This is a genomic window from Halobellus sp. LT62 (assembly GCF_037031285.1).
Lineage (GTDB): Archaea > Halobacteriota > Halobacteria > Halobacteriales > Haloferacaceae > Haloquadratum > Haloquadratum salinisoli.
Window position 1 is genome coordinate 612845 of the sequence record NZ_JAYEZO010000002.1, and the last position, 55630, is coordinate 668474.

Annotated in this window: 58 protein-coding genes and 1 tRNA gene (1 of these 59 only partly in view); 39 read left to right on the forward strand and 20 right to left on the reverse strand. The window is 61.5% G+C overall.

The features are described 5' to 3' along the window. Nucleotides 1-102: 102 nt before the first annotated feature. Entirely contained in the window at nucleotides 103-1200 is a 1098-nt protein-coding gene (locus tag U5919_RS12425; RefSeq protein WP_336024722.1) for an archaeosine biosynthesis radical SAM protein RaSEA, read from the forward strand. Nucleotides 1201-1226: 26 nt separating this feature from the next. Here U5919_RS12425 and U5919_RS12430 read toward each other — a convergent pair whose 3' ends face one another. The 4 genes from U5919_RS12430 to U5919_RS12445 all read right to left on the reverse strand — a co-directional run bounded on the left by U5919_RS12430 (nucleotide 1227) and on the right by U5919_RS12445 (nucleotide 3964). Continuing rightward, nucleotides 1227-1739 (reverse strand): TspO/MBR family protein, encoded by a 513-nt coding sequence (locus tag U5919_RS12430; RefSeq protein WP_336024724.1) that lies wholly within the window; start codon nucleotides 1737-1739, stop codon nucleotides 1227-1229. A gap of 79 nt (nucleotides 1740-1818) precedes the next feature. Continuing rightward, on the reverse strand, nucleotides 1819-2496 hold the full coding sequence (purQ, locus tag U5919_RS12435; RefSeq protein ID WP_336024725.1) for a phosphoribosylformylglycinamidine synthase I: 678 nt from the start codon (nucleotides 2494-2496) through the stop codon (nucleotides 1819-1821). Nucleotides 2497-2551: 55 nt separating this feature from the next. Next, nucleotides 2552-2803 (reverse strand): phosphoribosylformylglycinamidine synthase subunit PurS, encoded by a 252-nt coding sequence (gene purS, locus U5919_RS12440; protein ID WP_336024726.1) that lies wholly within the window; start codon nucleotides 2801-2803, stop codon nucleotides 2552-2554. Between the two features lie 87 nt (nucleotides 2804-2890). Beyond that, the gene (locus U5919_RS12445; RefSeq protein WP_336024728.1) at nucleotides 2891-3964 is read right to left on the reverse strand and encodes a phosphoribosylaminoimidazolesuccinocarboxamide synthase; all 1074 of its coding nucleotides are present in this window, start codon (nucleotides 3962-3964) and stop codon (nucleotides 2891-2893) included. 182 nt (nucleotides 3965-4146) lie between these two features. Here U5919_RS12445 and cofH point away from each other — a divergent pair, with 182 nt between their 5' ends. Both cofH and U5919_RS12455 read left to right on the forward strand, forming a co-directional pair. After that, complete coding sequence (gene cofH / locus U5919_RS12450; protein WP_336024729.1) at nucleotides 4147-5544, forward strand: 7,8-didemethyl-8-hydroxy-5-deazariboflavin synthase subunit CofH; 1398 nt, start codon at nucleotides 4147-4149, stop codon at nucleotides 5542-5544. 79 nt (nucleotides 5545-5623) lie between these two features. After that, on the forward strand, nucleotides 5624-6172 hold the full coding sequence (locus U5919_RS12455; protein WP_336024730.1) for a metal-dependent hydrolase: 549 nt from the start codon (nucleotides 5624-5626) through the stop codon (nucleotides 6170-6172). A gap of 28 nt (nucleotides 6173-6200) precedes the next feature. Here the strand turns inward: U5919_RS12455 and cofG are convergent, their stop codons facing one another. The 5 genes from cofG to U5919_RS12480 form a co-directional block, all read right to left on the reverse strand. Continuing rightward, nucleotides 6201-7376, reverse strand: coding sequence for a 7,8-didemethyl-8-hydroxy-5-deazariboflavin synthase subunit CofG (gene cofG, locus U5919_RS12460; RefSeq protein ID WP_336024731.1), 1176 nt, complete (start codon nucleotides 7374-7376; stop codon nucleotides 6201-6203). A 266-nt stretch (nucleotides 7377-7642) separates the two neighbouring features. Next, a complete protein-coding gene (cofC, locus tag U5919_RS12465) occupies nucleotides 7643-8326 on the reverse strand; it encodes a 2-phospho-L-lactate guanylyltransferase (RefSeq protein WP_336024732.1) in 684 nt (227 codons plus the stop codon). Between the two features lie 21 nt (nucleotides 8327-8347). Further along, nucleotides 8348-9133: a hypothetical protein gene (locus U5919_RS12470; RefSeq protein ID WP_336024733.1), complete on the reverse strand. Its 786-nt coding sequence runs from the start codon at nucleotides 9131-9133 to the stop codon at nucleotides 8348-8350. After that, nucleotides 9102-10283, reverse strand: coding sequence for a tubulin/FtsZ family protein (locus U5919_RS12475; RefSeq protein ID WP_336024734.1), 1182 nt, complete (start codon nucleotides 10281-10283; stop codon nucleotides 9102-9104). Before U5919_RS12475 ends, U5919_RS12470 begins: the two co-directional genes overlap by 32 nt. A 232-nt stretch (nucleotides 10284-10515) precedes the next feature. Next, complete coding sequence (locus tag U5919_RS12480; RefSeq protein WP_336024735.1) at nucleotides 10516-11442, reverse strand: complex I NDUFA9 subunit family protein; 927 nt, start codon at nucleotides 11440-11442, stop codon at nucleotides 10516-10518. Between the two features lie 144 nt (nucleotides 11443-11586). Between U5919_RS12480 and U5919_RS12485 the strand changes: the two genes are divergently transcribed. The 4 genes from U5919_RS12485 (at nucleotide 11587) to tmk (ending at nucleotide 15128) form a co-directional block, all read left to right on the forward strand. Beyond that, a complete protein-coding gene (locus U5919_RS12485; RefSeq protein ID WP_336024736.1) occupies nucleotides 11587-12663 on the forward strand; it encodes a metal ABC transporter substrate-binding protein in 1077 nt (358 codons plus the stop codon). A gap of 74 nt (nucleotides 12664-12737) precedes the next feature. After that, nucleotides 12738-13478, forward strand: a complete 741-nt coding sequence (locus tag U5919_RS12490) for a metal ABC transporter ATP-binding protein (protein ID WP_336024737.1) — start codon at nucleotides 12738-12740, stop codon at nucleotides 13476-13478. A gap of 7 nt (nucleotides 13479-13485) precedes the next feature. Further along, nucleotides 13486-14469: a metal ABC transporter permease gene (locus U5919_RS12495; RefSeq protein WP_336024738.1), complete on the forward strand. Its 984-nt coding sequence runs from the start codon at nucleotides 13486-13488 to the stop codon at nucleotides 14467-14469. A 59-nt stretch (nucleotides 14470-14528) separates the two neighbouring features. Next, on the forward strand, nucleotides 14529-15128 hold the full coding sequence (gene tmk, locus U5919_RS12500; RefSeq protein WP_336024739.1) for a dTMP kinase: 600 nt from the start codon (nucleotides 14529-14531) through the stop codon (nucleotides 15126-15128). Between the two features lie 19 nt (nucleotides 15129-15147). Here tmk and U5919_RS12505 read toward each other — a convergent pair whose 3' ends face one another. Both U5919_RS12505 and U5919_RS12510 read right to left on the reverse strand, forming a co-directional pair. After that, nucleotides 15148-15468, reverse strand: a complete 321-nt coding sequence (locus tag U5919_RS12505) for a DUF7991 family protein (protein WP_336024740.1) — start codon at nucleotides 15466-15468, stop codon at nucleotides 15148-15150. A gap of 93 nt (nucleotides 15469-15561) precedes the next feature. Next, on the reverse strand, nucleotides 15562-15792 hold the full coding sequence (locus U5919_RS12510; RefSeq protein ID WP_336024741.1) for an Lrp/AsnC ligand binding domain-containing protein: 231 nt from the start codon (nucleotides 15790-15792) through the stop codon (nucleotides 15562-15564). A 167-nt stretch (nucleotides 15793-15959) separates the two neighbouring features. Here U5919_RS12510 and U5919_RS12515 point away from each other — a divergent pair, with 167 nt between their 5' ends. Together U5919_RS12515 and U5919_RS12520 are read left to right on the forward strand one after the other, a co-directional pair. Next, entirely contained in the window at nucleotides 15960-16643 is a 684-nt protein-coding gene (locus U5919_RS12515; RefSeq protein ID WP_336024742.1) for a potassium channel family protein, read from the forward strand. After that, nucleotides 16643-16873, forward strand: a complete 231-nt coding sequence (locus U5919_RS12520; protein ID WP_336024743.1) for an Lrp/AsnC family transcriptional regulator — start codon at nucleotides 16643-16645, stop codon at nucleotides 16871-16873. Before U5919_RS12515 ends, U5919_RS12520 begins: the two co-directional genes overlap by 1 nt. A gap of 85 nt (nucleotides 16874-16958) precedes the next feature. Here the strand turns inward: U5919_RS12520 and U5919_RS12525 are convergent, their stop codons facing one another. Next, entirely contained in the window at nucleotides 16959-17471 is a 513-nt protein-coding gene (locus U5919_RS12525; protein ID WP_336024744.1) for a DUF5813 family protein, read from the reverse strand. Between the two features lie 515 nt (nucleotides 17472-17986). On the opposite strand from U5919_RS12525, the gene U5919_RS12530 reads away from it, so the two are divergent. Next, on the forward strand, nucleotides 17987-18361 hold the full coding sequence (locus tag U5919_RS12530) for a 30S ribosomal protein S8e (RefSeq protein ID WP_336024745.1): 375 nt from the start codon (nucleotides 17987-17989) through the stop codon (nucleotides 18359-18361). An 18-nt stretch (nucleotides 18362-18379) separates the two neighbouring features. Here the strand turns inward: U5919_RS12530 and U5919_RS12535 are convergent, their stop codons facing one another. Then, nucleotides 18380-19381, reverse strand: a complete 1002-nt coding sequence (locus U5919_RS12535; RefSeq protein ID WP_336024746.1) for a PhoU domain-containing protein — start codon at nucleotides 19379-19381, stop codon at nucleotides 18380-18382. 355 nt (nucleotides 19382-19736) lie between these two features. On the opposite strand from U5919_RS12535, the gene U5919_RS12540 reads away from it, so the two are divergent. The 5 genes from U5919_RS12540 to phoU all read left to right on the forward strand — a co-directional run bounded on the left by U5919_RS12540 (nucleotide 19737) and on the right by phoU (nucleotide 25162). Next, a complete protein-coding gene (locus U5919_RS12540; protein ID WP_336024747.1) occupies nucleotides 19737-20798 on the forward strand; it encodes a PstS family phosphate ABC transporter substrate-binding protein in 1062 nt (353 codons plus the stop codon). A gap of 72 nt (nucleotides 20799-20870) precedes the next feature. Then, entirely contained in the window at nucleotides 20871-21830 is a 960-nt protein-coding gene (gene pstC, locus U5919_RS12545) for a phosphate ABC transporter permease subunit PstC (protein ID WP_336024748.1), read from the forward strand. A 1-nt stretch (nucleotide 21831) separates the two neighbouring features. After that, the gene (gene pstA / locus U5919_RS12550; protein WP_336024749.1) at nucleotides 21832-23487 is read left to right on the forward strand and encodes a phosphate ABC transporter permease PstA; all 1656 of its coding nucleotides are present in this window, start codon (nucleotides 21832-21834) and stop codon (nucleotides 23485-23487) included. 11 nt (nucleotides 23488-23498) lie between these two features. Further along, on the forward strand, nucleotides 23499-24377 hold the full coding sequence (gene pstB, locus U5919_RS12555; RefSeq protein WP_336024750.1) for a phosphate ABC transporter ATP-binding protein PstB: 879 nt from the start codon (nucleotides 23499-23501) through the stop codon (nucleotides 24375-24377). Between the two features lie 107 nt (nucleotides 24378-24484). Next, nucleotides 24485-25162: a phosphate signaling complex protein PhoU gene (gene phoU / locus U5919_RS12560; protein ID WP_336024751.1), complete on the forward strand. Its 678-nt coding sequence runs from the start codon at nucleotides 24485-24487 to the stop codon at nucleotides 25160-25162. 73 nt (nucleotides 25163-25235) lie between these two features. On the opposite strand, the gene U5919_RS12565 is transcribed toward phoU, so the two are convergent. After that, nucleotides 25236-26450 (reverse strand): KaiC domain-containing protein, encoded by a 1215-nt coding sequence (locus tag U5919_RS12565; protein WP_425604229.1) that lies wholly within the window; start codon nucleotides 26448-26450, stop codon nucleotides 25236-25238. An 84-nt stretch (nucleotides 26451-26534) separates the two neighbouring features. Between U5919_RS12565 and U5919_RS12570 the strand changes: the two genes are divergently transcribed. From U5919_RS12570 to mptA, 6 genes are all read left to right on the forward strand, one after another. After that, entirely contained in the window at nucleotides 26535-26675 is a 141-nt protein-coding gene (locus tag U5919_RS12570; RefSeq protein WP_336024754.1) for a hypothetical protein, read from the forward strand. Between the two features lie 41 nt (nucleotides 26676-26716). Then, complete coding sequence (locus U5919_RS12575; RefSeq protein WP_336024755.1) at nucleotides 26717-27541, forward strand: NAD(+)/NADH kinase; 825 nt, start codon at nucleotides 26717-26719, stop codon at nucleotides 27539-27541. A gap of 143 nt (nucleotides 27542-27684) precedes the next feature. Further along, nucleotides 27685-28929, forward strand: a complete 1245-nt coding sequence (locus U5919_RS12580; RefSeq protein WP_336024756.1) for an NAD(P)/FAD-dependent oxidoreductase — start codon at nucleotides 27685-27687, stop codon at nucleotides 28927-28929. 115 nt (nucleotides 28930-29044) lie between these two features. After that, nucleotides 29045-29275 carry a hypothetical protein gene (locus U5919_RS12585; RefSeq protein ID WP_336024757.1) on the forward strand — a complete coding sequence of 77 codons (231 nt, stop codon included), beginning with the start codon at nucleotides 29045-29047 and terminating at the stop codon, nucleotides 29273-29275. A gap of 75 nt (nucleotides 29276-29350) precedes the next feature. Further along, the gene (locus U5919_RS12590; protein ID WP_336024758.1) at nucleotides 29351-29791 is read left to right on the forward strand and encodes a DUF7124 domain-containing protein; all 441 of its coding nucleotides are present in this window, start codon (nucleotides 29351-29353) and stop codon (nucleotides 29789-29791) included. 138 nt (nucleotides 29792-29929) lie between these two features. Then, the gene (gene mptA / locus U5919_RS12595; protein WP_336024759.1) at nucleotides 29930-30862 is read left to right on the forward strand and encodes a GTP cyclohydrolase MptA; all 933 of its coding nucleotides are present in this window, start codon (nucleotides 29930-29932) and stop codon (nucleotides 30860-30862) included. 81 nt (nucleotides 30863-30943) lie between these two features. On the opposite strand, the gene U5919_RS12600 is transcribed toward mptA, so the two are convergent. Then, nucleotides 30944-31768 carry a TrmB family transcriptional regulator gene (locus U5919_RS12600; RefSeq protein WP_336024760.1) on the reverse strand — a complete coding sequence of 275 codons (825 nt, stop codon included), beginning with the start codon at nucleotides 31766-31768 and terminating at the stop codon, nucleotides 30944-30946. Between the two features lie 70 nt (nucleotides 31769-31838). Further along, nucleotides 31839-33539 carry a DUF255 domain-containing protein gene (locus U5919_RS12605; protein ID WP_336024761.1) on the reverse strand — a complete coding sequence of 567 codons (1701 nt, stop codon included), beginning with the start codon at nucleotides 33537-33539 and terminating at the stop codon, nucleotides 31839-31841. Nucleotides 33540-33795: 256 nt separating this feature from the next. On the opposite strand from U5919_RS12605, the gene U5919_RS12610 reads away from it, so the two are divergent. From U5919_RS12610 to U5919_RS12620, 3 genes are all read left to right on the forward strand, one after another. After that, nucleotides 33796-34284 (forward strand): FxsA family protein, encoded by a 489-nt coding sequence (locus U5919_RS12610; protein ID WP_336024762.1) that lies wholly within the window; start codon nucleotides 33796-33798, stop codon nucleotides 34282-34284. A 117-nt stretch (nucleotides 34285-34401) separates the two neighbouring features. Then, nucleotides 34402-34475 (forward strand) — tRNA-Ile (locus tag U5919_RS12615). Between the two features lie 546 nt (nucleotides 34476-35021). Further along, entirely contained in the window at nucleotides 35022-37073 is a 2052-nt protein-coding gene (locus U5919_RS12620; RefSeq protein WP_336024763.1) for a DUF8148 domain-containing protein, read from the forward strand. A 132-nt stretch (nucleotides 37074-37205) separates the two neighbouring features. Here U5919_RS12620 and U5919_RS12625 read toward each other — a convergent pair whose 3' ends face one another. After that, nucleotides 37206-39803 carry a DEAD/DEAH box helicase gene (locus U5919_RS12625; RefSeq protein ID WP_336024764.1) on the reverse strand — a complete coding sequence of 866 codons (2598 nt, stop codon included), beginning with the start codon at nucleotides 39801-39803 and terminating at the stop codon, nucleotides 37206-37208. Beyond that, on the reverse strand, nucleotides 39803-40717 hold the full coding sequence (locus U5919_RS12630; RefSeq protein ID WP_336024765.1) for a HamA C-terminal domain-containing protein: 915 nt from the start codon (nucleotides 40715-40717) through the stop codon (nucleotides 39803-39805). The genes U5919_RS12625 and U5919_RS12630 overlap by 1 nt, the downstream gene beginning before the upstream one ends. A gap of 191 nt (nucleotides 40718-40908) precedes the next feature. Between U5919_RS12630 and U5919_RS12635 the strand changes: the two genes are divergently transcribed. The 8 genes from U5919_RS12635 to U5919_RS12670 all read left to right on the forward strand — a co-directional run bounded on the left by U5919_RS12635 (nucleotide 40909) and on the right by U5919_RS12670 (nucleotide 46078). Then, nucleotides 40909-41280: a hypothetical protein gene (locus U5919_RS12635; RefSeq protein WP_336024766.1), complete on the forward strand. Its 372-nt coding sequence runs from the start codon at nucleotides 40909-40911 to the stop codon at nucleotides 41278-41280. Nucleotides 41281-41286: 6 nt separating this feature from the next. Further along, a complete protein-coding gene (locus U5919_RS12640) occupies nucleotides 41287-41700 on the forward strand; it encodes a DUF8023 family protein (RefSeq protein WP_336024767.1) in 414 nt (137 codons plus the stop codon). 111 nt (nucleotides 41701-41811) lie between these two features. Beyond that, nucleotides 41812-42051 carry a hypothetical protein gene (locus tag U5919_RS12645; RefSeq protein WP_336024768.1) on the forward strand — a complete coding sequence of 80 codons (240 nt, stop codon included), beginning with the start codon at nucleotides 41812-41814 and terminating at the stop codon, nucleotides 42049-42051. Then, entirely contained in the window at nucleotides 42044-43519 is a 1476-nt protein-coding gene (locus tag U5919_RS12650) for an Env/VP5 family phage fusion protein (RefSeq protein ID WP_336024769.1), read from the forward strand. The genes U5919_RS12645 and U5919_RS12650 overlap by 8 nt, the downstream gene beginning before the upstream one ends. Before the next feature lies 1 nt (nucleotide 43520). Further along, complete coding sequence (locus U5919_RS12655; RefSeq protein ID WP_336024770.1) at nucleotides 43521-43691, forward strand: hypothetical protein; 171 nt, start codon at nucleotides 43521-43523, stop codon at nucleotides 43689-43691. Nucleotides 43692-43723: 32 nt separating this feature from the next. After that, entirely contained in the window at nucleotides 43724-44284 is a 561-nt protein-coding gene (locus U5919_RS12660) for a DUF8063 family protein (RefSeq protein ID WP_336024771.1), read from the forward strand. Beyond that, nucleotides 44284-45114 (forward strand): DUF8125 domain-containing protein, encoded by an 831-nt coding sequence (locus U5919_RS12665; RefSeq protein WP_336024772.1) that lies wholly within the window; start codon nucleotides 44284-44286, stop codon nucleotides 45112-45114. The genes U5919_RS12660 and U5919_RS12665 overlap by 1 nt, the downstream gene beginning before the upstream one ends. After that, a complete protein-coding gene (locus tag U5919_RS12670) occupies nucleotides 45107-46078 on the forward strand; it encodes a hypothetical protein (RefSeq protein WP_336024773.1) in 972 nt (323 codons plus the stop codon). Before U5919_RS12665 ends, U5919_RS12670 begins: the two co-directional genes overlap by 8 nt. Nucleotides 46079-46261: 183 nt before the next feature. On the opposite strand, the gene U5919_RS12675 is transcribed toward U5919_RS12670, so the two are convergent. Next, a complete protein-coding gene (locus U5919_RS12675) occupies nucleotides 46262-46603 on the reverse strand; it encodes a hypothetical protein (RefSeq protein ID WP_336024774.1) in 342 nt (113 codons plus the stop codon). 61 nt (nucleotides 46604-46664) lie between these two features. Here U5919_RS12675 and U5919_RS12680 point away from each other — a divergent pair, with 61 nt between their 5' ends. The 3 genes from U5919_RS12680 to U5919_RS12690 all read left to right on the forward strand — a co-directional run bounded on the left by U5919_RS12680 (nucleotide 46665) and on the right by U5919_RS12690 (nucleotide 49639). Then, the gene (locus U5919_RS12680) at nucleotides 46665-47378 is read left to right on the forward strand and encodes a hypothetical protein (RefSeq protein ID WP_336024775.1); all 714 of its coding nucleotides are present in this window, start codon (nucleotides 46665-46667) and stop codon (nucleotides 47376-47378) included. A gap of 973 nt (nucleotides 47379-48351) precedes the next feature. Further along, nucleotides 48352-48618 carry a hypothetical protein gene (locus U5919_RS12685; protein ID WP_336024776.1) on the forward strand — a complete coding sequence of 89 codons (267 nt, stop codon included), beginning with the start codon at nucleotides 48352-48354 and terminating at the stop codon, nucleotides 48616-48618. Continuing rightward, complete coding sequence (locus tag U5919_RS12690) at nucleotides 48611-49639, forward strand: site-specific integrase (RefSeq protein ID WP_336024777.1); 1029 nt, start codon at nucleotides 48611-48613, stop codon at nucleotides 49637-49639. Before U5919_RS12685 ends, U5919_RS12690 begins: the two co-directional genes overlap by 8 nt. Before the next feature lie 236 nt (nucleotides 49640-49875). Here the strand turns inward: U5919_RS12690 and U5919_RS12695 are convergent, their stop codons facing one another. Continuing rightward, nucleotides 49876-52662 carry a bacterio-opsin activator domain-containing protein gene (locus tag U5919_RS12695; RefSeq protein ID WP_336024778.1) on the reverse strand — a complete coding sequence of 929 codons (2787 nt, stop codon included), beginning with the start codon at nucleotides 52660-52662 and terminating at the stop codon, nucleotides 49876-49878. A 344-nt stretch (nucleotides 52663-53006) separates the two neighbouring features. Here U5919_RS12695 and U5919_RS12700 point away from each other — a divergent pair, with 344 nt between their 5' ends. The 4 genes from U5919_RS12700 to U5919_RS12715 all read left to right on the forward strand — a co-directional run. Further along, entirely contained in the window at nucleotides 53007-53390 is a 384-nt protein-coding gene (locus tag U5919_RS12700) for a DUF7344 domain-containing protein (RefSeq protein ID WP_336024779.1), read from the forward strand. Between the two features lie 120 nt (nucleotides 53391-53510). Next, the gene (locus U5919_RS12705; RefSeq protein WP_336024780.1) at nucleotides 53511-53726 is read left to right on the forward strand and encodes a hypothetical protein; all 216 of its coding nucleotides are present in this window, start codon (nucleotides 53511-53513) and stop codon (nucleotides 53724-53726) included. 259 nt (nucleotides 53727-53985) lie between these two features. After that, nucleotides 53986-54996, forward strand: a complete 1011-nt coding sequence (locus U5919_RS12710) for a Cdc6/Cdc18 family protein (RefSeq protein WP_336024781.1) — start codon at nucleotides 53986-53988, stop codon at nucleotides 54994-54996. A gap of 393 nt (nucleotides 54997-55389) precedes the next feature. Beyond that, nucleotides 55390-55630 carry the 5' portion of a hypothetical protein gene (locus tag U5919_RS12715; RefSeq protein ID WP_336024782.1) on the forward strand. The gene runs 314 nt beyond the window's last position, so 241 of the gene's 555 nt are visible here — the first part of the coding sequence; its start codon is at nucleotides 55390-55392; its stop codon lies off the right edge, out of view.

Here is a 55630-nt window from a genome sequence, read left to right on the forward strand (position 1 = left end):
CTTCTCGGCCGGTATCGGCCCCTCACTGCCGGTCGCCCCGACGGCTCTCGAGGGCGCGCACAGACGACGGAGATTTACCGACCCGTCGAGTAGCGGTACCCAATGAGTCAGTCGAGTCCGGAGGTCTACGAGCGGGGGAAGGGGATGGACGCCCACAATCAGGTGATGCGGGAGATCAGAGGGGAGAAAGAGAAACACTACGATCCGCACGAGCCGACGCGGGTCTGGCTCGACGAGGACAACACGCCCGACGGCGTCGTCCAGTCGCTGACGATCATCCTCAACACCGGCGGCTGCCGGTGGGCCCGCGCCGGCGGCTGCACGATGTGCGGCTACGTCGCCGAGAGCGTCGAGGGCGGTAGCGTCGCCCACGACGCGCTGATGGACCAGATCGACGTCTGTCTGGAGCACGAAGAAGCGAACGCCGACGAGCCCGCAGACCTCATCAAAATCTACACGTCGGGGTCGTTCCTCGACGAGCGCGAGGTCGGTGCGGAGACTCGCCGCGCCATCGCCGAGACGTTCGCCGACCGCGAGCGCATCGTCGTCGAGTCGCTGCCGGACTTCGTCGACCGCGAGAAGATCGCGGAGTTCACCGACGTCGGCCTTTCCACCGATGTCGCGATCGGCCTCGAAACCGCGACCGACCGCGTCCGTCACGACTGCGTGAACAAGTACTTCGACTTCTCGGACTTCGAGGCCGCCTGCGCGGAGGCCCGCGACGCCGACATCGACGCCGACGGCGTCTCCGCGGGCGTGAAGGCGTACCTCCTGATGAAGCCGCCGTTCCTCTCGGAATCGGAGGCGATCGAGGATATGATCTCCTCAGTTCGGAAATGCGCTGCCGTCGACGGCTGTCACACCGTCTCGATGAACCCGACGAACGTCCAGCGGTACACGATGGTCGACGAACTGTTCTTCCGCGGCGGCTACCGCCCGCCGTGGCTCTGGTCGGTCGCCGCAGTGCTCGAAGAAACGGCCGACGTCGACGCCATCGTCGTATCCGACCCCGTCGGACACGGCTCCGACCGCGGCCCGCACAACTGCGGCGAGTGCGACGAGCGGGTGCAAAAGGCGATCAAGGACTTCGATCTGCGACAGGACCCCTCGGTGTTCTCGCAGGTCTCCTGCGACTGCGAGGACACGTGGGAGTACGTCGTCGAGGCCGAGACGAGTTACGGGATGCCGCTTACGCGGTAACGCTTCATATCTTCGGTCGGAACCAGTCAGTTCAGCACCCAGAACTGGTAGTTGAGGTAAGCCGCAAAGGTAACCCAAAGGAGATAGGGCACGAGCAACAGCGCCGCGCGCCGGTCCACGCGGGCGAACGCCCACATCGTGGCCACGATGAGCGCCCAGAGGACGGCGATGACCGCGAGACCGAGGCCGATCTCCCGCATCCCGAAGAACGCGGCCGACCAGCCCAGATTGAACGCGAAGTGGACGGCGAAGACGACGGCGGCGAGGCGGACTGCTTCGGGTACATCTGTCGCCCGCTTCCAGACGAGCCACAGCCCCGTTCCCATCAGCGCGAACAGCGCGGTCCACACCGGGCCGAAGACCCAGTTCGGGGGCGCGAGCGCGGGCCGGACGAGCGAGCCGTACCACGTGCCGAGCCCTTGGACGGTGAAAACCGAGCCCGACGCGCCCACGAGTTCGACGACTACGATCGAGAGGACGAGCGCGAGGAGCGGTCGTTCATCGGGTAACCGATCGAGTCTGGTCCGGAGGGACACCATAGACGTACTTCCGCCGCAGGCGACATAATGGGTGCGGCGACAGGTCGGTTCTCGCGCGCCCGACAACAACGTCGAACGTTCAGACGAACGCCGAAAGAACGCCTTGACCGTCGACGCTCCGGCCGAGATCCGGAAGCGTCGCGCGCTCGGGGTGCGGCATCATCACGGCGACGTTCTCGCGCTCGCCGAGGATGCCCGCGACGTTGCCGCGGGAGCCGTTGGGGTTCGCCTCGTCGGTGACGTTGCCCGCCGCGTCGCAGTAGCGGAAGACGATCCGATCGTCGGCCACCAACTCCTCGTAGCGCTCCGCTGCGATCTCGAAGCGGCCCTCGCCGTGGGCGATCGGGATCTCGATCACGTCTCCGACCTCGTAGGCGGCGGTCCACGGCGTGTCGCTATTCTCGACGCGGAGGTGGACGGATTCGCACTGGAAGCGCGCGCTGGCGTTCGTCGTGAACGCGCCGGGCGTCAGTTTCGACTCGCAGCCGACCTGCGCGCCGTTGCAGACGCCGAGTACCGGAATCCCATCCTCGGCCGCGTCGCGGACCTCGTTCATAATCGGCGAGTGCGCGGCCATCGCGCCCGCCCGGAGATAGTCGCCGTAGGAGAAGCCGCCGGGGAGAACGATGCCGTCGACGTCGGCGGGCAGGCCGTCCTCGTGCCAGACGCGCTCGGCGTCGACGCCGATGTGCGCCAGCGCGCGGACCGCGTCGCGGTCGCAGTTCGAGCCGCCGAAGGTAATGACAGCGACCGTCACAGGCATCGACCTCCGTGTCGGGCGAGGACGGTCGCTGTCGGTGATGCGACCGTCATCAGGCTTCGTCCACCTCGACGTCGTAGTCGTGGATCGTCGGGTTCGCGAGCAGGCGTTCGGCCATCTCGTCGACGCGCGCTTCGGCCGCATCGGCCGAAGCGGCGTCGAGGTCGATCTCGAACTGGTCGGTCGAGCGGAGGGCCGAGAGCTCGAAGCCGAGGCGTTCGAGCGCGCGCTTTGTCGTCTCGGCTTCGGGGTCCAACACGCCCCGCTTGAGGCGAACCGTCACTGTCGCGGTGTACGTCGTCATCGAGTCGTAGTGCGCGGTCGTGTGTAAAAGACGTTTTGGAGTGAAGCCGGATATACAAGAACGTGGTAGTTGGGTGCCCCTAAGCCGTTACAGGTCCCGAACGGCGTCGACCGCGTCGGCGACGTCCGGCGCGTCGAACCACTCCCGTCCCGTGTAGGCGTTCGTCCCCGCGGCGTAGAGGTCCGAGACGGCGTCGAGCACCTCGGCCGGAAGCGACGACGGTTCGCGTTCACAGAGCGTTCGCCAGTCGGCGACGCCCGCTTCGCGGGCGCGGGATTTCGCCTCCGAGACTGCCGCGACCCACTCGGGGTCGGTTCGCTTGTAGTACTGGCGGACGACCTCCTTCGAGAGCTCTTGGCCCTCGTATGAAAACCGGTTCTCGTCGAACGTGCCGGCGACGTCGGCGACCTCGATCTCGCCGTCGTGGTAGAGACACTCGATCTTGCCGTCCTCGTGGACGAATCCCCGCTCCTCGGCGCGTTCGTTGAGGACGTCGTTCACCGCGAGCGCGACCGATTCGAGCGCGTCGAGGTCGGCGACGCCCGCCATCCGCTCGGCCTCCTCCCGAATGAGGTAGCGGTCCTGCTCCTCGTACTTCGTGGAGAACTCGACGACCGGCTCGGGCAGGTCGACGACCTCGTCGGGCCACCCGTCACCGTCGAGGTCGGCATCGTCGGCGTCAAGTTCGACGCCGTACTCCGCGGGCGACCCCCGCGAGCGGAGGCTCGATCCGATCGGGACCGTGTTCCGAAACACGATTTCGAGGGGAATCAGGTAGTTCTCGCCCGCGGCGTCGTGGTAGGCGTCGTAGTCGTACTCGCCGTCGCCGAGATAGGGGAGGTCGGGGACCTGCGTGAGCTCGATGGCCATCTCCGTCGGCGGCTCGTCGCACTCCTCGAGCGCGACGGGGATGTCGTCGGAATCCGACTCGCCTTCGGCGGTCCGATACACGCCCGCGTAGTGCGTCGGGACGTCGCGCTCGGCCAGCAACTCGAAGTTGTACGCGCCCATCGTGCACAGTGAGGCCCCCTTCTTCGGGACGTGGTCGGGCATCTCCCCCCAGTCGAAGACGGAGTACTGGTCGGTGAAGACGAACCGGCCGCGTCCGAGCTCGGTCGCGGTCGGCTCCGATTCGACGCGGAACTCCTTGACGCTCGTCATACGCCGAACTGACTCGGGAGCGCACAAGAACCCTTCCACTCTTATGCGTACCTGACTTCTATATCGACAGAACCTATCCACGTTTGCGCACACTTTGTGTGCCATCTCGGCGGTTCCCCCGCGCGGTCGACGAACGCCTCCGGCAAGCCCAGCTTTTTGGTTTCCGGTCCCCGGTACTCGGTATGCGCGAGCCAGCGGGACCGACGGACGGCCACTCCGACTTCGAGTTCGATGTCGTCCCCGAAACGGACCAGTCGTTCGAGAACGCGTTGGCGAATGCACGCGCGGGCGACCGTCTCACGGTCGACGACGGAATCGAACTGATCACCACCGGCACGGAGCGGGACGGCATCGATCCCGTCCGAAAGGAACGGGTTCTCGAAGCCGCCGACAGGCGGCGCGCGGAGATCGTCGGCGACGACGTGACGTTCGTCGCGAACCTGAACAACAACGTCACGACCGCGTGCAACACGGGCTGTCTGTTCTGCAACTTCAAGGACACTGCCCACCAGTTCGAGGCCGACTCCGAGGGCGAACACGCTGGCTTCACGAAGACGCCCGCGGAGTCGCGAGCGATCGTCGAGGAAGCCCTCGAAATGGGCATCTACGAGGTGACGTCGGTGTCCGGACTGCACCCGGCGTTCGCGCTGGACGACGAGCACCACGAGATTCTCGCGTCGTTCGACGACCCGGCCAGCGCGGTCGATTACAAGCCGCCGGCGGTCTACGAGACCGACCCCGGAACCTACGTCGACCAGATGCGCGCGATGTCCGTCGGCGGCGTCCACCTCCACTCGATGACTCCCGAGGAGGCCCAGCACGCCCGCCGCGGGACGGAGTGGTCCTACGAGGACGTATACCGAGAACTCCGTTCGGCGGGGCTCGACTCCGCGCCGGGCACCGCCGCAGAGATCCTCATCGAGGAGGTCCGAGAGGTCATCTGCCCCGGGAAGATCTCGACCGACGAGTGGGTCGCGGCGCTGGAGGGCGCAGTCGCCGCCGGACTCGACGTCACGTCGACGATGATGTACGGTCACGTCGAGAACGAGGCCCACCGCGTGGAGCACTTGAAAGTCATTCGTGACCTGCAGGATCGAACCGGGGGCATCACCGAGTTCGTCCCGCTGTCGTTCGTCCACGAGCACACGCCGCTGTACGAACGGGGCGTCGTCGACGGCGGCGCGACCGACGCCGAGGACGAACTGCTCGTCGCCGTCGCGCGGCTCTTCCTTGACAACGTCGAAAACGTCCAGTCCTCGTGGGTGAAGTACGGCAACGCGAAGGGACTGAAACTGCTCAACTGCGGCGCGAACGACTTTATGGGGACCATCCTCTCCGAAGAGATCACGACCCGCGCGGGCGGCTCCCACGGGGAGTTCCGCTCCGTCGCCGACTACGTCGAGATGATCTCGGCGATCGGTCGACGGCCGGTCGAGCGCTCGACGGACTACCGGACGCGCCGCCCGGTCGACGTCGACGCGCCGGTCCACGGCCCGCGGCTCGGGCCGCGAGCGGACGGCACGCCGATGTTCGGCGAGGCGACCGACGAGGGGACCGATGCGGCGCACGCGGACGACTGATCGTTCTCGTCTCTCACAGGCTCGGTTCCGACGGCCGGAGCCCGCAGTCTCAAGTCCGCCGCGTTCCTCCCTGCTATCGATGATGGTCACCACGCACGTCGCCTCGGGACTCTTGCTCGCGGTTCCGGTGGCGATGGCCGCCCCGACGTTGGCCCTCCCCGCCGCGGTCGGTGCTGTCGTCGGCGGTATTCTCCCAGATATCGATCTCTTCGTCGGCGTCCACCGCAAGACGCTGCACTTTCCGGTGTACTACTCCCTCCTCGGGCTCCTCGCCGGGGGTGTCGCACTCGTCGCCCCCGGTCCCGCGACTGTCGCCGTCGCGCTCGCCTTGCTCGCGGCGGGAGTTCACTCGATCTCCGATTGGTTCGGCGCGGGCGAAGAGCTCAGGCCGTGGGAGCGGACGTCCGACCGGGCGGTCTACCTGCACCCGCGGCGACGCTGGTTGCGCCCGCGGTACGTCGTTCGCTACGACGGCGCGCCCGAGGACCTCCTTCTCACGGTCGCTCTCGCGGTACCCGCGGCTGCGACCTTCGAAGGCTGGCTGCGAGCGCTCGTCGTCGCCGGCGTCGTCCTCGCAGCGGCCTACACGCTACTCAGGAAACGCGTGCCAGACTTGCTCGGAATCTGAGCGCCGTCTCCACTCCTTCGCGACGGACTCAGTCGTCGGCATCGACCGCTTGCGACGCGTCGACGTCGATCGGACCGTCTCGCTGCGCGACGCCGCGGTACCGCCGTCCGTGGACGTCGGCGGCGTTGAGCGCCCGCTCGATCGGCGACCCGAGCCACGTTCCGTCGGCCGGTCGCCCGTCGAAATCGTCGCGTCGAAGGGATTCCGGAAGGTATCGGTCGTACACCGGCAGGCGCTCGTACAGCGGCACGCCGGCGTCGTCGGCCAGCGCTGTCAACCCTCTGAGCGCCGGCCACGCGTACTCGGGGTTGATGTAATCGTCCGTGACCGGCGAGACGCCGCCGAGGTCGTCGACGCCGCAGTCGAGCAACTCCCGCGTCGGCGAGAGGTTCGGCGGCACCTGCACGGACACCTCATCGGGGAGCGCGGCGCGCGCCATCGCGACGACCCGCCGCATCGTCTCGACGGACGGCCGATCGAAGTCCGAGCGCTCGTTGGGGACGACGTTCTGGACGATCACCTCTTGGATATGATCATAGCGGTCGTGGAGTGCGCCGATCGCGAGCAGGCTCTCGGCGCGGTCGCGCCACGTCTCGCCGATGCCGACGAGGATGCCGGTGGTGAACGGCACGCCGACCCGTCCGGCCGCGCGGATCGTGTTGAGCCGCTGGCCGGGAGTCTTCTGTCTCTTCCCCGAGTGCGCTCGCACGTCCGCGGTCGTCTCCAGCATCACGCCCATACTCGCGTTGACCGGCGCGAGCCGCTCGAAGTCGGCTTCGGTCAGGTCTCCGGGGTTCGAGTGCGGGAGCAGGCCCTCCGCCAACGCGATCTCACAGCACTCGCGGAGATACGCGAGGACGTCGTCGTACCCCCACTCGGCCAACCGCTCGTGGATCTCCGCGTAGCGCTCGTCGGGCTTGTCGCCGAACGTGAAGAGCGCTTCAGTGCAGCCGGCGTCGGCACCCACGCGAAGCTGTTCGCGGACCTCGTCGGGGGAGAGGAGCGTCGCCTCGCCGGGCACGTCGTAGTAGGTGCAGTACGTGCAGGTGTACCGACAGGCGGTCGTCAGCGGGACGAACGCGTTCCGCGAGAAGGTGAGTTCCCCTGCGGCCGAGACGTCGTCAGGTGTCACGGACAGCAGTTGCTCGACGTCGGCTTCGTCGATCTCGACGTCGACGCCATCAGTGTCGCCCGCGGGGACCATCGTGAGTTGACTTCGAAACCGACGCACAAAAACCGTCGTGCTTCGGGTAACTCCGCCGAGAGTTTATATCCGAACGCGCGGCCACTCGCGCTGTGACATAGCAACGACCCCGCGTCGGGCTGCGGTTGCCTGGCACGTCGACGCGGGATGGGGTGACGACAGCGACGGCGTTGGAGTGGCCGCCGCGAGTCGCGAGCGGGTGCCAGCTGTTCGCCCCTACCGAATATCGGCTAGCCTGCTGTCCAAATCTCCCGATGTCCGAACAATCAGGCCCGCTCGACACCGATGCGTCCGTCGCCAGCGTCCGCTATCTCGAAGCCGGCATCGACGAGCCACGCTCGGGCCCGCCCGTCGCCGTGCAGCAACACTTCCGCGAGATCGGACGGTTCGTCGACGTCCGTCGCCAACCGCATCGAGTCGAGGACGCCCACAGAGAGGCCTCGCTGTTCCGCGATCCGCCGGTGGTCGCGGTAGGACGCGCCGTGGTAGTCGACCGAGAAGTCGGGGTCGCGGACGACGACCGCGTTGGTCCCGCCGCCGCGACCGGGCGCGATTACGACGTCGCCGCCGACGCCGAACAGCCGTCGAAGCGCCGTCGGCGTCGCGAGCGCGAGGTCCGCCATTACGACCGCCTGTTCCGCGGCGTCGGTGTCGTCGAGAGCGGCGTTCACCGCGGCACTCAACGGCCGCTCGTCGACCACTTGTGTCAGGGGACCGAGTACGTCTTCAGCGTCTTCGACGGCCGCAGGTAGTGACTGGCCGCTGTCGACGTCGCGACCGACGTCTAACGGCTCCGTGACGAGCGGTTCAGGGTCGTGGCCGAGGGTTCGAAGGGCCTCGACGACGTCACAGAGCATCGCCAGCGCGAACTCCCGCCGCTCGCCCGCGGTGAGTGCCGAGGAGAGGCGGCTCTTCGGATCGAGAGTCGCGTACGGAACGAGGACGCGCATCGAAACAGAGCGGATCCGCGGTCAGCCGAGCTTGTCGTAGCCCGACTGCTGGGAGCGCCAGTAGAGGAATCCCCCGGCCAACAGGCCGATCACGACGAGCCCGCCGACGCCGTACATCGCGAGCTGTATTCGCCGGTTCGACTGCTGAGTCTGTTCGGCTCGCTCTCGCGCCTGTTCGGCGAGGTCAGCAGCGAGGGTGAACTCCTCACCGTCGTAGGCTTCGATCGCGTTCTGGAGCCGGCGTTCGGCTTCCTCGTCGTCGACCTCCTCGACGGCCGTCACAGCCTCATCGATCTCGTTTCGAGCCTCGCGGCTCTCCTCGGTGTAGTGCGTCGCCGACCACGTTTCGATCTCGTTCGTCGAGCCGCCCTCACGCGTCTGTTCGAGCGCCATCACGGTGAACGACTGGGCTGGATCGTACGTGTAGTCGCCGACCTCCGGGACCGTCCCCGTGAGTCGGACCTCGACCCGGCTCGTGCCGTCCTCAGCGTTCACCTGCGCGCCGGAGAACGACTGCCCGTCGAAGGACTGCTGATCGACCTTCGCCCCGGTCTGGTCGTAGTACTCGACGGTCCACGTCACGTCGGTCAGTTCGGTGCTCCCCGCGAGCGTCCACGATTCGAGCGAGGGGTTCTGATACAGCTCGGTCAGCGTGGCTGTTGCGGTGACCTCCGTGCCGACCTCCTCGTCGCTAGGGACCGTCGTGTCGCCGACCGACACGGCGGCGACGGGGACCGTTGCGACGGAGAGGACGAAGAGACAGGCCAGCGCGAGTCTAGAAAAGCGACTCCAGCTCGTCTTCGTCATCGTTGATGAGATTCTCCAGATTGTCATCGCTCTCCTCTCGGATATCGTCGATGTTATCCTGCGCTTCGATGGCGACCTGCTGTAGCTCCTTGATCCGGGGGACGTTCGTCACGCCAGAGAGGAGAATGACGGACGCGACCTTTCCGGAGTTTCGGATCGGGTAGTCGCCGCCGCGGACTTCCATACTTCCGGTCTGCTCTTCGATCCACTTGCGACCGCGTTCGATCCCCTTCCGATTGAGGTGCTGGGAAGGGCCAGCCATAACAAGCAGCGCCCGCTCGGTCCCTTCGATCTCACAGGGGAGTGTGAGCCGTCCGAGCGCGGCTTTCCGAACCAGCGAAGTGATTCGGTTGGTGGTGTGGGCAGTGTCGAGATCGTCTTCCTCGTTGCTCCCGGTGATTCGCGAGAGCAACCCGCCGCCGGAGGATTCGTTTTCGACGGTTTCCGAGGCGTAGCCGACAGTCGAGACGCCGCCGCCGGCGAGCGTGTTGATGATCTCCGAGGAGTCGACGACGCTCTCTGCGACTTCGCCGTCTTGGCCGATCTCGCCGGCCCCGAAGAGGACGCCGAAGCGGGTGACGATCTCCTCGTTGATCTCGTCGTAGCCGCCCTGCACCGATTCGCCGGTCTTCCGCCAAGCGTCGTTGTCGAAGACGAGGAGGTTGTCGACCTCGCGGACGAACGTCTGGAACGACCGCGCCGCGTTCAACGTGTAGATTCCGCCCTCGTCACTACCGGGCAGGACCCCCAGCCCGTACACCGGCTCCGTGTAGATGCGCTGGAGGTGTTTCGCGAGTACGGGCGAGCCGCCGCTGCCGGTGCCGCCGCCGAGACCGGCGACGACGAGGAACGCGTCGATCTCGTGGACCGGGATGCTGTCGATCGCACCCTGGACTTCGTCGATGTCTTCCTCGGCGACTTCCGCGCCGAGTTCGTTGTCAGCGCCGACGCCGTGACCCTTGACACGCGATTGACCGATGAGGACCCGCTGGTCCTTCGGGATGTGTTCCAGTCCCATCAGGTCGGCTTTCGCGGTGTTGACGGCGACCGCCGCGCGGACGATCCCCGAGTCGTGGCGCTTGTCGTATTCGACGAATTTGTCGACGATCTTTCCCCCGGCCTGCCCGAAACCGATCATTGCAAGCTTCATTTATCGGGTCCCCTCGCCATTGCGTGTAACCCAGTGCAAACGCGGACATAAACCTTGTGATGGTGTGAAATTCGCGGTAGGATCGAAATATGCGAGGAACCGAAAGACTGCGACGGGATGTTAATCGGTCGTTACAACTCCCTCGGCGTGGCGTAGGCACCTATTTCTCAGGATTTATATTCGGACGCGTCCGGATGGGCCGGATCCACACTTAAAACGACCGGGAGAAATGTCACTCGGCCGTCGCCCTCGCGCTCTCGGTCATCTCGCTCCGACGACCATTCAGATACGCCTTCAACGTGGTGAGTTCGCCCACGCCAACGCCGAAAGCATCGAGCTCGTTGTCCTCGGTGACGTTGTCGAACTTGAGCGAGCGGTACTGGTCTTTGCCCATCGGGAACCCGGGGATGAGGTCGCCGATGCTGAGCCCGATCTTCGCCAGCCCCATCGGGACCGAGACGACGGTCGTCGACCGCCCGTCCGACTCGTGGATCATCCGCGCGATCTCGGCGAGGGTGAGCTTGTCCGGTCCGCCGATCTCGTAGATCTGCCCGACGTGTTTCTCGTCCTCGATCGCGTCGGCGAGCATCGGGACGATGTCCCCCACCCAAAGCGGCTGGAAGCGGGTCTTGCCGCCGCCGGGCAAGGCGCTGACGTACGGCGGCGCGAGCAGTTTCGTGAACGAGATGAACTCGCCGCCGTCACCGAAAATGACCGACGGGCGGAAGATCGTGTAGTCGAGGACGGACTCGGTGACGATCTCCTCGGCTTCGCCCTTCGAGCGGATGTACGCGGTCGATCCGTCGGGGTCGGCCCCGAGCGCACTCATCTGGACGAGATGGCCGACCTCGTGTTTCTCGGCGGCGCGGACGACGTGCTCGGTCCCCTGTCGATGCACTTTGTCGTGCATCTCGTCGCCGCCGCTCGGTTTGAAGAGCGGCGAGAGCGCGACGAGGTTGTAGACCGCGTCCATCCCCTCGAACGCTCCTCGGATAGAGTCGTAATCGGCGACGTTACCCATCACCTTGTTCACGCCTTTGGGGAGGTCCTCGCTGCTCGGACTGCGGGAGAGCGCTGTCACCTCGTGGCCCCGGTTTTTCAATTCACGACAGAGGGCGCTTCCGATGAATCCGCTTCCGCCGACGACCAATACTTTCATACCCGTGATATCTCCCCGTTTTGCCGTAAAACTAACTGCCGATTCCGGACGCTTCGCTGTGCAGTCGTTCGTGGGGACCGTTATTATTCATAGTACACTTCCAATAGCAAAGTTATTATATTTTCTATCTATATTATTAAACAGATGGAGACAACAAGACGTCGACTGCTCGTGACGGTTGCGGGCGCGGCCACCTTGGGAATCACCGCTGGCTGTGTCGGCGGTTCGACCGATACCCAATCGACGGCGGACGAAACGAGCGTCCAGTCGTCGTTCTTCGTGTTCGGCGACGTGGCCCGGACGGTCGCAGGCGACGCCGCGAATTCGGAACTGCTCGTGCCGATCGGACAGCACGGGCACGGGTGGGAACCGGGGCCGCGGGTTCGAGAGGACGTCTACGAGGCCTCACTTCTCGTGCACGGGATGGCGGGGTTCCAGCCTTGGGTCGACGACATCCGCCGCGATCTCGACGCCGACGGGTCGTCGGTGACGACAGTCGACGCCAGTTCGGGGCTCGACCTGCTCGCTGCGGTCGACGAACACGATCACGCTGAGGATAATCACGCTGAAGACGATCACACAGAGGGTGATCACGAGGACGAGGCCCACACCGACGACGCCCACCACGAGGAACCCCACGAGGACGACAGTCACCTCGACGACCACGACCACGAAAACAGCGGGACAGCGGATCCGCACTTCTGGATGGATCCGCTCCGCCTCGCCGAGTCCGTGGGAACCGTTCGCGACGCGTTGATCGAGGTGGACGCCGACGACGCCGACGCGTACGAGTCGAACGCCGAGGCGTTCCGCTCGGCGTTGCACGATCTCCACGACTGCGTCGAAGCCATCGTTTCGGAGGCTGCAGGCGACGTGCTCTTGATCGCCGGACACAACTCGCTGCGGTACTTCGGCGACCGGTACGACGTCGAGATCGAAGCGCTCACGCAGGTATCACCGGACGATCAGGTGACGGTGCGCGACGTCGAGCGTGCCCAAGAGAGAATCGAACGGAACGACCTCCGGTACATCTGCGCCGATCCCCTCGAATCGCAGCGGGCGGCCGAACAACTCGTCGAGGAGACCGACGCCGAGGCAGTCCTGCCACTCACGTCGATGCCCGGACTGACTGACGAATGGGACGAGGAGGGGTGGGGCTACCTCGAAGTGATGGAAAGCGTGAACCTCCCGACGATCGAACGGGTGCTGACTGACCAATGAACGCCACGGGGTTGACCGACCAATGAACGCCACGGGGTTGACCGACCAATGAACGCCACGGAGTTGACCGACCGATGAACGCCATCGAAGTACGGGACGTCACGTTCGCCTACGCCGACGAGCCCGTTCTGCGAGACGTCTCGTTCGACGTCGAAGAGGGCGCGTTCCTCGGGCTAGTCGGTCCGAACGGGTCGGGCAAGACGACACTTCTCGAACTGCTGATCGGGCTTCGCCAGCCGGACGGCGGCTCGATTTCGCTGTTCGGCGAGCCCGCGGTCGACTTCGACGACGGGGAGCGGATCGGCTACGTCCCCCAAGACGTCGCGAACGCGAACGGGGAGATGCCGATCACGGTCGCCGAAGTCGTTCGGATGGGCCGCTATCCGCGTCGACTCATCGGACGCTTCTCCGACGATGACCGCCGCGCCGTCGCGGACGCGATGGATCGCGTCGGCATCACTGACCTCGCGGACCGCCGCGTCGGCCGTCTCTCCGGCGGGCAGCGCCAACGGGTGTTCATCGCCCGCGCGCTGGCCGGCGAAGCCGACCTGTTGGCGCTCGACGAACCGACGACCGGCGTCGACGCCGAGTCCCGCGAGTCGTTCTACGACCTCCTACACGAACTGAACGACGAGGGCCTCACCGTCGTCCTCATTGAGCACGACATCGGCGTCGTCACGACGCACGCCAGCGAAGTCGCCTGCCTCAATCGGGAACTGTACTTCCACGGCAGCCCCGAGGCGTTCGTCGGGACCGACGCGCTGGCGGAGGCGTACGGCGGCGGCCAACATATTATCCGCCACGACCACCGATGAGAGACAGATGGAGTCCCGAATGACCGCGACACAGACGCCCGCTGCCGTCGCGCTCGCCCGCTCCGGCGTTGCCGTCGACGTCGCCATCGACGTCACGACCGACGTCGTTCTCGACGGCGTGTGGGGAACGATACTCGATCTCTTGGCCGCGCTGACCGGGTTCGAGATCATCGGGCTCCCGTTTATGCAGCGCGCGTACCTAGCGGCGATCTGCATCGCGATCATCGGGCCGCTCGTCGGGAGCTTTCTGGTCCACCGCGAGATGGCGATGATCGGGGACACGCTCGCGCACTCGGCGTTCGCGGGGGTCGCGGCCGGGCTGTTCGTGAACGCCGCGCTCTCGCTTACCGTCTCCCCGCTTTTGACCGCGCTCGTCGTGGCGGCCGTCGCCGCGCTGGCGGTGCAGGCGCTCGTCGACTACGCCGGCGCGTATCGCGACACGTCGCTCGCGATCGTTCTCACCGGGTCGTTCGCGGTCGGAAGCGTGCTCGTGACCGCCACCGACGGAGGTATCGCCGTCGGAATCAGCGCGTACCTCTTCGGGTCGCTCGCCACGGTCACGCGGGCCAACGCCGCCGTCCTGCTAGCGATGACCGTTGTCGTCGTCACCGTGGTCGCCGTCGCGTACCGTCCGCTCGTCTACGTCACCTTCGACGAGGTGGGCGCGCGCGCCGTCGGCCTCGACGTCACGCGCTACTCTCAGCTGCTTGCGGTCCTGACGGCGGTCGTCGTCGTCGCCGCGATGCAGATTATGGGCGTCATCCTCGTCGCCGCGATGCTCGTGATCCCGGTCGCCGCCGCGACTCCCATCCGGGGGTTCCCGCGCTCGATCGCCGCTGCCGTCGCTGCCGGATTCGTCGCGACGATCCTCGGCGTCACGCTGTCGTACTGGTACGACGTCGCCGCGGGCGGGACGATCGTGCTCGTCGCGATCGGCGTGTACGCCCTCTCGCGAGCGGCGGTGTTGGCGAACCGCCGTCGGGTTGTCTGACCACTCGCCCGACAACCGACTCCGAGGAGTTTTAACGCTGCTGGCCGCCACCTCGACGTATGCTGCTCACGTTGGAGGGACTGGACGGCAGCGGAAAGAGCACCGCGTGGGAGGCGCTCAGAGCCGAGTACCCCGACGCGGTGTTCACCCGCGAGCCGACCGACTCGTGGTACGGTGACGCGGTCGCGCGCTCGATGGGCGACGACGACGCCGATCCCCTCGCGGAACTCTTCTTGTTCACGGCCGACCACGCCGACCACCTCTCGCGGGTCGTCCGACCGGCGCTGTCGGAGGGCACCCTCGTCGTCACCGACCGCTACACCGACTCCCGCTACGCCTATCAGGCGGCGTCGCTCTCGGAGTCGTATCTCGCCGGAGGCCGGGATCCGCTGACGTACATTCAGGAGATCCACGAGGCCTTCACGCACCCGCCGGACGCGACGATCTATCTCGACGTCGACCCCGAGACGGCGGCCGAACGGGCGGGCGCGACCAACAAGTTCGAGCGCGCGGCGTACCTCGAACAGGTCCGAGAGAACTACGAACGACTCATCGACGCCGATCCCGACCGGTTCGTCCGCGTCGACGCGGGACAACCGCTCGAAGACGTCCTCGCCGAGGTGAAATCCGCAGTCGAGGACATTCTGGAGCGCCGCTAGTTCTCGCCGCCGTTCGCGGTCACTGTCGCTGGGGCAGATCGATCTCCTCCGGCGGCGGCACGTACAGCGTGTCGATGGTGAACCCGAGCGCGAGCGGAAGTCCGACCGCCGCACCGAGCAGCGCGGTCGCCCCGAGGTTCAATCCCGCTCCGATCGGAAAGACGCCGAAGAAGACGAGCGTCGTGACGAAGAGCACGACCGGCGTGATGGTAAACGAGTAGATCACGTAGCCCCAGTGCGTGTTCAGCCGAAGGCGGAAAAACCGGGTCAACACGGCTGCAAAAAGCGTGTGGACCGCGAGTACCGCTCCGAACAGGACGAGCCCGACGACGGAGACCATACCGGCGGTACGGGTGCGGATGACTTTACGGATTCGGCTCGCTCGGCGTGACGCCAGCGCGCTGTCGTGATGTCCGCGGTTCGACTTGGCCGATCACCCCATCGCGATGTACGTCTTCGTGTCGGTGACGCCGGTCAGTCCCTGAATCTCGTTCGAGGCCGCGTTCAGGATCTCGTAGACGGCCTCGGCGTCCGCCTCGACGATGATGTCGTACGCGCCCGCGACGATGTGGGCCTCGGCGACGGTCGCGAGTCCGCGGATCGATTTGACGATCTGCTCGGACGTTCCCGGCCCGGTCTTCACCATAATGTATGCGTGCACCATACTGACACGGTACGTGGTATCATCTCAAAGCGTTTGTGCCGCGAGATTCGGCTCTGCTTCCCTCAGCGGTCTGTGCGAGGCAACTCGTCCGCCTCATTTTGCCACGATCGCTTCCTCACGAACGTTTCGGAGAAACATTATTCACGGGAGACGGCGTACAGGTTTGTATGCGGTTTGTTATCATTGGGGCTGGCCGTGTCGGACTCCGGACGGCCCGCGTTCTCAGAGACGAGGGGCACCAGATCACGCTCGTCGAACGGGACCGCGACCAGGCGGAGCGCGCCCGCGATGATGGATTCGAGGTCGTCGAGGGCGACGGGTCGCTCGAGGATGTGCTCCTCGAAGCCGGGATCGAGGAAGCCGATGGACTGGGTGCGCTCACGAGCAATCTGAACGTCAACTTCGCGGCGTGCTCGATCGCGAAGCACCACCGGACGTGGACGGTCCTGCGGGTCGACGAGGAGTACCGCGAGGAGGTCTACGAGAAGTACGCCGACGAGGTCGACGAGGTCGTCTACCCCGAACGGCTCGGCGCGATCGGCGCGAAGAACGCACTCCTCGGCGGGTCGATCCGGGCCATCGCCGACGTCGCACAGCACCTGCAGGTGGTGTTGATGACTGTCACCGAGCAGTCGCCGATGCGCGGGTACACGATCGAGGAGGTCGCGCTCCCCGCCAACTCGCGGATCGTCGCGTTCGGGAAGGCCGACGAGCCGATGGGACTGCCGCTGTCGGACGACTCGCTCGAAGTCGGCGACCGACTCGCTGTACTCGCTGACTTCGACGTCCTCGAAGAGGTCCGACAGCTGATCGTCGGCGAACGCCTCGCGCCCGAGGGAGGTGTCGCCTGATGGTCACCGCCTACGTGATGGTCAAAGCCTCTACCGGCGACGTCGACCGGCTGAAATCGGAGATGACGGCGCTCGACAGCGGGGTCGAGAGCGTCAGTGTCGTCGCCGGCGACGTCGACTACATCGTGAAAGTCCGCGTCGACGGCCCCGAGGACGTCAAGGAGATCGCCACCGCGATCCACGAGATGCCCGGCATCGAGAACACGCAGACGTACATCGCGATGGACTGATCGCGATTGATTGACCACGACTGACCGACCACGATTGATTGACCACGACTGACTGCCCGCGCGGCCGGCGTCGGTGCGGATCGACTTACAGCGGCGTGCCGCCCTGACTGCCGCCCGCGGTGTCGGCCGCCCGCTGGATCAGGTGCGTCACGGGTTCGGTGTACTCGTAGCCCGGGATGATTCCCTCGACGTACGTTCCCTCGACGTAGTCGACGACGGCGACCGCGTTGGAGGCACCTCGTTTCGCGTCGATATCGTCGATCTCGGCTCTGATGACCGCTTTTTCTCCCTCTCGTTCGACCTCCACGTCGACCTCGTCGCTCCCGCGGAGCGCCCCGTCGACATCTTCCATTCGGAGCGCGAACGTGTCGAACCACCCGTCCTCGACGACCGGTGCGACACGATCGGCAGTGGTCGCATCGAGCATCGGCACGCGAACGGTAACGGAGAACGTCGCCTTCCCGTCGTCGCCCCCGATCGAGACCGCGGCATCGAAGACCGTGGTCGCGATCGCGTACTGCCCCCGCGCTGTTTCCTCGAAGGCGTCCTCGGCGTCGGCGGCGCGCCGGGCGCGCTCGACCGCGTCGGACCCGCTCATCGGTTCTCACTCATCGTCGAGAGGAGGGGCTCCGGCGACAAAAACGTCTCGCAGTGGGGTACTGTAACCGAGAGGCTGAGTCCACCGCGACGTGTTGGAGATCGGGAACTCGTTTCCGAGTGCGGCACGTTTAAGTAGATCCCTGCCAACCGCCCAAGTGACGCTTCGTCTGGAGGGCCGAAGCGTCAGCGGGGACCAATTCAGGGCGGTAGCGGCCGTCCGGGCTGTTCCCGGACGGCTGCTTCCCTTTCTGTGATCTACGATCGAGAGCCGTGCTTGTCGTCGACGGATCGAAGACGGATCCATCGCCAACGGACACGGCCGCCCCCATCGCCAACGGACACGGCCGCCCCCATCGCCAACGGACACGGCCGCCCCCATCGCCGACGGACCGAGACGGCATCCGGTCGCGTCGTCGCGTGGGTCGTCCACTCGTATTGCAGCCCATACCGCGACTGCGTGGTCTCGAACGTCGATTCGAGCCATTGAAGTACTCGCCCGGACAGGTATGCCGTATGCAGGACCAAGGACGTTCCAAGCGGAAGCGCACCGGCGGTCGACGCCGACGCTCGCACAAGAAGACCCGACACCAGCTGGGTCGCCAGCCGGCCGAGACCACTGTCGGCGAGCCCCGGTTCCAAGTCATCGACTCCCGTGGCAACAACGAGAAGATCCGCGCGCTCTCGGCGAACACCGCGCAGGTCGCCATCGACGGCGAGGTCACCGAGGCGACGATCGAGAACGTCGTCGAGAACCCCGCGAACGTCAACTACGTCCGCCGGAACATCATCACGAAAGGCGCGATCATCGAGACGAGCGAGGGTCGCGCCCGCGTGACGTCCCGACCCGGCCAGAGCGGTCAGGTCAACGCCGTTCTCGTCGAGGAGTAACGCTTTTTCCGCGCTTCGCTACGGCGTCGGCGCGGCTTTCTGCAGCGCGGTTTCGGCGATGTTTCCGCCGTAGTCCGCGCTCCGCGAGACGGAGTCGACGATGAGCCCGAGCAGTTGCGCTCGGGCGGGATCGAGGTCGCGGAGCAGTTCGTCGATCTTTCGGGCCCGTTCGTCGATCACCTGGACGGATTCGCGGGCCTCGTTCGCGAGGCGCGTCGCCTCGTCGCTGTCGTCGGCCAAGAGCGCCTGCATCCCGTCGTCGATGATCTTCTGGGCCTCCTCGTGCAGTTCCTTGAGGGCCTCGACGACGTCCTCGGGAATCGGATTCTCGAACTCGAGGGTGAGGTGTGCGATCTTCGTCGCGTGGTCGCCGATGCGTTCGAGCTGGCGCGCGGCGGACTGGTAATCGAAGCAGACCTCCCGCGGCAGCCCCAGTTCCTCGGCGGCCTTCGGCGTCCGCAGCGTCGCGCGGAAGATGCGAGAGACGACCATCCAGAGGCGATCGACGTCGTCGTCGCGCTGGATCACGTCGCGGGCCATATCGGTATCGAGCTCCGCGAGGGCGTCGACGGCGTCTTCGAGCATCGACAGCGAGATCAGTCGCATCCGTCTGACGGCCGTGTGGATCGACAGCTCCGCGGAGTCGAGCAGATCCCTGATGACGACCGTATCGCGGGTCTCCTCTAAGACCTCCAGTCCGACGAGACTCTGCGTGGCCTGTCTGATCGTCCGCCGTTGATCGGTCGTGATCCGCGACCCCTCCAGCGTGATGATGTCGAACCCGCTGACGTACATCGTCATCACCGCGCGCGTGAGCTCGTCGCCGGCGAGGTCGGTCACGTCCAGCGTTCCTTCGGTTCGCTCCTCGCCGTTCGCCGGTGCCAGAAACAGCGAGTCCCCCTCCGGGTAGAACTCGACGACGCTTCCCGCGGAGACGTCGTTGTCCGTCGCCCAGTCTTTCGGAATCGACACCGTGAACGTCGATCCGCCCGTGACCTGCACCTTCCGCGTTTCCACCATACTGGCCGTTGCGATCAAGCGAATATAAATTTGGTCATTTCTATATAGAATTGCCACCGATCCGAATCTGACCGTGAGAACGAGTGTCGTGAGGGAGCATATTGATCGCACTTACTCGACTGCGACCCGGTAGAATGTCCATACCTCGCTCGCGACAAGGCGGGCAGAACCGTGTACTCGAATCCGTGTAACTGGACATACCCACGTTCGAATAATCAACGTAAGGCGCGTGTTCCGGATGATTTCAGAGCGTTCGGGCGTTCCCGATCCGATCTACAACCACGTATTGAATACTATTTTTTCTATATAGTCATATTAGCAGCGGTTTTATTCAAACTGCGGCTACGACGATGTGATGACGCGCGAACCCAAGCGCAATAGTCGTGTTTCACGTCGTACACTGCTCACAGCGGTTGGCGGTCTCGGAACCGCCGGGCTGGCGGGCTGTACACAGCAAAATACAGGCGGTGACGCTACCGCGGAACCGACCGACGGCGATGCGGACGGCGGCGACACGGACGGATCCGGGGACGGCGGTTCGCAGGCGCTCTCCGGCGACATCGCGATCGCGGGCTCCTCGACGGTGTTCCCGCTGGCGAGCGCGATGGGTGAACGGTTCGAGGAGGAACACGACGAAGTCAGTATCAGCCTCCAATCGACGGGCTCCGGCGGCGGCTTCGCGAACTACTTCTGCACGGGGCAGACCGACTTCAACAACGCCTCGCGGCCGATTCAGCCGGAGGAGGAAGAACAGTGCGCAGAGAGCGGGGTCGAGCCGATCGAGCTCAAGGTCGCGACCGACGCGCTGACGGTGATCGTCAACAACGACAACAACTTCCTCGGCGACGGGCTCACTGTCGAGCAGCTGCGGGAGATCTGGTCGGCGGAGTCGTCTCCGGAGACGTGGGCGGACGTCAACTCCGAGTGGCCCGACGAACCGATGGAGCTGTACGGCCCCTCCGACGCCTCGGGGACGTACGATTACTTCAACGAGACGATCATCGGCGAGGAGGGCGAGCACCGCCAGGACTACTCGCCGACCGAGCAGGACCGAACGATCATCCAAGGCGTGAGCGGCTCGGAGTACGCGATCGGGTACCTCGGCTTCGCGTACTACAGCCAGAACCAAGACACGGTACAGGCCGTGTCGATCAGCGACGGCGACGGCGACTACGTCGAGCCCTCGCTCGACACCGCGCTCTCGGGCGAGTACACGCCGCTCTCGCGGCCCCTGTTCACGTATCCGAACGTCTCGGCGCTCGGCGAGGAACACATCGCCGAGTTCGCTCGCTACTGGATCGAGAACTCGACGAGCGAAGCGATCGTGGCCGACGAGGTCGGCTACGTCCCGCTCAGCGAGGAGGAACGCGACGAGATGCTCGGTCGAATCGACGAGGCCGCGGGCGGATCCGACTGAAGCGGCCGGAACGGACGCATACCCCTCAAAACACGTACTCTACCCACGTACACTCACCATTCCATTCATACTATGAGCACGGACGAACTGGCGACGGACATCACGAGACAGACGGAGAACTCGCCGCGGGAGCTGTTGACGCGGACGTTCTTCTTCCTGTGTGCGGGCCTCTCTATCGTGACGACGATCAGCATCGTCGTCCTCCTCGTGACGGAGGCCGCGAAGTTCTTCACGATCACCGCGCCGTTGATGGGCGTCACCGGCGAGACCGCCTCGCTGATCGACTTTCTCACCGGAACGACGTGGCAGATCAACAGCGGCGAGTTCGGCGTTCTCACGCTCGTTTCGGCGACCGTGATGATCACGCTCGGCTCCGCCGTCATCGCGATTCCGCTCGGGGTCGCAACGGCGATCTACCTCAGCGAGTACGCGAGCACGCGCGCGAGATCGGTACTGAAGCCGGCGCTGGAGATCCTCGCCGGTGTCCCGACGGTCGTCTACGGTTTTTTCGCGCTCATCTACATCACGCCCGCGCTCTCGGTGGTCTTCCCGAGCATCGGGACGTTCAATATGCTGTCTGCGAGCATCGTCGTCGGCGTGATGATCATCCCGATGGTCGCCTCGATCAGCGAGGACGCGATGTCGGCGGTGCCCGACGACCTCCGACAGGCTGGCTACGGGATGGGCGCGACGAAGTTCGACGTCGCGACCGGCATCGTCGTCCCGGCGGCGCTCTCGGGGATCTTCTCGTCGTTCATCCTCGCGCTCTCTCGCGCGATCGGCGAAACGATGGCCGTGACGATCGCCGCGGGGTCGCGAGCGCAGTTCCTGAACCCGCTCAATCCGGCCTCCTTCCTCGAAGGATCGCTTCCGATGACGGCCGCGATGGTGCAGTTACTCCTCGGCGACATCACCGGCGGCGGTCTCGCGTACCGCAGCCTGTTCGCCATCGGTCTCGTCCTCTTCGTCATCACCCTGATAATGAACGTGATCAGCGACTTCGTCGCTCAGCGATACCGGGAGGAGTACTGAGATGGCGACCACCACCGAATCGGGCGAGATAGAGGGCTTCGGGCAGGTCAGTCGAACCGTCGGCACCGTCTTCCGCTACCTGCTGTTGGCGGCGACGATGTTCGGCATCGTGATGCTGGGAGTGCTCTTGCTCTACGTCGCCAACGACGCGATCCAGCCGCTGACCGCCGATCCGGGCTGGTATCTCGCGTTCTTCCTCGCGCTCGTCGCTCCGAGCGTCGCCGTCGGGTGGACGGTTCGACGACGCGACCGCGAGGCGTTCAGTTTCGGCGCGTTACTCGTCGGAATGCTCGTCGTTTCGCTGATGTTCAGCGGAGGCGTCGCCCTGCTCGTTATCGACGTCGTTCCGCCGCTGGTCGCGCTGGCGTACGCGATCGGGATCGCGGTTCCCGTCGGGCTCGCGGTCGTCCTCACCCAACAGGCCCACCGGATCTCGTTCACGCCCCGGTTGGTCGCGACGACGGCGCTGTTTTACCTCTCGCTGTTCGGTCTTCCGGGGCCGGTCGGCGAGGTTATCGGTGCCCCACAGGTCCTCCCGAGCCTCGTCGCGGCGATCCAGTCGATTCCGGTTATCCCGGTCGACTGGATGATGGTCGCCGCGGTTGTCGGCGGCGGGTCGGCCGCGGCGATCGGCGCGTACGTCGCCGGGGTTCGCGACACCACCGCCGGTCTCTACGCGGCGGGCGCGGCCTTCGCCGCCGCGGTCCTCGCCGGCGCATTCGGTCCCGCCGCCGGCGTCAACTCGGTGCCGGCGGTCGTCGTCACCGCGATCGCGTTCGTTCCCACGGGCGCGTACGCGTGGCGCGGCGCGTTCGCTGAGGACGGGTCGCCGCTCGGACTGATTTTCGCCGCGACGGTCGTCGGCGGTGCGCTCGTCGGCGCGCTCGCGGTCGATCTGTTCGGCTTCGCCGGCCCGCAGGCGTGGGTCGACTGGCAGTTCCTCACGAGCGCCCACAGCGGGACCGCCGAGAACGCGGGACTGTATCCGGCGATCGGGGGGTCGATCCTCCTGATGTCGACCGTTGCGGCGCTCTCGTTCCCGCTGGGCGTCGGCGCGGCGGTTTACCTCGAGGAGTACGCCCCGGACAACGCCCTCACCCGCTTCGTCGACGTCAACATCTCGAACCTCGCGGGCGTCCCCTCGGTCGTGTACGGGCTGCTCGGGCTCGGGATCTTCGTGACCTACCTCGGCCAGTCCGCCGGAACGGTCCTCGTCGGCGGCGCGACGCTGGCGCTTCTCATTCTCCCGATCGTGATCATCTCCTCGCGTGAGGCGATCCGATCGGTCCCGTCGGATATGCGGCAGGCGTCCTACGGGATGGGTGCGACGCGCTGGCAGACGGTCAAGAAGGTCGTCCTCCCCGAGGCCTTCCCCGGGATCCTGACGGGGACGATCCTCGCGCTCGGCCGGGCGATCGGCGAGACCGCGCCGCTCATTATGATCGGCGCGCCGAACGTCGTGTTCGCGCTCCCCGACGCGCTCGGGGCGAAGGTGAGCGCGATGCCGCTGCAGGTGTACGCGTGGTCGGGGCTCTTCGCCAGCGAGGACTTCTACACGAAAGCGGTACCCGCGGGAGTCGTAGTGCTTCTCGCCGTCTTACTGGCGATGAATTCGGTCGCGATCGTGCTCCGGAACAAGTTTGAACGCACAGGATGAGTCAGAACCCAATGAGTGAGCAGAACCGAGACGAACAGCGAGACGGTGACGCCGGGTCGCCGGATCCGACAGACGACGAGATGCTGATCCAGACGGACGTCAGCGAGAGCGTCGACCAGACGGGCGCGTCGTTCGACCGCGAGACGGTCGTCAGCGCGAGAGACATCAACGTCTGGTACGGGGACGATCAGGCGTTGCAGAACATCTCGATGGACATTCCCGAGCAGAGCGTCACCGCGATGGTGGGGCCCTCCGGCTGCGGGAAGTCGACGTTCCTCCGCTGTATCAACCGGATGAACGACCTCATCGACAGCGCGCGGGTCGAGGGCGATCTCTACCTCCGCGGGAAGAACGTCTACGATGACGACGTCGACCCGGTCGCGCTGCGTCGCCGCGTCGGAATGGTGTTCCAGAAACCGAACCCGTTCCCGAAATCGATTCGCGACAACGTCACGTATGGGCTACAGATCCAAGACAAGGGCGGCGACTACGACGAGATCGTCGAGGAGTCGCTCAAGCGCGCGGCGCTGTGGGACGAGGTGAAAGACCAACTCGACGAGTCCGGCCTCGAACTCTCCGGCGGGCAGCAGCAGCGACTCTGCATCGCCCGCGCGATCGCTCCGGACCCGGAGGTCCTCTTGATGGACGAGCCGGCGTCGGCGCTCGACCCCGTGGCGACGTCCCAGATCGAAGATCTCATCGAGGAACTCGCCGAGGAGTACACGGTCGTCATCGTGACGCACAACATGCAGCAGGCGGCGCGGATCTCCGATCAGACCGCCGTGTTCCTGACCGGCGGCGAACTCGTCGAGTTCGACGACACCCAGAAGATCTTCGAGAACCCCGAGAGCCAGCGCGTCGAAGACTACATCACCGGGAAGTTTGGGTGATTCGTCGGTGAGACACGCTCGCACACGCCGATGGAACCGTCGACCGCATCGCCGCGTCGGGGTCGCCCCCGCGACAGTATTAACCCGATTCACGTGATTCGCTAACTATGCCCAGACAAGAGTACCAAGAGTCCCTCTCGAACCTCCGCGAGGACGTCCTCTACATGAGCGAGGTCGTCGCCGAGCGGCTTCGACTCGGACTCGACGCGCTCGAACAGAAGGACCGATCGACGGCCAAGGAAGTCGTCTCCGGCGACGACGAGGTCAATCAGATGTATCTCGACTTGGAGGGCGAGTGCGTCGACCTCATCGCGCTCCAACAGCCCGTCGCCTCCGACCTCCGCTTCATTGCAGCGTCGTTCAAGATCATCACCGACCTCGAACGCATCGGAGATCTCGCGGTGAACCTCGCGCAGTACGCGATGGACGCCGAGCGCGATATCTTCCCCGAGGTCGACGTCCAACAGATCGGCGCGGAGACGCTCGAAATGCTCGAGGCGGCGATGGCCGCCTACGCGAACGAAGATACGGACGCGTGCCACGCGGTCGCTGAGCGCGACGACGACCTCGACGCGATGTGCGAGGCGGCGAGTTCGATCGTCGTCCGCGACCTCATCGAACGGGACCCCTTCGGCGAACAGAACGCCGACGCGGAGGCGTACCTGCAGGACATCTCCAGACTCCTTCTCACGGTGCGGGACCTCGAACGCGTCGGCGACCACGCGGTCAACATCGCCGCGCGGTCGCTGTACATGATCGAGGACGACGCGAGTCTGCTGTACTGACGCGCCCGTTTCGTCGGGGCGCTCGTATCGCTTGGACGCTCGTTTCACCCGGCCGATAGCCTCGGCGGCACGCTCAGAAGATGTTCGCCTGCCGGTAGACCGAAATTCCCGATCCGGTGAGTTCGTATGGTTTCGTCGCCCGCGAGTGGTTCGCGTCCCTGATCTTTTGAATCTCGATGGCGAGTCGGGTCTCCCGGAAGTCACTCTCGCGGACGTACTGCATGACGAACACGGCGTCGGCGAGGTACTCGACGATCCCGAACCGCGAGGCGTAGGGGTTGTCCTCGCTGGCCTCGGAGGTGAGAAGCGTCGTGATCCCGGCTCGTTTCAGCGCGCGCGCGAACCCGAACACTTGGCTCCGCCGCTTGGGCGTTCGTTGGTACATCATCTCTAACAGCGACACGGAGTCTAAGACCAGCCGATCCGCACCGAACTCCTCGATGAGATCGGGCAGGTCGTTCTGGATGCTGTCGAGGCTGTTGGCCATCTCGACGGGGTCGATATCGACGATGGCCAACTGGCCGTCGTCGACGTACGACTCGAAGTCCCACCCCTTCTCGCTCGCCGTCGCGAGGATCCGCTCGTGGCTCTCTTCGAGCGTGATGTAGACGGCGGCGTCTCCCCGTTCGAGCCCGTGGTTCAGAAACTGGAGCCCGAACGTCGTTTTGCCCGTCCCGGCCGATCCGATCGCGACCATCAACGACCGCCGCGGGACGCCGCCGAGGATCATCTTGTCGAGCCCCTCGATGCCGATATCCAAGCGGTCGAGGTCGGACTCGAACGACTCCTCGTCGAAGGCGTCTTCGTCGAAGCCGCCTCGGTCCTCGCCGAATTCACCCTGTCTCTCGGAAAACCCACTTCGCCCCTCGTCGAACCCGCCGAAGTCGGGTGCATCGGAATCGACGCCACCACCGGTCGGCGGTGGACCGGACCCAGTTTCGCCGGAGAAGTCGCCACCCTCCGGCTCGGGAGCGTTGCCGAGCGCCGTCGCGAAATCCTGCTCGAACGGGCCCTCGTCGTCCTCCCGTCCGTCGTCACCGCCCGGGCTCTCTACACCGCGTTTCTCCGCAGCGTTGTTCTCCGGGCTGTCACCGCGCTTTTCGGGGCCGTCCACACGGTCACCGACGTCGTGGGTGCCGGTTGGTTCCTCGCTCCCGACGCCGTCAGCGTGTTCCTCGCCATCGACGCCGTCAGCGTGTTCCTCGCCATCGACGCCGTCCGATCGCTCTTCGGATTCAGCGTGCTCTTCGGACTCGTCAGTGCTCTCGTCGGCGTCGTCCCCACCGATCGCGCGTTCGAACCAGTCGTCTTCGTCGCTCACGATCGTCTCCCCGCAGGTAACGCGACACGACGCGGTCGATACAGACGTTCGATGCGCTCGTGGCTCCGATCCATCGCGGTCGTTCGCACGTCGACCGGCGCGGCTATCAATGTTGCCCGTGGCTCCGCCGCTGAGGGACAGCACGTCGAGCGCGTCGACGAGCGCCTCGCCGCTGGATCGGGCGGGACGTGACGGAGCCCTTTTTTGACGTCGCGTCGAACGCTCCGACGGAGATGAAGGTGGCCATCGTCGCGCAGTGGGGAAACGACCGGACGGCCGCGCTGGCCGGCGAGATCCGAGAACGGCTGGTCGAGGCGGACGTCACGGTGTGGATCGACGCGGCGACGGCCGCCGAACTGGGCGTCCCCGGCCACGACATCGACACGTTCGACGCCGCCGACCTCGTCGTGAGCATCGGCGGCGACGGCACGTTCCTCTTCGCCGCCCACGGCGCGGGAGCGACGCCGATCCTCGGTGTCAACCTCGGCGAAGTCGGCTTTCTCAACGCCGTCAGACCCGACGACGCGGTCGACGCGGTGTTGGCCGAGGTACGACGGTTTCGCGAGGAGGGCGAGCTTCCGACGCGGTCGATGCCGCGCCTCGCCGCGAGCGGCGACGGGTGGACGCTTCCGCCGGCCGTCAACGAGATCGTGGTGCAGGGCGCACACCGCGGGCACGGCGGCGGGGCGTCAATCGACGTCGCCGTCGACGGGTCGCCGTACGCGAGCGGCCACGCCGACGGCGTGTTGATTTCGACGCCGACCGGAAGCACCGCGTACAATCTCAGCGAGGACGGCCCCCTCATCCACCCCGGCGTCTCTGGTATCGTCATCACCGGAATGGCGGCGGTCGACGGAATGCCGCCGCTGGTCGTCGATCGGGATGCCACGGTTTCGGTCGCCGTTTCGGACACCGACGAGGCCGTCGTCGTCGTCGACGGGCGGATTCGCGAGCGGATGGAGCCACCGACAAACGTGACCATCGAAACCGCGGAGCAACCGGTCCTGATGGCGGGTCCGGCCTCCGATTTCTTCGAGGCGCTCGGTAAACTGCGGTAACGAACGGTTTCGAGTCCGTCCAGCGGAACCGTCGTGTTGTGCGCGACTTTCACGCTCTATCGGAAAAACCACGCTAAACGTTGACAAACGACCCGCCGACCGGATAGCAACCCACATTAACCCCGAAGCCGAATCGCTCGAATATGACTCAGTCGTACGTGATCATCGGCGACGGTGTCGCGGGGAGTTCCGCCGCCGAGACCCTCCGTGAGGAGGAGCCCGACGCCGACATCACCGTCATCACGGACGAGGGTGAGGCCCTCTACAATCGGATTCTGATCAAGGAGTTCGCCAAGGGGAAGCTCCCGGAAGCGCCGATCTCGATTCACGACGAATCGTGGTACGACGAGCGGGACATCGATCTCCGACTCAACACGCTCGTCGTCGACGTCGACGTCGACGGGCACACCGTCGAAACTCACGAGGGCGAGGCGATCGGGTGGGACAAGCTCCTCCTCTCGATGGGCGGCACGCCGACACAGCTACCGGTCGACAACTCCGACGCCGAGGGCGTCCATCACTTCTGGACGTTCCAAGACGCCCGCGCGATCAAGTCCCACATCGAGGAGGCCGACAGCTCCGTCGTCGTCGGCGCGGGCCTGCTCGGCATCGACCTCGCGGCGATCACCGCCGCCCAAGACGTCGAGGGGAAGTACCTGATGCGTGGGAACCGCTGGTGGCGCTACGCGCTCTCGAAGGAAGGGGCGGATATCATCCACAACGCGCTCAGCGAGCGCGACGTCGAACCCGTGTTCGAGTCGGGCGTCGATCACTTCGTGACCGACGACGACGGTCGCGTGACGACCGCGGTCGACCCCAACGGCGTGGAGTACGACGCCGACTTCGTCGGCATCGCGATCGGTCTCAACTTCAACACCGAGATCCTGCAGGACACGCCGATCGAGACGGACACGGGCATAATCGTCGACGAGTACATGCGGACGAACCACGACGACGTCTTCGCGGCGGGCGATATCACCGAGTTCGACGACCTCATCCTCGGCGAACGCGCCCAGAACGGCGCGTGGGGCTCCGCGAAGGAGCAGGGATCGATCGCCGCGCAGAACATGGTCGAGTACGGTTCCGCGGAGTTCGAGTGGGTCTCCTCGTACTCGATCACGCACTTCGACTTCCCGTTCCTCTCCTTCGGTCACCCGACGCTCGGCGACGACGAGGCCGAGGCGAAGTACTCCGACACCGAGTGGCGACGGCTCGCGTTCAAAGACGGCCGCATCGTCGGCGGCGTCCTCATCGGCGATCTCTCCCCGCAGACCAAATACAAGCAGCTGATGCGCGAGCGCCGCGCCGTCGCCGACCAGAAGGACGTGCTGATGCAGCAGAACTTCGAGATCGACGACCTCGAACTCGAAGAGAAGGCCGCAGAGTAACGCCGTCGACGCGTCCGTATTTTTTCGATCCGCACTCGTTCTGTCGTTCCGCCGTCCACCGATTCCCCGACGATTGTCCCCAATCTTTATGGCAATTCGTGTTGTTTGGTACCGTATGTCACGATCGGTCCGAGATCCGGGGCATCTCGAGGGCCCGTCGGTCCTCGTGGAGTGCGACCCGACCGAACTGAGCGCGGGTGACCGCGTCCGCGACGTCGACCAGCTCTCCGAAGAGAACTGTCGAGCGTTTCTCACCGCGATCGACGGTTCGACGTGGGCGGTCGGTTCGAGCGATCTCGCGACCGGTGACGTGATCAAATACACCGCCTACTACCGCGTGGAGTAGGCTCCGGGCCGGAGCGAACACGTCCGTCTTTTCGGGACCGATGCAGTTTTCGGCGGCTAGCCGATATGATCGGGTATGAGCGACGAGTCCTCGTCTTCAGGCGGCCCGGGCGGCGACGGAGATATGACGCTGGCGTTCGAGCTATCGGCGCTGCAGGCGCTCGCTGACCCGAACGCGGTGTTCAACGACGCCCGGCAGTGGACCGAGTACGTCGGCGTCCTGAGTGACAAACCCACCTACGTCGTCACCAACTTCACGCGGAAACACCGCATTCGACAAGACTTCTTCTCCGGTCCCCGCGGCGTCCAAGACAGCCTCGAGAACGTCAAACGGCAGTTCGACACCGAGCGGCACGTCTTCGTCGGGACGACCGAGGAAGACGAGGCCATCGCCGAGGCAGCGGGTTGGGAGTATCTCCCGCTCGAAGGGGCCGCGGAGGCCGCCGGATGGGCAGTCGCGGGCGGTACGGACTCGGAGGACCACTTCGCCTCCAGCGGCCGCGACGACTGGCCCTGACCGACCGCAGCCATCGCAGAAACGCGTTCCGACGCCGTCCCGTCGGCACGATACCGTGCCCGTGGCGAGCGGTCCCGCTCGCCGCTCAGTCTTCGGCTAACGAAAGCGTTAATCGAACTCCGTCCCTCCCGAGTGACAATGAGTCACCAGCTTCCCGACGTGCAGGCGAGCGAGCCGGACGTCACGGTCGGGCTGAGTCAGGTCGGTGTCACAGGCGTCGACAAACTCGTCAAGCTCGCCCGCGACGGCAAGCGCCCGCTGATTCTGACGGCGGAGTTCGAGGTGTTCGTGGACCTGCCCAGCGGCCGCAAGGGCATCGATATGAGCCGGAATATGCAGGTCATCGACGAGACGCTCGAATCCGCCGTCGCCGAGCCCGCCTACCGCGTCGAGGACCTCTGCGGCGACGTCGCCGACCGCCTGCTCGAAAAGCACGAGTACACCTCGACCGCGGAGGTTCGGATGACCGCGGACTTCGTCGTCCGCGAGGACACGCCCGCGAGCGAACTCCCGACCCAGAGCACGATCAAGATCGTCGCCAGCGCGACGGCCACCGAGGAGGGAACCCGCGAGGAGATCGGTGCGGAGGTCGTCGGGATGACGGTCTGTCCGTGCTCGCAGGGGATGTCGGCCTCGCGCGCCCGCGACGTGCTGCGCGATCTCGCGGTCGACGACGAGACGATCGAGGAGTTCTTAGAGCAAGTGCCACAGCCGGGCCACTCCCAGCGCGGCCACGCGACGCTGACGATCACGACCGAGGGGTCGCCCGACGTCGATCTGATGGACATCGTCGAGGTCGCCCGCGACTCGATGTCGGCGCGGATCTACAACCTCGCGAAGCGCCCCGACGAGGACTATATGACCTACCACGCGCACGCGGACGCGAAGTTCGTCGAAGACTGCGTCCGCTCGATGGCCGAGCAGGTCCTCGACGAGTTCGACCACCTCGCCGACGACGCGGTCGTCCACATGAAGCAGTCGAACGACGAGTCGATCCACCAGCACAACGCCCACGCCGAGCGCGAGGTCACGCTCGAACAGCTCCGGGCGGAACTGAACGGCGAACACTGACGCGATTCTCGACGACTGCGGAACGGTTTTCGACGACTAGTAGGTAATTCCCGACAACTGCGAAAACGAGCGCGTTCGTGACTACTCTTCGTTCGCGAGCGCCGACAGCGACAGCGGCTCTGCGGCCTCCCATCGCGGATCGAACAGCGATCGAACGTCGGCGGCGAACTCCGGGTCTTTCAGGTCGATCATCGCGAACGCCTGCCCGGGGTCCAGCGGGTTCGGCACCTCGATACAGACTTCGACGTCGTCGATGAGCTCGAACGTCCCCGAGAGCTCCGGCGCGGTCCGGACCGAAAAGGACGGGTGATCCGCGAGCGTGTCGGAGTACCGCTCGCCGACGCTCGGCGGGAGCGACGAGACCAGTTCCGGCGACATCAACACGGAGACGTCGACACCGCGCTCTAACGCGGATGCGAGCTCCTCGGTCACCCGCTCGCCGACCGCGCCGAGGTCGAACTGCGGAGAGACGTCGCCGGAGACGACGACGAGTGAGTCGTCCGCGGCAGCGAGTCGCTCGACGAGGAGTTCGATCCACTCGTCGGTGCCGACCGCGGCGGTCCAAAACTGGCTTTGGACCGGCTCGGCGGTCTCTAACTCCGTGTTGAGTTCGTCGACGACGCTCTCGTACTGGTCGGCCTTTTCCGCTAACTCACGTCGTTTGCTCTCTAACAGCCGATCGAGCGCCGTGTCGGGTTCGACGGCGACGTACTTCTTCGGACGGCTCGCCGCCTGACTCCTGACGAGGCTGTGCTGTTCGAGGCTGTTCAGCACGTCGTAGATCCGTCCCATCGGGACGTCGCTCGCCCGAGACAACTCTTTGGCGGTTGTCGGACCCGTTCTGAGCAACGACCGGTACGCGCGCGTTTCGTACTCCGACAGCCCGAGATCCCTGAGGCTCGCCATACCTCACGCTCCGCTCCCACAAATAAAAACGAATCGGCGGTTTACGGTTCGCTGCGTCGTCGGAACGCGATCACTCGCCGCTCGTGAGCGCCGCGACCGACTCCATCAACTCGTCGGGCGTCGTCGACTCGCGACGCTCGTCGCCGCGGGACGCGACCGCGACGCCGTCGGCGACATCTGGTGCGTCGGGCACGACGACGGCCTCGTGGTCGGCGACGCGGAGCGCTGCCCGATGAAGGTCGCTTCCTGCGCCCCGGCCGACGGCGACGACCAGATCCGGGCGCGTGAGCCGCGCCGCCACCGAGCCGTAGCCGGCGACCTGGATTCCGATCCGGTCCCACGCGCCCGCGAACGCCGCGGTCCCCGCGTGCGCCGCGTCGACGTATCGCGACGGGGTCGCGTGGCCGTCACCGACATCTCCGCTCGGATCGTCCTCGACCGTACCGAGGACGGCGGCGAGGTCGAGCAGCGCCTCCGCCATCTCGACGCCCCCGTCGAGCGGCCGGAGCGGTTCGTCGAGGAGGCCGACGCCCTCGTCCGGCCCGTCGCGGAACGCTCCCTCGGATTCCTGCAGTTCGTCGATCGCGCGGTCCGCAACGAACCGCGCGACATCCAGTGGTGTCCGTTCGGTGGCGAGCGCGTCCGGTCCGAGGACCTGTCGCGCCCGCGTGAACGCGGCGACGACGCGGGCGTGGTCTTCGAGCAGGAGTCGCGGTTCGCCCGAATCCGTGTGAGCGACCGTCCCGTCGTCGGCGACGTGCTCCGCGTCGAGTTCTTCGAGGACGCGCGTGGCGTACTCCCGCGCCGTGTCGTCGTCGGTGTAGGCTGCCAGCGTCAAGAGCGCGTCCGCGAGAAGCGCGTTGCCGCCAGCGTAGGCCGTGAGATCGCGGCGCGGGCCGAGATCCGAGGCGGTACCGATGTCGTCGCGTTCGACGTCCGCGCTTTCCACCGGCGCGACGCTGCCGCCGAAGGCCGCGCCGTTCCAGAGGCGGTCGATCAGGAACTCTTGCGTTCCGAACGCGGGGTCGAGCAGCGACTCGTCGCCGGTGTAGAGGTAGCCGTTCGCGAACGCGCGAACGAGCGCGGCGTTGGCGTCGAGGACCTTCTCGGTGTGCGGGTCGGTCCAGTCGCGGCCCTCCGCGTACCGGTAGAATCCACCCTCGTCGGCGTCGTAGAGCGACTCGCCGATCACGCCGAGCGTTTCGACCGCCCGCCCGCGGGCGCGCTTGAGCGCGAACTCGATCGTCCGCGGCAGGGGGAACTTCGCGTCGGTGCCCCACCCGGCGAATCGCGGGTCCCACTTCTCGTCGAGTTGGCCCGCCAGATGTGATTCGATCCGCTCGTCGACGGGACCCGCGGGGGTCGACTTCCCCGCGAGCGCCCGCGGGATCCGGCCGGCGTCGTCGCCGCGGTCGGTCCAGACATCGCGGACGGAGTCGAGCACCTGTCGCATCCCGTCGGGCGCGAGGTACGTCGCGCCGGTGATGACCTTCCCCGACGGCGTACAGAACACCGTCGATGGAAAGCCGCCCATATTGTACCGCTCGCGGACGCGCGGGTGGCGGTCGACGTCGACGCGGATCGGCACGAATCCGTCGTTGACGTTCGCGGCGATCCGCGGTTCACCGTAGGTCTCGGCGTCCATCTCGTGACAGCTGTCGCACCACGTCGCGGTGAGCGCGAGAAGGACTGGGCGGTCGGCCGCGCGGGCCTCCTCGAAGGGCGCGGGGCCCCACTCGCGCCACTCGACGTGCGTCCTGTCGTCGGTCATACCTGCGCTCGGATGCGACCGCGGGTAAGCCCTTCGAGGCATCGCGATCGCTGACGACTTCGCTCGATGGCAGATCGAGTTTGGATACGCGATTGCAACTTCACGACTGCTAAGGTGGGAGTCCCGTGAGTGGAACGAACCGGACGTCGATGGACGCTTCGCGTCCATCGGGACGTCACCACTGCGGACCCGAGCACACCTCGAACACTATCGCTGCGACACAAGGGCTATGAACGGCGGTCCCAAACGGGGGCGTATGCGAACGCGCTGGGTCATCGCCATTCTGCTCGCGATCCCGCTCGCCGACACGTTGCTGTTGCTGCCGGTCGCGCAGGCGATCGGCTTCGTGCCGACTGTCCTCCTCGTCATCCTCACCGGACTGCTCGGGATGCTCCTCGTCCGCGCGGAGGGCCGACACACGCTGGCGAAGATCCAGCGGAAGGCCGCGACGGGCGAGGCTCCGACGAACGAACTGCTCGACGGTGGCCTGTTGATCGCCGCCGGAGCGTTCCTCCTGACACCCGGAATCGTCACCGACGTCCTCGGATTCGCGCTCGCGCTGCCGGTGACCCGATATCCGATTCGGGAACTGCTGAAGCGCTACGTCGTCCGCCCCTATCTGGACCGCCAGACCGGCGGCTTCGTCACCGGCAACGTGTGGGTCGGTGGCTTCCCGAACGACGGCGACGACGTGGTCAATCTTGACCCCGAAGAGTACGGTCGCTCCGGCGACGACAATACCTGACTGCGGGCCGTTTCTGAGCCGAATTACGGGGGGTCGAACCCCGTCACTGCGTGTCCAACTGCGGTCGAAAGGAAACCCTTAAACTACTCATCGAACAACGGATAGATGCGCTCACCTGGGCCAATAGCTCAGTCAGGTTGAGCGCTCGGCTGATAACCGGGAGGTCCGCGGTTCAAATCCGCGTTGGCCCATATCGATCCATCCCCGCGATGGGTCGGGTGATTTGGGGCCGTACAACTCCCCAGCCACCCAACTTCGACGTTCTAACAAATCTGAGACGGTAGTCTCTCGTCTTGTACCAGAACGTTCCTTACCACCCCTCCGCGCAGTCGGGCGGTTAGTCTTAGCCGAAAGCAGAAATGAGAGAATTCGCCGGAGGTGGCTCCGGTGAGGTTCAAACGCCTCGGTACGGGGTTCGTTCGGTACAATTGTCGGAGCTGTCGAGACGGATGTGTCGCCCAGCGTAAACAATCCCGCGCGCGCTATCGGGAATGCAAAACCTGCCATTCGGTCCCCGTTCCTGATCGAGGTGATCCCGTCGATCAGCTCCATCCCGCGCTCGTCTGGGCAGCCCATTCACTGCTCTATGATTTCGACCTTCCACCGCAAGCGGCGGAGCGGCCCCTTCCCACGGGGGCCCGGAGCCGCGCAAGCCGCCGACCGGCGGGAGGCGGCAAACGAGCGGCTGGGCGGCACGGTGCGGACTCCACTGACCAAACTGAGCTTCCCTCGCGTGGATGAGCGCGGGGGCCTCGACTTCGGGTGAATGTAACACATCACCCTTACGTGAGTACCTTCTTCGCGAACTCGAAGAGGAAGGACTCCTTGGTCGAGGCCAACTGCTCGACGGATCATATACTGAACGCGATCGCGACCGTGCGCGACTTCTACAGCTCGTCGCTGAACACCCTGAGGGAATCCTCCGCTCTAAACTCGTCCACGTAGGTCTGTACGGACTCAGACTCTACGGCAAAGATCCGTGGCGTAACACAGTCGGATTCGCCGATCTCGACTGGAACACCGCTGAGGAGCGCCACGATGCCGCCCTCGATCGCATTGCTGAACGTAAATTAGCTGAGGAGCAGCTTGACGGGAGCAATTCCGAATACCAATTTGCATACCGATTCACGAAAGCCGCTGAAACTGCCGGATTCGTACAGCTCGAAAGCGGCGGCTCCTCGACCCGGGTCATCCCAACCCTGCGGCTTCTTGACTTGATTTCATCAGGCATTAGTGAAACAGAGACCCCCAACGACGGCACGCTTTCAGACCGCCATTTCGTCCGTCGCGTCCTCTCCTCGGTCGAATCCCATCTTTCAGATGCTCAGAAATCGGCTGCCGCTGAGGGTCTGCTTCGTTACATTCGGCGTATCGACGATTTCAGACTGGCCTTCGATGTCCACGTTCGTTCTCGGAAGGGTACCGAAACGCGTCGGATGACCAAACAGTACAAGACGCGCTTCAATTCCGAAGATCGCCACGGGCGCTCTTTCGCACGGCTACAGGATGCGCTTGACGCGCGCGCCGAACCGGGAGCGACTGCGGCATTTTCAACGCTAACGACCGATCCGAAGCAGCACGACTCACTGCTCGATTCCATACAAAATATCAATCCGAACTTTCACCGGCTCCGGCAGTACTTTTCAGCTGATCCCTCGACGAAGGCCGACACTCGCGAAATGGGTGTCACTGGCTGGCGTCCGGATCTTGACGGCAAGGTGACTGGCCGCCCTCGGCAGACGCTCGACTACGTGAAGGTCCTCGAATACGCGTCGGGTGGCCTTCCTCACCTCCACACGCTGCATTTCAACCCGCCACGTCGCGAGAGCGATGGAATGCCGTGGCTGATCGACAAAGGAGAGCTGTCTCAGAAGTGGTCAGACTATGGGCAGGGCTCGATCGTCGACGTGCGTCCGCTGGTCTACCGCGACGACCTCCGCCCAGCTGGTGATCCTGACAACCCCGATGACAACGGTATACTCGACCTCGTACCGTTTACTGGCTCCTCGCTCGACGAAGAGGGAGCGTGGCAGGTTGTCCACGAGTTCACAGAGGAGACGATCCTCAACTGGTACCGACGAGAACACGATCTCGACGGCGTGCGGTTCAACTCCGCTGATGGTTGGGTCGACTGGTACCGCTACGGGGATAACGATCTCTCTCGCGAAGAGGCTGCGGAACGAGCTGGTCAACACGATCTCGTCGATATGGAAGGTGACGATGAGATCATCTTTCAGAAAACCGCCGGTTCCTACCTTGGAAAGTACTTGAGTGCAACCTACGGTGCGCTCGCTGACGTCGCTGAATCCTTTGATGATCGAGAAACGCTCACCTCTGGAGAGGATGATTCGAAAGAAGCCGTCTGGAAACTGGCGCTCTACTGGGCCACAGATAAACAATTCTGGTCGACGTCGCGCGGAATCGAGAAATCGATCGATCCGGAACCACCGGAAATCGAAGGTGAGGCTCGCGAAGCTGCTGAATGGGCCTCTCAGGATACAGTAATCGAGCTATCGCGGGAGTATGCTGAAACGTGGGTTCACGAGCCAGATCTGGATGATCTCCTCGAATCCGGGCGTGCCCAAGCGACGCTTCGAGAACTCTCTACAGATTACTGGGTATCGATTGACTACCTCGGCGCGTATGCCTACTGGGATATGCCAGCTTCGACCTCACAGGCTGCTTCTCTCGAAGTTTTAGAGGACAATATGCACGACCCTGATGAAACCTTGGTTTCGATTGAAACTGATCGACCGCCACCAATTGTGGAGATTTGGGGAGAGTCTTAGGCTGCGTTAGATACTCTGGCTAGGCTGGTCACTGGTTAGACTCTCAATCTTTCCTACGTCTCCGTTTCAATACTCGAAAACGACGATTGAATGTTAGGACTGCTTTCAGCCTAACGATGATCACTGTATTGTTTATAGGATATCCTGTTTCTCAAGATGCTTTTTATGAAATGACGGCACAAAGTTTGGATTAGACCTAAGAAAGTCTTGAGGCTCCTCAACATCCAGTGGAATTTGGAGGTCAACTGCCACTGATCGATCGACCCCTGCGGACATTAATTTAAGCTCTGCAATATTCATAGATCCCATCTCAAGCATACTATCCAGTTGGAGCATCCAGCTTGGTGTTTCGTCTTCCTTTATATCTTCCAAAATAGTAATTAAAATCCCGAAGTACTTCACCAATCTAAAGCAAATATCTTGATCTACTATACTCATTGTTTCTCGAATAGATCGGTCTATGGATTCATCATCCGGAGTTGATTTATGATTACGTCTGCTTTCGATCAGATCTCCATAAGAGCTACCCTCAAGCCATTGAGTTGCATTGACGACTATTGGTTCTAGTACTGGACATTCTGTTTCAATATTTTCTGGTGTTATATCATACTCTTTATCCCTTGAGAATTTGAACACCCGATTCAGATTCCTTGTAACACTTAGCAAGTTGGAATATAGATTCTGGTAGCGGTTTTCAATAATCCAATCTCCTACATTATTATCAACCAAGTGATATAGTTGATCAAGTTTTACTGGATCAACAGTTGGATTCTTTCTTAGATACTTGTTAGGGAGGTTGACTTCTTCCAGTACCTCCTCAAGTGATGATTGGATTTTCTTAATGTTCTCATCTTGCATACCTTTATTCTCTAAGAAAGACCTCACAGATTTGTCCTCTTTGAGATATCTTCCCCGCAAGAGAATGGCTGTGTACTTGACCCCAATGTCTTCGACCGAAGTCAGATCTTTTGATTCAATTGCTGAAATTAACTCTTCTACCTTGCTAACTGCTTGATTTGTGGCTGGTTCAACTTCTTTTTCACCAGCTCCAGACAGCTTTTCATCTGCCCATTCATCATTTTGCGTTTCGATGCAGTAAATGGCCCCGTAGAGTTTGGTATCGACTCTACCAACTCGCCCAATTAGGTTATTGAACTCGAAATCCGATAGATCTTCACTCCCTTTCTTAGCTCCGACCAAAAAGATCTTTTCAGCGGGAAGGTTCACACCCTGCATCAATGTTGGTGTAGTAACAATTGTATGTAGATCTCCTGTCTCGCTGTAGATCTCCTCGATTTCTTCACGGGCAAACTTGGGAACATTTCCGTGATGAAATGCAACTCCCCTCTCAAGACATTCGATTAACGAATAGTCCTTGTGAATCGCTTTGGTTAAGAAAGATTTCAGCTCTTCTAAATCCGGAGATAGTGGTTGCTTTTCCTTCGAATTCGCTATACGCTTTGCACGCTTTTCAGCGTAGTTCTTCTTTCCAGAATATACCAATGTTTTGCTGTTCTTGGCGAATTCCTCAAGAATCGTTGGAAGTGATTCTGTCTTATTTGTATCCACCTGGGTATAACTCAGATCTTCTGGTTCTGGAATATCAATTCGACGAATTTCACCAGAAGGTGAGTGAACTTTCGCAGAAATGTCTGTATTGCGTCCAGGCCTAAACTGAAGACTAACTTTCAGTTGCAATACTGGTGTGAATGCGCTCTGAACTTCTGCCACCTCGTTATTCGTGAGCGCTTCTAATGTTTCTCCTGGGTTATCTAGATAAGGACCAGCAGCGACAATCTGGGAATCTGGATAATACTGATTCAACAGTTCGACTACTCCCTCGAATAGCACTCCTCGCTCATCGTCCTCTATGTTTTGTACTTCGTCGAAAAAGACTAAATCTGGCTCAATTTCAGTACGGATATCTGGATCCACGATTCTCCGGCACCTCTCTGGTGTCACGACAAGGAATAGATCTTTTTCAATATCTTCCGTAGCATTTTCATCGGTTTGATCAAAGTACATTCCCGGTCTAACTGTCACCCCCTCTAACTGGGAAAGATCTCGACTGACTTCGGAAATTAATGCTCTCGTTGGAACTACATAGATCGCTTGGAATTGTTCTTCTTCACTAACTTTTTTCTCAATATATTGCTGTAGAATAAACGACTTACCAGAGGACGTTGGGCCAGAAATCGCAACATTACGACCTGCAATCAAATGCTTATATATATCATTTTGAAATTTTGAAAGGATAGGTCCTGATTCAAGTTCATACTCATCTCGCGTACTCACTAACTCTGCACCGAGAACAGAGTCAACTGACCTAACAAGTTGTTGTTCAAAAGTAAGCTCAGTTTCTGTAGCATCTATGTTATTGAATGCGGGTAAGTTACCTAACCTTGCTAATATTATATACAGATACCTTCTATATGCCTCCTCTTGAGCCTCATTGACGTCATTTTTTGTTGATCGAATATAACTCAGAACACCAAAAGCAAGTGCCTTTCTCCGGTGGTCCTCGTTTCCGCTAGAAGCTAATACTGAAGCGATCCAAGCGCATTTATTCACTTCTTCTTCGTCAACAGATCTAACTGGAGTTTCAGCAAATTCATCCAGCCCAAATCCGTGACTACGTACGTCCAGATCATCTCGTACCAGCTCGACAACTAGCTCATCTAGACACTGATTAAAGAAATCTAATTGAGCAGCAGCCTCATACGTTGACATTAGTTACCTCCTGGACTATTGAACACAGCATTTTGCCATTCAGATTTGAAATTAGTCGTGTCCTCTATAGGGAACAAAAAGAAAATCATCCAATATTTCTGCATTTCCGGATGTTCTTCCTCAATTTTTTCTTTCACATATGCTTTTAGATCAGAATCAGAAACACGGGTAGCGATGCGTTCTATCAACTCCTCCTCATCATCACACTCCATTTGAAATTCCGCCAAATTATCATCTTCATATCCAATAAATACCGGATGTATTTCCCGATGTTGTGTAGTCTCTGGTGAAAGTGTTTCTGCTATCCGCCGTACTTCTTCTTCATTCAAATCCTCACTTAGAGTCCTTGAAGCAACGTCAAGTTCGAATCCCTTCTTACTGTGTCCTTCAGGGCCGTGAAACCGTTCCGTATCCTCAATTGCTTCTGTAATCGCTGTAGACCGTTGTGTCTTGAACTTTGCCTCACCAAATGCGAGGGCGTCTTTTCCTCGAAATTCCCCAAAAAATAGTCCATCTGATCCCTTGACTGCTTGTACCGGATCTTGTTTTAATGAGACTTTGTGGCAGACCATAGGCATATTCAATATTGCATCGACCAGTACGAACAGAATTAATTCACCGACGATTCCGACATTGTCATCATCTTCTTTTTCGCTTATGAACTCAGGAGCATCCCACCCTGGCCAGTCTCTATCATCCCTTTCTGATTGTGAGAATACGAACCGAGGCAGTTGATTTCTTAAGAATTGGATGAATCCACTTTGGTTCAAAGTACCAGCTGATGGCTTGATACAATATGAATCAACTTTCAGCGTGCCACCCTCCCAAGATTCAACTTCATAAATATATTTCAGAAGTTCACTGTCGTCAATCACCGTGTGTCTCGACCATGAAAATTCAATTGCTTCGGACATATGTGAGAATACTTGACGGGATGATACCTCCGAACACGTCCACCCTAATAATGTTTTTTCACAAACTGGTTTGCTGCGAATGAGTCTCCATTACTTTCTACCTAAATACAGAATGGCTTTTATGAAATCTTATCACTTTCACCCGGCTGTCGGCGCTGCTACCTTCGAAGGTCCTCTATCTGTATTTGCAGATGTCGACTGAAACCCCAAGTTTCGACGAAATGGAAGTCGTCGACGCACCGAACCAATCCGGTGACGACGACGCAGAATGGATCGAACTTGACGCAGGCGAGTCCGTCGTGGGCGAGCTGCGCAAGCGTCAAGAATCGCAGAAATATCCCAACGATGTCCTCGAAATCGCGCGCGGCCTCGGCGACGTCGTGGTGATGTTCTCGAACAACCAGATCGACCGCACACTCGACTCCCTCGCCGACAAACACGGTTCCGCTGAGGGGCTTGTCCTTGGGTTCAAGAAAACCGAAGAGATCCGGACGTTCACGCCTGACGGAGCTGACGAAGAGGTCGAGTTCAACATTTGGGAAGTCCGGCAGATGAGCGGGTGATCTCTGATGACATCCAGATCATCCTACAGCTCGTCGTTCTCCGGTGCGATCTCGGAGTACGCGAACCTCCGAACGCTCCCGGCGATCTTCTCCGTCGCGTTCGTCGCCACCTCGCTGTATCAGTTCGGCGGCGTCACGGAGATCACACTCGTCTGGCTCTCGAACTACTCGCTCACGGCTGAACACGCTGCCCTCGCGGGCATCGCCGTGTACGCTGCCGCGTTTATGTCCTCGGAGACGAAGCGCTTCGAGCACTACGAAACGTGGGAGCAGGTGAGCCTCGGCCTCGTGCCAGTTCTCACCCTCGGCTACCAGTACACCTCACAGATTCCCGATCTCCTGAACTCGATCGGTGATCCGCTCGGCGCACAGCTCGCGTTCTTCGCGACCCTGTTCGGCTGGTTCGTAGCCGTTCGCTGAGGTTCCTCTAATGTCACACGTTTTTCACGAGATTGACCGGCTAGTGGTACTGTCCGCAGCGGCTGCGACTGCGTTCGCAGCTGTCTCGAAACTCGTCACAGAGGGCGGTCTATGAGCCGCGCATCTGCGGCTGTCTCGGTCGTCCTCGGCGCTGGCTTCTCGACGCTCGCCGCTGTCATCACTGATCTCACGGTCTACGATGGCTCCGGAACGCTGATCGTCTCCGTTCCGCTGGCGCTCGGTATGATTTATGCTGTCGACGAGCTCGTTCGTCACCGCGACGGCGACGAGCTGCCCGACGGCCTCACCGATCAAGAGATCCGCGACCTTGGTGGTGATCCCGATGCGTAAGCGCATCTTCGCGATCTTCGCCGCGTTCCTCGTGGTCTCCTCGGGAATTGCCGCGCCTGCTGCTGCTACAACTGAACAGGAGGCTGGCGAAGCCGCCTGCGGTGGCCTCGACTACCTCCTCGGCGTTACCTTCGCCAACACCCTCACCGGCTCTGACTACAGCGTCTGCCAGTCTCCGAATGATGAAATCGAGGAGATGAAAGAGTCGGACGGAAATCAGACCAAGTTAGATATTTACGAATCGGTCGTAGCTCAGCAGGAAAATTCAGACCACTACATCACTTCGACAAATAATCACCTCGAAGACTCTGAATCTGTCGCATGGATGAAGATGCAGGTGGCTGTTGCTGAGGCGTATAAGAATGGATCTTCCGAGTCTGTCGCAAGGGTAAAGGCAAAGGAAGCAATTGACGACTATTATTCTGTCCGCCAAGAGAATCTAGTTAGACAATGGAACACTCATTTAGCAAATATTGAGTATCTACATGAAACTGCTGAAAATGAGTCTGCTGTTCCTAATGATTTCATTAGGAATTACTACCCCGGTGATGACCGTGTATACTTGCCTGACTTCTACAATAATTCTGTAACAACGCTGGACGGAACTGAGGTTAATGCTACTGAATTCCGTCTTGAATACCCTGATGAAACTACTAAGGGTGCGTGGGTTCCAACTGGAGCCTCGGGTATAACTCAAGGCGATTTCGGAGATCCATATACTGAATTTGATATGGTTCTTTGGGTTGAACCCCCAACTGAATCGTATGAGCATAAAGAAGCATTTGCTCCGTGGGATTATATCGGCGCTTGGAATGAAATAGAGACCAATTCGGAATCTCTCCGTGACGAGTCAGAAACGTTCGTCAATGCGACGTATTCAGACTTCGAGAGCGGCGAGATCAACGCCTCAGACGTGATCTCGGCGAACACCGCGATGTTCGAGTACGGAACTGAGTACGACTCGAACGATTCGCTGTACAATACCGTCGGTGCGCTCTCTCTGATGGGGTTCGACACGCCCAATATGTCGTCGTCAGGGACGATGGATGTCGCCTACAACGGCAGCTCCTACACCGGCATTGTGCTCGCCCACGAAGCTCCGAACGGCTCGTGGAACACCAACACCACCTATGATTCCGCGAACATCGAGGGTCCGGTGTTTATGGCGACTGTCGAAGGTAAAAAGATCGACTTCGCAGAAGGCGAGAATTTCACAATCGAACAGATGCGTAACCGCGATGGTCAGAACACCACGACTGTCGACACCACCAAGTACGTCTACAAGACGTCGAACACGTCTGAACTGCTGGAAATGCAGCAGCAGCTAACCGATCTCCGTGCAGAGATCGAAGCCCGCGAACCTGACGGCGGCGGTGGCTCTGATGGCTCTGGTCTCGGTCAGAACACCATCATCGCCGTCGCTGCACTCGCTGGGGCAGCCCTGCTGCTCGGGAGGGGCAACCAGTAGAATGTACTGGCTCCTGACTTCACTCCTACCAATCAGGCAGATCGCCGCGATCGCGCTGATCGTCCTCGGCCTCGAAGCCGCTGGCGTCGACGTGATCGCGACCGGCCTCGATCTCCTCGGCGATGCCCTCGGCATCCCGAGCTGGTCGTGGTCCGCGATCTTCCCGTGGTAGTGAACTAACTTCTTACCCCTACCCACTTCGACATGAACCACAAACCCGTACTCATAGCTGTAGTATTGCTCGCGCTGCTCGTCGCGCCACCAGCGGCGGCACAAGCGATCGACCAACCGAACAACTCGACGGCCACACCCCAAAGTCAGGACAACTCCACCGCGATCCTCGCGCTCGACGGGCGTACGGATCTCGTCGAGAAATCCTACGATCGAGACGCTGGCGTGCTCACGCTGACGTTCGAGTCTCAACGCTACGCCCCAGTCCAACTGCTCGTCATCGAGGACACGGATGCCTCGACCGGCTCCGCGTCGTTCCAAACCGCGAACCTGAATCCCGGTGAACGGACGGAGGTACAGATCGAAGCGCCCCCGAACTCTCGGGTCTGGATCTCGACGGATCTCTCACGAGAGAACGGCGAACTCCACTTCGTCAAAACGACGGAAGGCTCGGCGCTGCTCTCTGGCCCGTGGTCGGGCGCTGACGTCCGCGACGCTGGCGCGGCCTCCGCGGCGGGCGTCGCGCTGATGGTCCTGTACAGGCTCGTGCTTGAACGCTCTGCGGTCAACAAAGACGGGGAGCGTGTCGCGTAATGACTGAACAATCCGATTCACAGAACGATCCCAAAGAGACCACGGCTGAGGAGACGCGCACGGGTCACTCAGACCGCCCTGACGACCCACGATGGTTTCGGGCGCTCGTCTGGCTCGTCGTCCGTGGGAAGTACCTCCTCGGCGGTGTTGCACTGGTCGCGGTCGCCGTCCTGCTCGTGACCGGAACGGATGTTCCTCGAACCGTCAAAGTCGGCGGAATCGCGTTCATCATTTCGACGTTCACCCTCGGAAGATGGACCGCTGGCCGCGCTGCTGATCTGTTCGACGGCCCCGGCTGGGTCTGGCTCGTCGACGTCGACTTACTCGATCTCGACGGTGCCGGAATCTACCGCTGGCCTCGCCCCCGCTGGAAAGAGGTCGACGTCGTCGACGGGCAACTCTACTGGTCCAGTCCGTCGCTCGCGTTCGGGAAGAACGTAAATCTCGACGAGAACACAGTCAGCGGCGTCTGGCCCGGAACACTCGACGATCGAGAGCTGATGACTGCGCTGTCGAAGGTCCACGAGCTGCGGAACGTCCTCGAAGAAGACGCCCAGCGCGGGTTCGCGATCGAGACTCAAGTGTTCTCGATCGTCCGATCTGCCACGAGGCAAGCGGTCCTCTCCGTGGTCCAGACCTTCGAGAAGTCGACCCTTCCGGATCGAGGCGAGTCGATCAATCGCGCGATCGACGACGCCATTGAACAGTTCGATCTCGACCGCCACGTGCAGGGTCGCAACGATGACCCGCTCGACGACTTCGAGGACAAGATCGAATCAGCTGCGGACGCATCTGCCTCGAAGCAAACGGAGGCCGCTGCCGATGACTGACGTCGACGAACGCCTACTTACGGCTGCAAAGCTCTTCGAGCAAGCGCGTGGTCGGATGGACAACGAAGCTGGCCTACTCTCACACGCTGGGCTTCCGCTTTCTCAAGAGGATCACGACGTCCTCTCATTCCTCCACGACGAACCGATCAGTGAGGAGCTTGGCGCGTTCGAGGAGACGCAGCTCGGCCAAGTCGTTGACGCACACCTTCGAACGGAGAGCGCCACCAAAGCGGTCAAACAGGGCGACGGCGAAGCGATGTCGTATCTCGTCGGGATTACTGAACAGGATCTCGACGCCAGCGCCCTCACACTCCCGGCTTCAATCCTCGACGAACTCGATCGCGACGGCGCATTAACGACGGTGCTCGCTGCTGGTGATCCGAACACGGGGAAGACTAATTCCGCGTGGCTCCTCGTCGAACTCGGTCGGACGCTCTGGGATGATCTACTCGTCCTGAGCAACGCCCGCGCGGGGATCGTCGACGAACGGGTGACGACCTGCCACGATCTCGCGCTGTCCCTGCTGGAGAACCGCGACGTTCCGAAAGCAGTCGTGATCGATGAGGGCTCGACCCACTTCGACGCACGGACAAACTCCCGCGACGTCGCGACCCAGTGGTCGCCGCTGCTCAAGCGGATGAGCAAACTCGGCGTTGAGCTTGTCATCGTGATCGGTCACACGGGGAAGGACGTCGATCCGGAGATGAAGCGGCTCACGTCGCTGGCGTTCTACAAGACGGAACCGAAAACGATCGACTTCTACCGTGAGTGGCCCGCGAACTCGGATCGACCGACAGATCAATTGTTCGGTGGCTCGGTCGAATCACTCGAAGCGACATCGGTAGCGTACGATCCCGACGAACCGGCTCCGTGGAGTTGGAACCTCCGCTCGAACCTGTTCGATCTCGACCTCTCTTGGCCCGCGCTCTTAGCAGAGCTTCAAGATCGTGGCCCAACCGAGTGAGGCCCACTCTCCTCCGGGGCGGTTCCTCGTGACTGCGGTCGCGGGCAAGCGTGACCGGAGCGAAACGCAACGGACCCAGCGTATGCCCGGAACGGCGGTAGCCGCACGCCCGGAACGTGGCCGTACCGTCGAGTGGAGGGATTTTTGAAGTACTCCCTATTCATTCGTAGGTACTTTGGTATCTCACCTCAAGTCCTGTGCTATCTGGGCTTTCACTGCCATTTTACAAGCTTTCAGCCAAGCTTTTTCAGACTTTTCAGGGAGAATTCCAATATCGTCTCCTTTGGGTACAGTTTCATTGTTTAGGACCCGTTGTGCTGATATCTTCTGAGGATTATCCCAACCAGCATCTGCCAAGTAGACTATTACCTCTTCATTCCTCGAGTCATAGAGAAAGAACGACTGATCCCCGTGTATACCTTCAAAATAGCTTACGTAGGAATATTTTCCATAGTCGATCTCAGGTGGTTCTCCACACTCTTCTACGTGGATGTTTTTTATCGTACAGATTTCTTCTCCGGTCATTGATGGTCTCGATATGTTGTAGTAATTACTTAATGGATTGGTAAAAGAGATTTATCGTACTATGGTTGAACTGAATGGTTTGTCGAGTCGGGAGTTGGAACTACTGAAAGATTTCATTACACAAACTCACGATTCAGAGCTTGATAGCGTAGCAACTGTTCTTACTACTCAAGAATCAACATTTGAGGGGTCCTTTGGCTCCGGTTTACCTGACCTTTTGTACTACCTTTCGGATACAGTCTCGAATACCGACCGTCAAGTAATGCGATTAAACGAAATGCGCAAAAACATTCAGGAAATCGTCGAGGGTTCCCTTCCTGAGCGAGATCTGCCAGAGGACGCAAAGATCAGCTCTAAGGAACTTCACTGGTTAGCGATTAACTCTGAACTGATCTCATTTTATAGCCAAGTAGGTGTATTGATAGAGGAATTTTCAACTGAACTTATTCTGAATGATGTGGTTGATTCTAACCGTAGAAGTAATCGGGTTGAACGGGATATAGCTAATAAATCTCAGTCGCAGCGTGAGTGGTTATTGTTTGTAACCGGAGTCATTGACAGTGGAGAAAAAGATCAACTTCGGGACACATATCGGAAAAGAAACAAGCTGGTTCATAATGCCGATGTGACCGAAATAATTGAAGATGTTGATGAAATAAATTCAGAGATTTCAAGCGCTTGGGACACTGTAAATTACCTTCATAGGAAATTGTATGGTGTCGAAATGAGGTTTCGAATCAGTGAGACACTTATCGGCAATGACTTCCCAGACTAATTTTTCAAAATTTAGGCCCTGTTGACATCCTTGTTCCTATAAAATATTCTCGATGAACAGGCGTCACATTTCGCTCACCCACCTGCCCCCCTACCCATATGACCTTCTATATGGGTGGTCGCTAGTGGATTGCGCGGCCCCTCCTTGCGGGGGGTCGCGCAACTCTACTCTGACGACGATTAGTATTTCCTCATAGGCCACCTTCTAAGGTGCCCAGCATCGAGATCGCCGCGCAGATACGCCAATCCTTCTGAGGTGATTTCATACATATCGCTGTAGATCGGAGCAATCAGTTCTCTTCGAGTTAGCTCCTCACATCTTTCCCGGACGTGTGCTCGTGAAACCTTCAATTTACTAAATCGAGAATCGGATACCATTGTTCGAGGGCTTGCCCATCCTTCCTCGGAAAGATGTTCTAGTATACGTTCATCGACCTGCTGCATCCAATTTGCCGATTTTCTAGCTTTCATTTATGCCATCGTAGACCCACGTTCTTCATTCGATTCCGACAGGTCACCAGCGTCTAGATTACCTTCGAGATATTCCTCACCAGAATCTGTGAGTACATACACGCCATTCTCCAGTTCTTGGAGCAGCCCGTGACTTGCAAGCTTCTTCAGCCTGCGTGAGACTTGAGATCGGGAGACTCGGATGTATCTATGGTTAGCGAGCTTGGTCGCAGATCCTGAATCTTCCTCGCGAATTATCTCCAGTATTCGGTCATCCCAGAGAGTCATCCAAGCGGCAGATTTCCGCATTCAATTGTGTGTATACAGCCACACCGGTTTAATTATACCACATTGAGTACAGAAGAACTAAATAGCCAAATAATTCCAATCCGTGCATTTATGCACAATGGGGGTATAGGTGGATCTGCGAAGCCACTGGGTAGGATACTGATGACTCTGGCCGGCTGGTAGAAGCCGGGACCGTGCTAGGACACGGCCCCGATAAGGTGGCTTCGTTCCTCGTGATGAGTGAAGCCAGCAATACGGGCAAAGCCCGCACGGATTCGAAGGCGCTACAGTTTGAAAACAACTCTGATCAGTCCGACGACGACCCAGCAACGCAGCTGGTGGTTGAAGAACACCTACACGTCACTGTCGATTACAGTGGCAATCCCGTCGGCCTCTATCGAGACTCAGAACCGGCGATGATCGCGGCGAACTCTGAGAACGAAAACCGGGTCGCTGGCGTCTGGATGGACGTACCGCTACTCGTGGAGGATACCGATGAGTGACGATCTCCGAGACGTCGCTCCGAGCGTCGCAAAGGACATTTACCTACAACAGCGTTGGGATGATCTCAGCGACGCGACGCGGCAAAGTCACGGCTATCGAATCCAGGCGTTCGTCGACTGGCTCGACGAGCAGGGCATTTCGAGTATGGCCGAAGTTGACGGGCTGACGATCCACAATTACCGTGTCGATCGTCGAGAGAATGACGATCTGAAAAAGGTCTCTCTCCAGGGCCAGATCTCGACCATTCGGCAGTTCCTTCGCGTGCTCGCGTCAGTCGAAGCCGCTGATCCTGATGTCGCAGAGAAAATCCTCCTCCCTACAGTCCGGAAGGGAGAGGATGTCAACGAGGAGCTGCTTGAAACTGCTCGCGCGCGTACGCTTCTCGAATATCTCAATCGGTACAAGTACGCATCTCGGGAGCACGTCGAACTCCTCTTGATGTGGAGACTGTCGGCTCGTCGAGGCGGGATCCGTGCGCTCGATCTCCGTGATTTCGACGATGATGACGACTCTCCGGTCCTCAAGTTCCGGCACCGTCCGGAGTCGGATACGCCGCTGAAGAACGGGAAGTGGTCGGAACGGGACTGTCTGGTGAAGAGCGAGAAACTGGCGCAGGTCCTTCGTGATTACATCGACGGTCCTCGGAGGAGGACCTTCGACGACTACGACCGTGCTCCGCTGCTGACGACGCAGTACGGACGGGTGGCTCTGGGTACGATCAAGCAGGATATGTACCGGATCACTCGCCCATGCAAGTACGGCGTGGAGTGTCCGCACGATCGCGACCCGGAGGAGTGTGACGCGGCGCGACACGATGGCGCGAGTACCTGCCCCTCGTCCCGATCTCCCCACAAGGTTCGGACGGGTTCGCTTACTGCTCACCTCGATGCTGGCACGCCGAAGGCAGTATTGAGTGATCGAGCTGACGCGACGGAAGACACACTTGACCGACATTATGATCAGGCGTCGAAGCGCGAGCAAATGCTTCGTCGAAAGGACTTCATTGCGGAGGATCTATGATCAAAAATCGCATTACTGCTTGGGGGTCGAATCGGAATCGCACTAATCAGACTCCGCGTTGGCCCATATCGATCCATCCCCGCGATGGGTCGGGTGATTTGGGGCCGTACAACTCCCCAGCCACCCAACTTCGTGCGATAACCATACTCGCGAGCCGCCGCTATACTCGAAACAGACGTGAAGTTTTCACAAAGATTCGAGACGGGCCTACTCAGGATGAACTCCCCCTTCGACAGTCAGATGTCCGTCCCCTCGAGGACGGATCCGATAACCGTTTCCTGTGCCTTTCGTAGCCGATAGTGCATCGTCGGCCCCGAGATATCGAAGGTTTCGGAGATCTCTTCGAGGGTGCTCTCGCGGGGCCACGCGTAGTATCCGCGAGCGTAGGTCGCTTTCAACGCAGACCGTTGTTTCTCCGTGAGCTGTTCTGTGACGCGGTTTCGCAACTCGGCCGCCGTTCGCGCCGGCCGATCGACGTGGCGTTTGCTGACTAACTCTATCGATGGAGCGACCGACTGCAGGTCGGCGTAGAGTGTGCTGATGTCGACTTCGGACGGTAACTCCGCGCGGATCGAGATGTCGCCGTCAGCCGCGCGTGCATCTCGTATCGACCCGCCGTAATCCGTGAGGATGTCCAGTGGGACCTGACACTCCTCGTTCAGATGGGCCTCTAGCATCGCCCGTTTCGCTGTCGTTCCGTCTCGAACGATGCGACAGGTGGTGATCAACGGATCCGCGGCTAATCGGTCACACACTGTGGCCGGGTCGCCTCCGTCGACCGTCACGTAATAGATCATCTCGCCCCTCTGCCCGGCGATACGCCGTTCCAGCGTGAGCTCGCAGTCCAGATCTTCCGAGACGGTTCCGAACACGAACTCGGAATCCGGAATCCGGAACGACAGCGAAACGAGTGTGGCCGCGCTCAGAGAGCACTGGCTGTGGACTCGCTGGATCGCCAGGGCGATGCTTCGCCCGAGATCGGCGAGAACGTCCTGCTCCGTCTCGCTGATCGTGTGCGTCGGCGGCGCATAGACCACGAGCGCCCCGTATGTCAGGTCTGCCTTCGCGAGTGGGATCGCTGCGAGCGTCTGGTGGTCGTGGGCCAGTGCCGTCTCGCGTCTCACCGCCGGGAACGACTCCGACGTACTGACGTCGTCGACGACCTGCACCGTGCCGGTCTGAATCGCTTTCTGGGCGGGACCAGCCGGAGGCTCCGAGATGTCCTCGAAATACGAATCCTCGACACCGACTGCGGTCCGCACGTCGATGGTGACCTCGCCGGTCGGCGTTTCCGCCTTCCCGGCGATCCAAGCCGCTTGGTAGAGATTCGTTTCCGTCAGTTTCGCGCAGACTTCGGCTTCGATCTCCTTTCGGGTCTTGGTGTCCTGAAGCGCCTGTATGGTTTTCCGCACGATGTCGTTGACCCGCTGTAACTGTGCGAGCCTGTCGTGCTGTCGTTCGAGCGTCATCTCGTGTTCAATGCGCTCTGTGATGTCGCGGAAGACCCAGAGGCGACCGTAATGGGTCCCGTCATAGCCGATAACCGGTGCCGAGTATCGGTCCAACCATCGACCGTCGGTCAGTTCGATCGTATCCCGGCTTTGTTCCGTGGGATTGGCGTGCAGCCGTTCGACTCCCCGCATAAACTCATCCGGCTCGGCGAGCCGGTCACGGACCTGTTCGAGCAGTTGCTCCCCCGATTGCGCGGATACCGTCTCGGCCGACAGGTCCCAGATGTCCAGAAACCGATTGTTGTGATAGCGGACCGAGCGGTCGGTATCGACGAGCAGCAGGCCGTCGATCGTCGTTTCCGTTTGCGCCTCCAGAAGAGCCGTCTGATAGGCGAGTTCCCGCTCGTGCTCGACGCGCTCTGTGACGTCTGTCGCGATGCCGATGATCCGCTCGAGCTCTCCGTCCGTCTGCACCCCGACGGCCTCGTCGTGGATCCATCTGACGCTCCCGTCCGGTCGCACGATGCGATACTCCGTTTCGTAGGCATCGGGTTGGGTCCGCTGGTCGGCCAGTGCCCGCGAAACACGATCGCGGTCTTCCGGATGGATCGCTTCGACGAACGACGTCGGCTCCTCCCGGAGCGATTCGGTCGGCCGTCCCCAGACCGCTTCGTAGGAGTCGCTGACGAATTCGATCTCGTCTTTATCCGGAGTGCTCATCCAGACGACGTCTGAGAGGTTCTCCTTGAGGTGCCGGAGTTTCTGCGTTCGCTCTCGTCGCCCGAGTTCGTAACTGATCCAGTCGCCGAGGAGTTCGACGAGAGTCACCTCCCACTCGGTGAACGCTGCGTCACGTGGTTCCGTACTGTAGAAGCAAAACGTGCCATACGGCTTCCCGTCGACGGTCACGGGGGCCCCCAGATACGCGGCGATCCCCCAAGTCGGATCGGCGAGCGCGGGAGCTTGGGCCGCGACGTCGTCGAGCACGAGCGGGTCACCGGTGTCGAAGACGTGCTTGCAGTTCGGAAGCTCCTCGACCGGAACCGTCTCACCGGCCTCGAGATCCTCCCCAGTCGCGGCGGCAACCGCCTCGAACACGTAGTCTGATCCGTCGATGTGAGAGAACGTCGCGTACGTCGTCCCGATCGCTTGGCGCACGACTTCCAGAAGCGCCGTGATCTTTTGGTCGAACGATTCGCCGTTCCGCGTCGTGATCTCGTAGGCGGACCGAAACGTCGTCTCACGCGTTCGACGTTCTGTGATGTCGGTGTGGCTCACCGTCAGATATCGCTCGTCCTCGTGAATAGACGACTGCACCCGCATCCGGAACCATCGCGTGCGATCGGCCGCCTTGCTGGGATACTCGAACTCGAACTGATCGCGGTCGCCATCGAGCGTCGCGGCGATGCCGGCGGTAGCTCGCGCCGCGTCTTCGACTGCGACGCCGTCTGCGTCCTCGAGATGTGCCACGCCATCGCCCCCGAGCGTCTCCCGAAGCTGATGCTGTCGAGCGAACTCTTCCCACGGACGGTTCGTGGCCACCGTATTCCCGTCGGCGTCGAGAACGGCCACACTGGACGATAGCGTATCGAAAACGGATCGAAACAGAGCTGATTCCGATCGTTGTTCCGAGCCAGTACTCATACCCTCCTTCCGTAGTCGGATGACTTAGCGTATTGGATTTAGATATCTAGAACCCGTTCCATCTGCCGTGTGAGCTGACCAACGGGAGAATAATGCGGCCACAGAGGATCTACGCCGAAGATATGTGTTACCGCTGTGAGTCTATGGCTAGCGGTTTTTAGATATGTAGAGAACGAGTTTACCCGTCCAGTCAATCGAGAGAACAGGCACGGAAGAACGAAACCTCTCCGGTGGGGTATCGGCTTCCCGTTACCAAACACAAGATCACACCAATGGCAACATGCAACTCGCAATCGAACCACAGGCAGGTCAACGAGACGATACCACTCGATCAGATCTACGAGCTACTCGCAGACTGGTCGCGACGGTCCGCACTCTACTGTCTGTACCTGAATGAGAATCCCGTCAAACTCTCTGCTGTAGCACAGCAGATCGCGACGTGGAACCACCCCCACAGCGACTACCGCGAGCGTCGGGAGCGTGTGTACACCCAGCTCTATCACTGCCACGTTCCGAAGCTGTGTGACGCCGACATAATCCGCTACGATCCAGCGGAAGACAGCGTTTCGCTGGCCGAAAACGCCCGTGAGATCCGTCCCTATATCGAACGGGCAGCCGAGGACGAACTGAATACGAACGAGCGATACGGACTCTGAAGCGATGAACCAACCGTCACAACAGGAGCGAGCCGAGAGCGGATCACCACCGATGGACCGAGGAAACGACAGAGAAATCACGATTCAGTCCATCGAGGCGAGCGATCGGAGGAGAGCGTAATGAGTCGAGACGGCGTTTCTGTGGAAACCCACATCGTCGAGGCCCACGTCTCTCTCCGCCGAGCAAAGGCGGCGGTACCCGAAGACCGCCCCGAACTGGAGACGACCCTTGCGCGATGCCTCGAAGAAACGCTGGCGGCACGTGAACTTGCGACGACGGATCGGTCCTCTGTGCCCCAGAGGTCGAAAGCGCAGGAGGAGGGATTCTCGAACTGATACTGTCGGATACAACTGCGTCAGAGTATTCGCCACTTTGGGCGGCGACATCCTTCGCAGATTTGGGTCCGAGAGGAAGTACCGTATCGTTTCAGACCCGGGTCGTTGCGAAACGAGGCCACCATAGTAGCGTTTGCAAGTCTTTACTCACTCGATCGCACGACTGCGTGCGATCTGATGAGCAATCAGTTGCAAACGCTACTATACTTTCACTCCGGACGGCTCGCTTACAAGTCCATAAGCCGATTACGACCAGTCGATGATCACGGACACGCGCGCCCTGCAGACGCAGTTCGTCCCGCAGGAACTTCAACACCGGGACGCGAAGGTTCACCGTCTCGAAGACGCGTTAGAGCCGATCACGAGCGGGCATCCCGGGGAGGACGTCCTCATAACCGGCCCCTCCGGCGTCGGGAAGACGACCCTCGCGAAGTTCGTCGTCAAAGAACTCGAAACGCAGACGTTCGGAATGCGGTGGGGTTACGTGAACTGTCTCAGTCGTTCCACCCGCTCGCAGGCGCTCTGGAAGCTCGCTCGCGACGCCAATGTCGGAAAGGATCTCCGACCGGAGGGACACGCCCCGGTGCTGTTCCGCGACCGCCTCGCCGACCTCGACGAGCAGTTCGTCGCGATCGTCGACGAGGCCGATGCGCTCCGAGAGCCGACGGCGCTGTTCGATCTCTACGAACTGCCGCACGTGACGCTGCTTCTCGTCTGCGTCGACGAGCACGGGTTCCTCTCTGAGGCCGATTCGCGGCTCCGCTCGCGACTGCACGGCGTCGAAAAGCTCCATCTCGATCGCTACGACATCGAGGAGTTGACGGCGATTCTCGACAACCGCGTCGAGTATGGACTCGCGCCCGATACCGTGGCGGCGGACGTCACGTCGACCATCGCTGACATCGCCGCGGGTGACGCCCGATACGGGATCATACTGCTCCGGAAGGCCGTCCGATACGCGATGGACGCGGGCGATTCGACAGTCACCCCCGAGCACGCACACGCCGTCGAGGACGACGCGCAGGTGGAGATCCGACAGCGATACATCTCCGAGTTCGGCACGGACTTACGGTTGCTCTATGAGATCGTCGCGGAACACGCGCCGATCGGCGTCGAGAAGCTGAAAGCGCGCTACGAAGCGCAGGCCGCCGATCCAGTCGCTGATTCAACCCGCCGAACGTATCTGAAACGCCTTCGGCAGTACGACGTGATCGAAAAGCAGGGTCGGGGGCGCGGAGCCGCCTACTCGGTTTCCGAACCGATCGATTGACCCCCCGACGAACGGTTCCGTTGGATTTCCGTCACTGAGCTCATTTCAATGAAAAGAGGCTGAAACGCACAGTATCGAAGGTCTCACAACTTCGACGCCGTTTCCGTCACGCCGCGCTGTAGCGGTTTATTTCGTACGACTGTAGACGTTCGTATGTCCCCCTCTTCGCACTTCGATCCCGACGTACTGACCCGCGAATTCGTGTTCTCACTCGGTCACCACGACGCAGCGTTCGGGAACTCGGCACCCGAAAGAGTCGTGGTGTCCACGCGAGAATCCCACGGTTCGATAGACGTGACAGTCCGCTCGGCCGTGTCTCGGTGGCATATCCGGTTTCGATCGACCCCGGAGGCCGATAGCCTACAGCCCGTAGACGTGTTTCGAGACACTGCGTTGATCGCGTCGAACGACGTTCCGACCGCGCGCGACGTGACCGAGCTCGATCCGTGGCTCCTGTTCGTGATAGACTGCGCCGTCGATGCGACGGACTGCGGAAATAGTGCGAAAACGTCCGAAAACGGCGTCTTCTCGCGGCTTACCGACGGGGAGTCGCGCGCTCGATTCGCCCGATGCGTGCGGACGCTCCTTCGACTCGCTAGGCTCCTCGGACTCGAATCTGTGACCTCGAAGACGT

Bases quoted from the DNA above. Each gene is read 5' to 3' on its own strand.
- U5919_RS12425 (WP_336024722.1), top strand. From the start codon at position 103: ATGAGTCAGTCGAGTCCGGAGGTCTACGAGCGGGGGAAGGGGATGGAC.
- U5919_RS12430 (WP_336024724.1), bottom strand. From the start codon at position 1,739: ATGGTGTCCCTCCGGACCAGACTCGATCGGTTACCCGATGAACGACCG.
- purS (WP_336024726.1), bottom strand. From the start codon at position 2,803: ATGACGACGTACACCGCGACAGTGACGGTTCGCCTCAAGCGGGGCGTG.
- U5919_RS12445 (WP_336024728.1), bottom strand. From the start codon at position 3,964: ATGACGAGCGTCAAGGAGTTCCGCGTCGAATCGGAGCCGACCGCGACC.
- cofH (WP_336024729.1), top strand. From the start codon at position 4,147: ATGCGCGAGCCAGCGGGACCGACGGACGGCCACTCCGACTTCGAGTTC.
- U5919_RS12455 (WP_336024730.1), top strand. From the start codon at position 5,624: ATGATGGTCACCACGCACGTCGCCTCGGGACTCTTGCTCGCGGTTCCG.
- cofG (WP_336024731.1), bottom strand. From the start codon at position 7,376: ATGGTCCCCGCGGGCGACACTGATGGCGTCGACGTCGAGATCGACGAA.
- cofC (WP_336024732.1), bottom strand. From the start codon at position 8,326: ATGCGCGTCCTCGTTCCGTACGCGACTCTCGATCCGAAGAGCCGCCTC.
- U5919_RS12470 (WP_336024733.1), bottom strand. From the start codon at position 9,133: ATGACGAAGACGAGCTGGAGTCGCTTTTCTAGACTCGCGCTGGCCTGT.
- U5919_RS12475 (WP_336024734.1), bottom strand. From the start codon at position 10,283: ATGAAGCTTGCAATGATCGGTTTCGGGCAGGCCGGGGGAAAGATCGTC.
- U5919_RS12480 (WP_336024735.1), bottom strand. From the start codon at position 11,442: ATGAAAGTATTGGTCGTCGGCGGAAGCGGATTCATCGGAAGCGCCCTC.
- U5919_RS12485 (WP_336024736.1), top strand. From the start codon at position 11,587: ATGGAGACAACAAGACGTCGACTGCTCGTGACGGTTGCGGGCGCGGCC.
- U5919_RS12490 (WP_336024737.1), top strand. From the start codon at position 12,738: ATGAACGCCATCGAAGTACGGGACGTCACGTTCGCCTACGCCGACGAG.
- U5919_RS12495 (WP_336024738.1), top strand. From the start codon at position 13,486: ATGGAGTCCCGAATGACCGCGACACAGACGCCCGCTGCCGTCGCGCTC.
- tmk (WP_336024739.1), top strand. From the start codon at position 14,529: ATGCTGCTCACGTTGGAGGGACTGGACGGCAGCGGAAAGAGCACCGCG.
- U5919_RS12505 (WP_336024740.1), bottom strand. From the start codon at position 15,468: ATGGTCTCCGTCGTCGGGCTCGTCCTGTTCGGAGCGGTACTCGCGGTC.
- U5919_RS12510 (WP_336024741.1), bottom strand. From the start codon at position 15,792: ATGGTGCACGCATACATTATGGTGAAGACCGGGCCGGGAACGTCCGAG.
- U5919_RS12515 (WP_336024742.1), top strand. From the start codon at position 15,960: ATGCGGTTTGTTATCATTGGGGCTGGCCGTGTCGGACTCCGGACGGCC.
- U5919_RS12520 (WP_336024743.1), top strand. From the start codon at position 16,643: ATGGTCACCGCCTACGTGATGGTCAAAGCCTCTACCGGCGACGTCGAC.
- U5919_RS12525 (WP_336024744.1), bottom strand. From the start codon at position 17,471: ATGAGCGGGTCCGACGCGGTCGAGCGCGCCCGGCGCGCCGCCGACGCC.
- U5919_RS12530 (WP_336024745.1), top strand. From the start codon at position 17,987: ATGCAGGACCAAGGACGTTCCAAGCGGAAGCGCACCGGCGGTCGACGC.
- U5919_RS12535 (WP_336024746.1), bottom strand. From the start codon at position 19,381: ATGGTGGAAACGCGGAAGGTGCAGGTCACGGGCGGATCGACGTTCACG.
- U5919_RS12540 (WP_336024747.1), top strand. From the start codon at position 19,737: ATGACGCGCGAACCCAAGCGCAATAGTCGTGTTTCACGTCGTACACTG.
- pstC (WP_336024748.1), top strand. From the start codon at position 20,871: ATGAGCACGGACGAACTGGCGACGGACATCACGAGACAGACGGAGAAC.
- pstA (WP_336024749.1), top strand. From the start codon at position 21,832: ATGGCGACCACCACCGAATCGGGCGAGATAGAGGGCTTCGGGCAGGTC.
- pstB (WP_336024750.1), top strand. From the start codon at position 23,499: ATGAGTGAGCAGAACCGAGACGAACAGCGAGACGGTGACGCCGGGTCG.
- phoU (WP_336024751.1), top strand. From the start codon at position 24,485: ATGCCCAGACAAGAGTACCAAGAGTCCCTCTCGAACCTCCGCGAGGAC.
- U5919_RS12570 (WP_336024754.1), top strand. From the start codon at position 26,535: ATGCGCTCGTGGCTCCGATCCATCGCGGTCGTTCGCACGTCGACCGGC.
- U5919_RS12575 (WP_336024755.1), top strand. From the start codon at position 26,717: ATGAAGGTGGCCATCGTCGCGCAGTGGGGAAACGACCGGACGGCCGCG.
- U5919_RS12580 (WP_336024756.1), top strand. From the start codon at position 27,685: ATGACTCAGTCGTACGTGATCATCGGCGACGGTGTCGCGGGGAGTTCC.
- U5919_RS12585 (WP_336024757.1), top strand. From the start codon at position 29,045: ATGTCACGATCGGTCCGAGATCCGGGGCATCTCGAGGGCCCGTCGGTC.
- U5919_RS12590 (WP_336024758.1), top strand. From the start codon at position 29,351: ATGAGCGACGAGTCCTCGTCTTCAGGCGGCCCGGGCGGCGACGGAGAT.
- mptA (WP_336024759.1), top strand. From the start codon at position 29,930: ATGAGTCACCAGCTTCCCGACGTGCAGGCGAGCGAGCCGGACGTCACG.
- U5919_RS12600 (WP_336024760.1), bottom strand. From the start codon at position 31,768: ATGGCGAGCCTCAGGGATCTCGGGCTGTCGGAGTACGAAACGCGCGCG.
- U5919_RS12605 (WP_336024761.1), bottom strand. From the start codon at position 33,539: ATGACCGACGACAGGACGCACGTCGAGTGGCGCGAGTGGGGCCCCGCG.
- U5919_RS12610 (WP_336024762.1), top strand. From the start codon at position 33,796: ATGCGAACGCGCTGGGTCATCGCCATTCTGCTCGCGATCCCGCTCGCC.
- U5919_RS12620 (WP_336024763.1), top strand. From the start codon at position 35,022: ATGAGCGCGGGGGCCTCGACTTCGGGTGAATGTAACACATCACCCTTA.
- U5919_RS12625 (WP_336024764.1), bottom strand. From the start codon at position 39,803: ATGTCAACGTATGAGGCTGCTGCTCAATTAGATTTCTTTAATCAGTGT.
- U5919_RS12630 (WP_336024765.1), bottom strand. From the start codon at position 40,717: ATGTCCGAAGCAATTGAATTTTCATGGTCGAGACACACGGTGATTGAC.
- U5919_RS12635 (WP_336024766.1), top strand. From the start codon at position 40,909: ATGTCGACTGAAACCCCAAGTTTCGACGAAATGGAAGTCGTCGACGCA.
- U5919_RS12640 (WP_336024767.1), top strand. From the start codon at position 41,287: ATGACATCCAGATCATCCTACAGCTCGTCGTTCTCCGGTGCGATCTCG.
- U5919_RS12645 (WP_336024768.1), top strand. From the start codon at position 41,812: ATGAGCCGCGCATCTGCGGCTGTCTCGGTCGTCCTCGGCGCTGGCTTC.
- U5919_RS12650 (WP_336024769.1), top strand. From the start codon at position 42,044: ATGCGTAAGCGCATCTTCGCGATCTTCGCCGCGTTCCTCGTGGTCTCC.
- U5919_RS12655 (WP_336024770.1), top strand. From the start codon at position 43,521: ATGTACTGGCTCCTGACTTCACTCCTACCAATCAGGCAGATCGCCGCG.
- U5919_RS12660 (WP_336024771.1), top strand. From the start codon at position 43,724: ATGAACCACAAACCCGTACTCATAGCTGTAGTATTGCTCGCGCTGCTC.
- U5919_RS12665 (WP_336024772.1), top strand. From the start codon at position 44,284: ATGACTGAACAATCCGATTCACAGAACGATCCCAAAGAGACCACGGCT.
- U5919_RS12670 (WP_336024773.1), top strand. From the start codon at position 45,107: ATGACTGACGTCGACGAACGCCTACTTACGGCTGCAAAGCTCTTCGAG.
- U5919_RS12675 (WP_336024774.1), bottom strand. From the start codon at position 46,603: ATGACCGGAGAAGAAATCTGTACGATAAAAAACATCCACGTAGAAGAG.
- U5919_RS12680 (WP_336024775.1), top strand. From the start codon at position 46,665: ATGGTTGAACTGAATGGTTTGTCGAGTCGGGAGTTGGAACTACTGAAA.
- U5919_RS12685 (WP_336024776.1), top strand. From the start codon at position 48,352: ATGAGTGAAGCCAGCAATACGGGCAAAGCCCGCACGGATTCGAAGGCG.
- U5919_RS12690 (WP_336024777.1), top strand. From the start codon at position 48,611: ATGAGTGACGATCTCCGAGACGTCGCTCCGAGCGTCGCAAAGGACATT.
- U5919_RS12700 (WP_336024779.1), top strand. From the start codon at position 53,007: ATGGCAACATGCAACTCGCAATCGAACCACAGGCAGGTCAACGAGACG.
- U5919_RS12705 (WP_336024780.1), top strand. From the start codon at position 53,511: ATGAGTCGAGACGGCGTTTCTGTGGAAACCCACATCGTCGAGGCCCAC.
- U5919_RS12710 (WP_336024781.1), top strand. From the start codon at position 53,986: ATGATCACGGACACGCGCGCCCTGCAGACGCAGTTCGTCCCGCAGGAA.